This window comes from Micromonospora sp. NPDC049060 (assembly GCF_040649055.1).
In the GTDB taxonomy this organism is placed as follows: Bacteria; Actinomycetota; Actinomycetes; order Mycobacteriales; family Micromonosporaceae; genus Micromonospora; species Micromonospora reichwaldensis.
Genome location: NZ_JBEZEV010000035.1, coordinates 1 through 54,993, shown reverse-complemented (window position 1 = coordinate 54,993; position 54,993 = coordinate 1). Strand labels below are relative to the sequence as shown.

52 protein-coding genes, 1 pseudogene and 2 riboswitches (1 of these 55 only partly in view) are annotated in these 54,993 nt (G+C 74.8%); of the genes and pseudogenes, 31 read left to right on the top strand and 22 right to left on the bottom strand.

The window, feature by feature from the left end; translation table 11 throughout:
* The 9 genes and pseudogenes from AB0B83_RS15385 to AB0B83_RS15345 all read left to right on the top strand — a co-directional run.
* Positions 1–913, top strand: the 3' portion of a protein-coding gene (locus tag AB0B83_RS15385) for an SRPBCC family protein (RefSeq protein ID WP_357578736.1). Its footprint begins 383 nt before the window's first position; only the last 913 of its 1,296 coding nucleotides appear in the window; its start codon lies beyond the left edge, outside the window; the stop codon is at positions 911–913.
* Between the two features lie 35 nt (positions 914–948).
* Positions 949–1,125, top strand: a pseudogene (gvpJ, locus tag AB0B83_RS15380) (gas vesicle protein GvpJ); the annotation flags it as partial.
* Positions 1,126–1,349: 224 nt separating this feature from the next.
* The gene (locus AB0B83_RS15375; protein WP_357578735.1) at positions 1,350–2,105 is read left to right on the top strand and encodes a GvpL/GvpF family gas vesicle protein; all 756 of its coding nucleotides are present in this window, start codon (positions 1,350–1,352) and stop codon (positions 2,103–2,105) included.
* A 3-nt stretch (positions 2,106–2,108) separates the two neighbouring features.
* The gene (locus AB0B83_RS15370) at positions 2,109–2,540 is read left to right on the top strand and encodes a gas vesicle protein GvpG (protein ID WP_357578734.1); all 432 of its coding nucleotides are present in this window, start codon (positions 2,109–2,111) and stop codon (positions 2,538–2,540) included.
* Positions 2,500–2,850: a gas vesicle protein gene (locus tag AB0B83_RS15365; protein ID WP_357578733.1), complete on the top strand. Its 351-nt coding sequence runs from the start codon at positions 2,500–2,502 to the stop codon at positions 2,848–2,850. Before AB0B83_RS15370 ends, AB0B83_RS15365 begins: the two co-directional genes overlap by 41 nt.
* Position 2,851: 1 nt before the next feature.
* Positions 2,852–3,220 (top strand): gas vesicle protein, encoded by a 369-nt coding sequence (locus AB0B83_RS15360; RefSeq protein WP_357578732.1) that lies wholly within the window; start codon positions 2,852–2,854, stop codon positions 3,218–3,220.
* Positions 3,204–4,043 (top strand): GvpL/GvpF family gas vesicle protein, encoded by an 840-nt coding sequence (locus AB0B83_RS15355; RefSeq protein WP_357578731.1) that lies wholly within the window; start codon positions 3,204–3,206, stop codon positions 4,041–4,043. Before AB0B83_RS15360 ends, AB0B83_RS15355 begins: the two co-directional genes overlap by 17 nt.
* A 19-nt stretch (positions 4,044–4,062) precedes the next feature.
* Positions 4,063–4,317, top strand: a complete 255-nt coding sequence (locus AB0B83_RS15350) for a gas vesicle protein (protein WP_357578730.1) — start codon at positions 4,063–4,065, stop codon at positions 4,315–4,317.
* 62 nt (positions 4,318–4,379) lie between these two features.
* Positions 4,380–4,781 (top strand): gas vesicle protein K, encoded by a 402-nt coding sequence (locus AB0B83_RS15345; protein WP_357578729.1) that lies wholly within the window; start codon positions 4,380–4,382, stop codon positions 4,779–4,781.
* A gap of 65 nt (positions 4,782–4,846) precedes the next feature.
* Here AB0B83_RS15345 and AB0B83_RS15340 read toward each other — a convergent pair whose 3' ends face one another.
* From AB0B83_RS15340 to AB0B83_RS15310, 7 genes are read right to left on the bottom strand one after another with little or no spacing between them, the layout of a single operon-like run.
* Entirely contained in the window at positions 4,847–7,150 is a 2,304-nt protein-coding gene (locus tag AB0B83_RS15340; protein WP_357578728.1) for an AAA family ATPase, read from the bottom strand.
* A gap of 22 nt (positions 7,151–7,172) precedes the next feature.
* Positions 7,173–7,721 carry a hypothetical protein gene (locus AB0B83_RS15335; protein WP_357578727.1) on the bottom strand — a complete coding sequence of 183 codons (549 nt, stop codon included), beginning with the start codon at positions 7,719–7,721 and terminating at the stop codon, positions 7,173–7,175.
* Between the two features lie 46 nt (positions 7,722–7,767).
* A complete protein-coding gene (locus AB0B83_RS15330) occupies positions 7,768–8,505 on the bottom strand; it encodes an ATP/GTP-binding protein (protein WP_357578726.1) in 738 nt (245 codons plus the stop codon).
* Complete coding sequence (locus AB0B83_RS15325; protein WP_311411741.1) at positions 8,483–8,956, bottom strand: DUF742 domain-containing protein; 474 nt, start codon at positions 8,954–8,956, stop codon at positions 8,483–8,485. The genes AB0B83_RS15330 and AB0B83_RS15325 overlap by 23 nt, the downstream gene beginning before the upstream one ends.
* Positions 8,953–9,423: a roadblock/LC7 domain-containing protein gene (locus tag AB0B83_RS15320; protein WP_088998136.1), complete on the bottom strand. Its 471-nt coding sequence runs from the start codon at positions 9,421–9,423 to the stop codon at positions 8,953–8,955. The genes AB0B83_RS15325 and AB0B83_RS15320 overlap by 4 nt, the downstream gene beginning before the upstream one ends.
* Complete coding sequence (locus AB0B83_RS15315; RefSeq protein WP_357578725.1) at positions 9,420–12,014, bottom strand: nitrate- and nitrite sensing domain-containing protein; 2,595 nt, start codon at positions 12,012–12,014, stop codon at positions 9,420–9,422. Before AB0B83_RS15315 ends, AB0B83_RS15320 begins: the two co-directional genes overlap by 4 nt.
* A complete protein-coding gene (locus AB0B83_RS15310; protein WP_357578724.1) occupies positions 12,001–13,185 on the bottom strand; it encodes a hypothetical protein in 1,185 nt (394 codons plus the stop codon). Before AB0B83_RS15310 ends, AB0B83_RS15315 begins: the two co-directional genes overlap by 14 nt.
* A gap of 363 nt (positions 13,186–13,548) precedes the next feature.
* Between AB0B83_RS15310 and AB0B83_RS15305 the strand changes: the two genes are divergently transcribed.
* Both AB0B83_RS15305 and AB0B83_RS15300 read left to right on the top strand, forming a co-directional pair.
* Positions 13,549–16,413 (top strand): alpha/beta fold hydrolase, encoded by a 2,865-nt coding sequence (locus tag AB0B83_RS15305; RefSeq protein ID WP_357578723.1) that lies wholly within the window; start codon positions 13,549–13,551, stop codon positions 16,411–16,413.
* Positions 16,410–17,285: an ABC transporter permease subunit gene (locus AB0B83_RS15300; RefSeq protein WP_357578722.1), complete on the top strand. Its 876-nt coding sequence runs from the start codon at positions 16,410–16,412 to the stop codon at positions 17,283–17,285. The genes AB0B83_RS15305 and AB0B83_RS15300 overlap by 4 nt, the downstream gene beginning before the upstream one ends.
* A gap of 13 nt (positions 17,286–17,298) precedes the next feature.
* On the opposite strand, the gene AB0B83_RS15295 is transcribed toward AB0B83_RS15300, so the two are convergent.
* Positions 17,299–17,871, bottom strand: coding sequence for a DUF4232 domain-containing protein (locus tag AB0B83_RS15295; protein ID WP_357578721.1), 573 nt, complete (start codon positions 17,869–17,871; stop codon positions 17,299–17,301).
* A gap of 873 nt (positions 17,872–18,744) precedes the next feature.
* Here AB0B83_RS15295 and AB0B83_RS15290 point away from each other — a divergent pair.
* Entirely contained in the window at positions 18,745–19,638 is an 894-nt protein-coding gene (locus AB0B83_RS15290; RefSeq protein WP_357578720.1) for a hypothetical protein, read from the top strand.
* Between the two features lie 21 nt (positions 19,639–19,659).
* Here AB0B83_RS15290 and AB0B83_RS15285 read toward each other — a convergent pair whose 3' ends face one another.
* The gene (locus AB0B83_RS15285) at positions 19,660–20,409 is read right to left on the bottom strand and encodes a hypothetical protein (RefSeq protein ID WP_357578719.1); all 750 of its coding nucleotides are present in this window, start codon (positions 20,407–20,409) and stop codon (positions 19,660–19,662) included.
* Between the two features lie 173 nt (positions 20,410–20,582).
* Between AB0B83_RS15285 and AB0B83_RS15280 the strand changes: the two genes are divergently transcribed.
* The 4 genes from AB0B83_RS15280 to paaN all read left to right on the top strand — a co-directional run bounded on the left by AB0B83_RS15280 (position 20,583) and on the right by paaN (position 25,703).
* A complete protein-coding gene (locus AB0B83_RS15280; RefSeq protein WP_151456024.1) occupies positions 20,583–21,011 on the top strand; it encodes a DoxX family protein in 429 nt (142 codons plus the stop codon).
* 120 nt (positions 21,012–21,131) lie between these two features.
* A riboswitch (SAM riboswitch) is annotated at positions 21,132–21,267 on the top strand.
* A 10-nt stretch (positions 21,268–21,277) separates the two neighbouring features.
* A complete protein-coding gene (gene thrC, locus AB0B83_RS15275; RefSeq protein WP_357578718.1) occupies positions 21,278–22,564 on the top strand; it encodes a threonine synthase in 1,287 nt (428 codons plus the stop codon).
* 393 nt (positions 22,565–22,957) lie between these two features.
* A complete protein-coding gene (locus AB0B83_RS15270) occupies positions 22,958–23,977 on the top strand; it encodes a GNAT family N-acetyltransferase (protein ID WP_357578717.1) in 1,020 nt (339 codons plus the stop codon).
* A gap of 52 nt (positions 23,978–24,029) precedes the next feature.
* Complete coding sequence (paaN, locus tag AB0B83_RS15265; RefSeq protein ID WP_311411753.1) at positions 24,030–25,703, top strand: phenylacetic acid degradation protein PaaN; 1,674 nt, start codon at positions 24,030–24,032, stop codon at positions 25,701–25,703.
* 83 nt (positions 25,704–25,786) lie between these two features.
* On the opposite strand, the gene AB0B83_RS15260 is transcribed toward paaN, so the two are convergent.
* The gene (locus AB0B83_RS15260) at positions 25,787–26,320 is read right to left on the bottom strand and encodes a GNAT family N-acetyltransferase (RefSeq protein ID WP_357578716.1); all 534 of its coding nucleotides are present in this window, start codon (positions 26,318–26,320) and stop codon (positions 25,787–25,789) included.
* A 210-nt stretch (positions 26,321–26,530) separates the two neighbouring features.
* On the opposite strand from AB0B83_RS15260, the gene AB0B83_RS15255 reads away from it, so the two are divergent.
* The 3 genes from AB0B83_RS15255 (at position 26,531) to groL (ending at position 29,964) form a co-directional block, all read left to right on the top strand.
* Positions 26,531–26,734, top strand: coding sequence for a cold-shock protein (locus AB0B83_RS15255; RefSeq protein WP_121400069.1), 204 nt, complete (start codon positions 26,531–26,533; stop codon positions 26,732–26,734).
* Positions 26,735–26,948: 214 nt separating this feature from the next.
* The gene (locus tag AB0B83_RS15250) at positions 26,949–28,067 is read left to right on the top strand and encodes a DUF3824 domain-containing protein (protein ID WP_357578715.1); all 1,119 of its coding nucleotides are present in this window, start codon (positions 26,949–26,951) and stop codon (positions 28,065–28,067) included.
* 274 nt (positions 28,068–28,341) lie between these two features.
* Entirely contained in the window at positions 28,342–29,964 is a 1,623-nt protein-coding gene (groL, locus tag AB0B83_RS15245; protein ID WP_357578714.1) for a chaperonin GroEL, read from the top strand.
* A gap of 59 nt (positions 29,965–30,023) precedes the next feature.
* On the opposite strand, the gene AB0B83_RS15240 is transcribed toward groL, so the two are convergent.
* From AB0B83_RS15240 to AB0B83_RS15230, 3 genes are all read right to left on the bottom strand, one after another.
* On the bottom strand, positions 30,024–30,221 hold the full coding sequence (locus tag AB0B83_RS15240) for a hypothetical protein (protein WP_357578713.1): 198 nt from the start codon (positions 30,219–30,221) through the stop codon (positions 30,024–30,026).
* Positions 30,222–30,312: 91 nt separating this feature from the next.
* On the bottom strand, positions 30,313–31,242 hold the full coding sequence (locus tag AB0B83_RS15235; RefSeq protein ID WP_357578712.1) for a GNAT family N-acetyltransferase: 930 nt from the start codon (positions 31,240–31,242) through the stop codon (positions 30,313–30,315).
* Between the two features lie 33 nt (positions 31,243–31,275).
* Positions 31,276–31,869, bottom strand: coding sequence for a helix-turn-helix domain-containing protein (locus AB0B83_RS15230; protein ID WP_357578711.1), 594 nt, complete (start codon positions 31,867–31,869; stop codon positions 31,276–31,278).
* A gap of 64 nt (positions 31,870–31,933) precedes the next feature.
* On the opposite strand from AB0B83_RS15230, the gene AB0B83_RS15225 reads away from it, so the two are divergent.
* On the top strand, positions 31,934–32,524 hold the full coding sequence (locus tag AB0B83_RS15225) for a dienelactone hydrolase family protein (protein WP_357578710.1): 591 nt from the start codon (positions 31,934–31,936) through the stop codon (positions 32,522–32,524).
* Between the two features lie 21 nt (positions 32,525–32,545).
* Here the strand turns inward: AB0B83_RS15225 and AB0B83_RS15220 are convergent, their stop codons facing one another.
* On the bottom strand, positions 32,546–35,128 hold the full coding sequence (locus AB0B83_RS15220) for a S8 family serine peptidase (protein ID WP_357578709.1): 2,583 nt from the start codon (positions 35,126–35,128) through the stop codon (positions 32,546–32,548).
* A gap of 78 nt (positions 35,129–35,206) precedes the next feature.
* Here AB0B83_RS15220 and AB0B83_RS15215 point away from each other — a divergent pair, with 78 nt between their 5' ends.
* Both AB0B83_RS15215 and AB0B83_RS15210 read left to right on the top strand, forming a co-directional pair.
* Positions 35,207–37,024, top strand: coding sequence for a glycerol-3-phosphate dehydrogenase/oxidase (locus AB0B83_RS15215; protein WP_357578747.1), 1,818 nt, complete (start codon positions 35,207–35,209; stop codon positions 37,022–37,024).
* An 88-nt stretch (positions 37,025–37,112) separates the two neighbouring features.
* Positions 37,113–37,643 (top strand): hypothetical protein, encoded by a 531-nt coding sequence (locus AB0B83_RS15210; protein ID WP_357578708.1) that lies wholly within the window; start codon positions 37,113–37,115, stop codon positions 37,641–37,643.
* A gap of 87 nt (positions 37,644–37,730) precedes the next feature.
* Here the strand turns inward: AB0B83_RS15210 and AB0B83_RS15205 are convergent, their stop codons facing one another.
* Positions 37,731–39,131: an FAD-linked oxidase C-terminal domain-containing protein gene (locus AB0B83_RS15205; RefSeq protein ID WP_357578707.1), complete on the bottom strand. Its 1,401-nt coding sequence runs from the start codon at positions 39,129–39,131 to the stop codon at positions 37,731–37,733.
* 68 nt (positions 39,132–39,199) lie between these two features.
* Between AB0B83_RS15205 and AB0B83_RS15200 the strand changes: the two genes are divergently transcribed.
* A complete protein-coding gene (locus AB0B83_RS15200; RefSeq protein WP_357578706.1) occupies positions 39,200–39,493 on the top strand; it encodes a DUF4031 domain-containing protein in 294 nt (97 codons plus the stop codon).
* Here AB0B83_RS15200 and AB0B83_RS15195 read toward each other — a convergent pair.
* Positions 39,490–40,125: a metal-dependent phosphohydrolase gene (locus tag AB0B83_RS15195; protein WP_357578705.1), complete on the bottom strand. Its 636-nt coding sequence runs from the start codon at positions 40,123–40,125 to the stop codon at positions 39,490–39,492. The genes AB0B83_RS15200 and AB0B83_RS15195 overlap by 4 nt on opposite strands.
* A gap of 74 nt (positions 40,126–40,199) precedes the next feature.
* Here AB0B83_RS15195 and AB0B83_RS15190 point away from each other — a divergent pair, with 74 nt between their 5' ends.
* Positions 40,200–41,456 (top strand): FUSC family protein, encoded by a 1,257-nt coding sequence (locus tag AB0B83_RS15190; protein ID WP_357578746.1) that lies wholly within the window; start codon positions 40,200–40,202, stop codon positions 41,454–41,456.
* Between the two features lie 65 nt (positions 41,457–41,521).
* Here AB0B83_RS15190 and AB0B83_RS15185 read toward each other — a convergent pair whose 3' ends face one another.
* A complete protein-coding gene (locus AB0B83_RS15185) occupies positions 41,522–42,913 on the bottom strand; it encodes a PLP-dependent aminotransferase family protein (RefSeq protein ID WP_357578704.1) in 1,392 nt (463 codons plus the stop codon).
* Here AB0B83_RS15185 and AB0B83_RS15180 point away from each other — a divergent pair.
* Positions 42,912–43,850 carry a DMT family transporter gene (locus AB0B83_RS15180; protein WP_357578703.1) on the top strand — a complete coding sequence of 313 codons (939 nt, stop codon included), beginning with the start codon at positions 42,912–42,914 and terminating at the stop codon, positions 43,848–43,850. The two genes, AB0B83_RS15185 and AB0B83_RS15180, sit on opposite strands and share 2 nt — an antisense overlap.
* Positions 43,851–43,938: 88 nt before the next feature.
* Here AB0B83_RS15180 and AB0B83_RS15175 read toward each other — a convergent pair whose 3' ends face one another.
* Positions 43,939–44,391: an aminotransferase class V-fold PLP-dependent enzyme gene (locus AB0B83_RS15175; protein ID WP_357578702.1), complete on the bottom strand. Its 453-nt coding sequence runs from the start codon at positions 44,389–44,391 to the stop codon at positions 43,939–43,941.
* Between the two features lie 46 nt (positions 44,392–44,437).
* Positions 44,438–44,557: riboswitch (SAM riboswitch) on the bottom strand.
* Positions 44,558–44,579: 22 nt separating this feature from the next.
* Here AB0B83_RS15175 and AB0B83_RS15170 point away from each other — a divergent pair.
* Positions 44,580–46,055 (top strand): PrsW family intramembrane metalloprotease, encoded by a 1,476-nt coding sequence (locus AB0B83_RS15170; protein WP_357578701.1) that lies wholly within the window; start codon positions 44,580–44,582, stop codon positions 46,053–46,055.
* Between the two features lie 9 nt (positions 46,056–46,064).
* On the opposite strand, the gene AB0B83_RS15165 is transcribed toward AB0B83_RS15170, so the two are convergent.
* Positions 46,065–46,232, bottom strand: a complete 168-nt coding sequence (locus AB0B83_RS15165; RefSeq protein WP_165947924.1) for a hypothetical protein — start codon at positions 46,230–46,232, stop codon at positions 46,065–46,067.
* 100 nt (positions 46,233–46,332) lie between these two features.
* On the bottom strand, positions 46,333–46,671 hold the full coding sequence (locus tag AB0B83_RS15160) for a co-chaperone GroES (protein ID WP_151457098.1): 339 nt from the start codon (positions 46,669–46,671) through the stop codon (positions 46,333–46,335).
* 67 nt (positions 46,672–46,738) lie between these two features.
* On the opposite strand from AB0B83_RS15160, the gene AB0B83_RS15155 reads away from it, so the two are divergent.
* On the top strand, positions 46,739–48,127 hold the full coding sequence (locus AB0B83_RS15155; RefSeq protein WP_357578700.1) for an AI-2E family transporter: 1,389 nt from the start codon (positions 46,739–46,741) through the stop codon (positions 48,125–48,127).
* A gap of 4 nt (positions 48,128–48,131) precedes the next feature.
* Here the strand turns inward: AB0B83_RS15155 and AB0B83_RS15150 are convergent, their stop codons facing one another.
* The gene (locus tag AB0B83_RS15150) at positions 48,132–50,153 is read right to left on the bottom strand and encodes an ATP-dependent DNA helicase (protein ID WP_357578745.1); all 2,022 of its coding nucleotides are present in this window, start codon (positions 50,151–50,153) and stop codon (positions 48,132–48,134) included.
* A gap of 284 nt (positions 50,154–50,437) precedes the next feature.
* Between AB0B83_RS15150 and AB0B83_RS15145 the strand changes: the two genes are divergently transcribed.
* The gene (locus tag AB0B83_RS15145; protein WP_357578699.1) at positions 50,438–50,944 is read left to right on the top strand and encodes a DUF402 domain-containing protein; all 507 of its coding nucleotides are present in this window, start codon (positions 50,438–50,440) and stop codon (positions 50,942–50,944) included.
* Positions 50,945–50,967: 23 nt separating this feature from the next.
* Here AB0B83_RS15145 and sigJ read toward each other — a convergent pair whose 3' ends face one another.
* Positions 50,968–51,924, bottom strand: coding sequence for an RNA polymerase sigma factor SigJ (gene sigJ / locus AB0B83_RS15140; protein ID WP_357578744.1), 957 nt, complete (start codon positions 51,922–51,924; stop codon positions 50,968–50,970).
* Between the two features lie 330 nt (positions 51,925–52,254).
* Between sigJ and AB0B83_RS15135 the strand changes: the two genes are divergently transcribed.
* The 3 genes from AB0B83_RS15135 to AB0B83_RS15125 all read left to right on the top strand — a co-directional run bounded on the left by AB0B83_RS15135 (position 52,255) and on the right by AB0B83_RS15125 (position 54,936).
* Positions 52,255–53,157: a PPK2 family polyphosphate kinase gene (locus AB0B83_RS15135; protein ID WP_357578698.1), complete on the top strand. Its 903-nt coding sequence runs from the start codon at positions 52,255–52,257 to the stop codon at positions 53,155–53,157.
* 143 nt (positions 53,158–53,300) lie between these two features.
* Entirely contained in the window at positions 53,301–53,927 is a 627-nt protein-coding gene (locus AB0B83_RS15130; protein WP_132239991.1) for a DUF47 family protein, read from the top strand.
* A gap of 4 nt (positions 53,928–53,931) precedes the next feature.
* Positions 53,932–54,936 (top strand): inorganic phosphate transporter, encoded by a 1,005-nt coding sequence (locus AB0B83_RS15125; protein ID WP_132239992.1) that lies wholly within the window; start codon positions 53,932–53,934, stop codon positions 54,934–54,936.
* Positions 54,937–54,993: the final 57 nt, after the last annotated feature.

Here is a 54,993-nt window from a genome sequence, read left to right as displayed (position 1 = left end):
GTGGACCCAGTTCGGCGACTTCCCGAGCTTCATGAAGAAGGTCGAGAACGTCGACACCGAGTCGGACGAGAAGCTGACCTGGAAGGCGCAGGTCTTCTGGTCGCACCGCACCTGGGAGTCCACAATCGTCCGGCAGATCCCGGACAAGCTGATCCACTGGCGCTCGAAGGGCGAGAAGGGCTCCGTCGACGGCACCGTCAGTTTCCACGAGCTGTCGCCCGACCTGACCCGGATCCTGGTGGTGCTGGAGTACCACCCGCAGGGCCTCTTCGAGCACACCGGCAACCTGTGGCGGGCCCAGGGCCGCCGCGCCCGGCTGGAGCTGAAGCACTTCGTCCGGCACGTGATGACCCACACGGTCCTCGACCCGGACTCGGTGCAGGGCTGGCGCGGCGAGATCGAGGACTCGCAGGTGGTCCGCGACCACGAGACCGCGCTGCGCGAGGAGCAGGAGGAGCGCGAGCAGCAGGAGCGCGAGGAGCAGGAGCGCCAGGGGCAGGAGGAGGGCGAGGAGCGACAGCAGCGCGAGCAGCGCGGCCGGCGCGAGCCCGAGCCCGAGCCCGAGGAGGAGGAGGCCGAGGAGGAGCCGCGCGAGAGGCGCAGGACCGCCGAGCGTGGCCGCCGCCAACCGCCCCAGCGCCGTCGCCCGGCCGAGGACGAGGAGTACGAGGACGAGTACGACGAGGGCGACTACGACGAGTACGAGGAGGAGGAGCCGGAGGAGGAACAGCCCCCGCCGCGCCGCCGTGCCCCTGAGCGGGCCCGCCGCCCGCAGCCCCGTGAGGAGCCGCGTTCCCGTGAGGAGCCGCGTTCCCGTGAGGAGCCGCGTTCCCGTGAGGAGCCCCGGGCCCGCCGCTCCCCGGAAGCACCCCGGCGCCCGGTGGTCCGCCGTCGACGGGAGGAGCGGGAGTGACAATCGCGACGAGTGAGGCTCAGGGCGGCGGCGCCCTGCAACGCGGCGGAGGGGGCTCCGGCCTGGCCGATGTCGTGGAGACCGTGCTGGACAAGGGCGTGGTGATCGACGCCCAGGTCTCGATCGCGGTGGTCGGCATCCAGCTGGTCGAGATCAACGCCCGGATCGTCATCGCCAGCGTGGAGACCTACCTGCGCTTCGCCGAGGCGGTCGACCGGTTCGACATCACCCCGAAGGGCCAGAAGGGGCTGCCCGACCTGGTCGAGGGGGCCTCGGGGGCGGTCGGCGCCGGCAAGGCGGTCTCGGGCATCGGCAAGACGGTCGGCGCGATCAAGGACGCCGTCGGCGAGCTGGGCCCGGACGACCAGGATCGGGACCGGGACCGGGACCGGGATCGCGACCGGCCCCGGCGGCGACGGGACGAGGAGCGGTGAGCATGGCCGAGGAGACCGGACTGTTCATCTACGGCATCGTGCCCTCCGACGTGGAGCCGACCCCGGACGCCGCCGGGGTCGGCGACCCGCCCGGAGAGGTGACGGCGGTGCGGCACGAGGACCTGGCCGCGCTGGTCAGCGATGTGAGCCTGACCGAGCCGCTCGGCCGGCCGGCGGACCTGACCGCGTACCAGGAACTGGTGGACGGCACGGCGGCGGTGGCGCCGGTGCTGCCGGTGCGCTTCGGCACGGTCGTCACCGGGCCCGACGCGGTCGCCGACCTGCTGGACGCGCACCACGACCGGTTCGCCGCCGCCCTCGACGAGTTCGAGGGCCGGATCCAGTACACGGTGCACGGGCGCTACGACGAGGCGAACCTCATCGCGGCGGTGCTGGCGGACAACCCGGGCGCCGCCGACCTGGCGGACCAGGTGCGTGGGCAGCCGGAGGCGGCCACCCGGACGCAGCGGATCCGGCTCGGCGAGATCATCAGCCAGGCGGTGGAGCTGCGCCGGGAGGCGGAGAACCGGCAACTGGTCGACACGCTCGGTCCCCTCGTCGTGGCGAGCGCGCCCCGGCCGCCGAGCAACGAGCTGGACGCGTCGAACGCCGCCTTCCTGGTCGAACAGGACCGGGAGGACGAGTTCGTCTCGGCGGTCGAGGAGTACGCCGAGCAGCGCCGGGAGCTGATCCGGATGCGGCTGCTCGGCCCGCTCGCGCCGTACGACTTCGTCAGCGCCCACCAGTTGATGGGGTGACCGGTGGACATCCTGTGGACGCTGCTGACCCTGCCGTACGCGCCGGTGCGGGGGCTGACGGCGGTGGTGAAGGTGATCGCCCGGGAGGCGGAGTCGCGGCAGCGCAACCCCGTCGACGTCCGGCGCGAGCTGGAGGCGCTGGACGCGGCGGCGGCGGCGGGCGAGATCAGCGCCGGGGAACGGGACCGGGGGCAGCAGCAGGTGCTGGAGCGGCTGACCGGCGGCGTCCAGCGGCCGGCGCCCGCCCAGGGCCGGGCCCCGGCCCGGAACGGCCCCGGGTCCCGTCGGCAGAACGGCGGGACCCGGCACCAGTCCGGCGCGGACCGGGCGCGGCAGGTCGGCACCGAACGCTCGCGGCGGGTGTCGCGCGGCGGCGGCGAGGGAGGTGAGCGCGATGGGGGGTCTGATCCGCGGCGACGGCGGTCGGGCGCGTAGGAGCGAGCCCGTCGACGACGACCGGTACGACGACGAGGAGGAGTACCTCGAACCCATCACGGCCGCCGAGGCGGCGCGCGAGGGGATGCGGCAGATCGTCGAGTTGACCGGCCGGGATCCGGTGGGGACCACCTCGCTGAAGTCGTCGCGGGACGGCTGGCTGATCGGGGTGGAGGTGATCGAGGACCGGCGTATCCCCAGCTCCACCGACCTGCTCGGCCTCTACGAGGTGGAGCTGGACCTGGAGGGCGGCCTGCTCGGCTACCGACGGGTGCGGCGCTACCAGCGCGGGAAGGGCGAGGTGGGTTGAGGTGAGCGTGCAGCCGCCCCCGGTGGTGCAGAACTCCGGCCAGGTCCTGCCCGCCGGGCACGAGCCGGCCAATCTCGGCGACATCCTGGAACGCGTGCTCGACCGGGGCATCGTGATCGCCGGCGACATCCGGGTCAGCCTGCTCGACATCGAGCTGCTGACGCTCAAGCTGCGACTGGTCATCGCCTCTGTCGACACGGCCCGGCAGATCGGCATCGACTGGTGGGAGCACGACCCGTGGCTCAGCTCCCGGGCGAGGCCGCCGGTGGAGCCCGGCCCACGGGACCCGGAGCAGGTGGAGGCGGAACGCCGCCCCCGGGTCGCCCGGACGGCCGCCCGCAGGGAGGAGTGGGATGAGTTCGACGGCTGACCTCGCGCCCGCCACCGGGCCGGCGAGCTCCGGCCTCGGGGTGTGGCTGCACGGCGTGGCGCGGGAGGTCGATCCCGCACTGCTCGCCGCGACTGCCGGGATGGACGGGGCTCCGGTGCGCGCGGTGCGGGCCGCGGGCCTGGTCGCCGTCGTCAGCGCCGCGCCGCTGTCCGAGTACGGCGAGGAGGCGCTGCGCCGGAACCTGGAGGACCTGGCCTGGCTGGAGCGGGCGGCCCGGACGCACCACGCGGTGGTCGCGGCCCTGTCCCGCCACGGTGCCGTGGTGCCCGCCCGGCTGGCCACCGTCCACCACGACGACGCCCGGGTGGCGGCGCAGCTCACCGCCCGGCGGGTCGAGCTGACCACCGTCCTGGACCGGCTCGCCGGCCACGACGAGTGGGGCGTGAAGGGGTACGTCGTGCCGGGCGCGACGCCCCGCGCGGCGGAGCCCGCCGGGTCGGGCGGCGCCGGGGCGGCGTACCTGCGGCGGCGCCGGGCCCAGCTCACCGCCCGCGAGGAGGGGCAGCGGATCGCCGCCGACGCCGCCTCCGCCGTGCACGAGGCACTGGCCGGACACGCGGTGGCCGTCCGGCGGCACCCCCCGCAGGACCGCCGGCTCTCCGGCGCGCCCACCGCCATGGTGCTGAACGGGGCGTACCTGGTCGGCCAGGGGTCGGTCGCCGGATTCCGCCAGCTGGTCGGCGCGCTCGCCGGGCGGCACCCGGAGATCCGGCTGGAGCTGACCGGCCCGTGGCCGCCGTACTCCTTCGCCGAGGAGCGGCCCGCCGAGCCGGCGCTCACCGTACGGGAGCCGGCGTGCTGACGGCCCGGGGGCGGGCGTGGTGACCACGTCGCTCGCCCCCAGCAGCGCCGACGACCCGCTGGCCTACCGGCCGGTGGCCCTGGTCGACCTGCTCGACCGGGTCCTCGCCACCGGGGTGGTGATCAGCGGCGACATCACGATCGCCATCGCCGACATCGACCTGGTCCGGATCTCCCTGCGTGCGCTGGTCGCCTCCGTCGGTGCGCTCGCCCCGCCGGAACTGCGGGATGCCGCCCCGAGCGCCGCCGCCGGGTCGCCGGGGACGTGGCCGTGACCGCCCCGGACGGCCGCCCGGACGGCGCGACCGGCAGGGGTCGCGGGGGCGGCGGAGTGGGCGTGGGCAGACCGGGCGGCGGGGGCACCCGTCGGGACGAGGCGGGCGGCGGCGGCCGGCGGGACGAGGCGGCCGAGCTCGCCGCCGCGCTCGGCGACACCCGGTGGCAGCCGCCCCGGGTGACGCCGCTGGACCGTCGGCTCGCCGTCGACCGGGACGGCGTCGAGCGGGGGCTGGCCAGCCTCGTGCTCACCGTGATCGAGCTGCTGCGGCAGCTCATGGAGCGACAGGCGCTGCGCCGGGTCGACCTCGGCGACCTCACCGAGGAGCAGGTCGAACGGATCGGCACCACGCTGATGGCCCTGGAGGAGCAGATGGCGGGGCTGCGCGAGTACTTCGGCCTCACGCCCGAGGACCTCAATCTCGACCTCGGGCCCCTCGGCCCCCTCCTGCCCACCGACTGACGAGCCGCCCACGACGTCGACCCGACAGCGCCCGTCACCCCCGACCGCGCCGGGGGCACGGGCGCTCAGCCGGCCCGCTTTTCGGCGTACGCGGCGAGCCAGGCGACCTGGGCCGGGTCCAGGGACGGGCGGACCCGGGCGCGGGCCGCCGCCACGTGCGCGGCCGTGACCGTGGACGCCGTCAGCGACTCCCGCATGGCGGCCAGGGCCGCCTCGCGCACCAGCGCGGCACAGTCCGCCGCCGAGAAGCCGTCCAGCTCCCCGCCCAGCTCCACGAGGTCCACCTCGGGTGCCAGCGGCACGTTCCGGGCCGAGGCGCGCAGGATCTCCGCCCGCGCCGGCCCGTCCGGCGGCGGCACGTAGACCAGCCGTTCCAGCCGTCCCGGGCGCAGCAGCGCCGGGTCCACCAGGTCGGGGCGGTTCGTCGCGCCGACCACCACCACGTTGCGCAGCGTCTCCACGCCGTCCAGCTCGGTCAGCAGCGCGGCCACCACCCGGTCGGTGGTGCCGCCGTCGCTGGCCTGGCCGCGTACGGGGGCGAGCGCGTCCACCTCATCCAGGAAGATCAGGGTTGGCGCGGCCTCCCGGGCCCGGCGGAACAGCTCGCGGACCGCGCGCTCGCTCTCACCGACCCACTTCGACAGCAGTTCCGCGCCCTTCACCGAGAGCACGTTCGCCCGCCCCGAGCCGGCCAGCGCCGTGACCAGGTAGGTCTTGCCGCAGCCCGGTGGGCCGTAGAGGAGCACCCCGCGCGGCGGCTGCACGCCGAGCCGGGCGAAGGTGTCCGGGTAGGTCAGCGGCCAGAGCACCGACTCGGTCAGCGTCTCCTTGACCTCCGTCAGGTCGCCCACGTCGTCAAGCGTCACCGAGGCCAGCTCCAGGGTGGAGGCGGCCATGGTGGTGGGGCGGACCACCTCCAGCGCGGCGGTGAAGTCGGCCATCGCCACCGTCGGCGTCTCGGCCGACTTCTGGCGCAGCGCCGCGCGCACCCCGGCCTCGCGCAGCAGCGCGGCCAGGTCGGCGGCGACGAAGCCGGGGGTGCGCCCGGCGACCTCGTCGAGCCGCACGTCGTCGGCGAGCGGGACCTGCCGGGTCAGCACCGTCAACTGCTCCCGGCGCAGGGCCGCGTCCGGCAGCGGCACGCTGATCCGCAGCGAGAGCAGGTCCGGGGCACGCAGCGCGGGGTCGACGGCCTCGGGCCGGCCGGTGGTGCAGACGACCGCCGCCCCCGCCCGTACGGTCTCGGCGACCACCTGCCGGAACACGGTCGCCACCGGCCCCGGCCCGTCCGCCGGGGCGAGCGCCTCCACGTCGGTGACCAGCAGCACCCCGGGGCCGTCCGCGCGCGCCTCGGCGGCGGCGGCGCGCAGCCGGTCGGCGGCAGCCTGGTTGGTCAGCGCGGCCACCTCGGGAGCCCAGAGCGGGCTGACCCGGGCCCCGACCCGGGCGGCCACGGCCCGTACGAGCGCCGCCTTGCCGGAGCCGGCCGGCCCGGCGATCAGCACGCCCAGCGAGACGGTCGTGCCCAGCCGGCCCAGCACCTCCCGGTGGTGGAAGCCGAGGTCGAGCAGCTCGGTCAGCTCCTCGGCCTGCGACCGCAGCCCGGGCAGCTCGTCCACCGCGGGCGGCGCTTCGTCGACGCTCCCGGCGGTGCGTCCCGTGGCGTCCACGGCGCCCGGGAGGCGTACGCCACCCGTGGCAGCCGCCCGGCCCGCTGCGGTCCCGTTCGGGGTCGGGCCCGCGTCGAGGCGTCGCCCCTGCGGGGCGGGTCCGGTGCCGGCGGAGCCGTGGGTCGCCTGGCCGTGCTCCCAGCCGACGACGGTGTCCATGGTGACCAGCGAGCCGGTGTCGGGCTCGGCGGCGGCCACGGCGAGCAGGGTGCTGGTCCAGGCGTACCCGACGCTGTTGGAGAGGCTGCGGCGGGCGGCCTCCACGAGGCTGCGCACCGAGGCGTCGGGCAGCACGTCCTGCGGCAGCAGCGACACGTCGTCCCCGGTCGTCACCACCTTGCCGAGCAGGGCCAGCCGGAGCATCTCGGGCGAGACCACGGCGGCGATCTGCGCCGGACCGGCGAGAAGCACCCGACGGGCCGGCGTGACCGGCAGGCGGCTCACCGTCACCTGGGCGCCGTCGCGGATGCCGAGGTTGCCCAGCATGAGGTCGTCGGCGTAGAGCAGCGCGGTGCTGGCGGTCGGCTCGGCCGGCGCGACGATGCCGGCGGTCACCCGCCGGCCCGCCAGCCGCACCGGGTCGCCGGGGCGCAGCGCCAGCGCGGTGAGCACCTCCGGGTGCAGCCGGACGACGCCCCGTCGGGCGTCGAGGGCCGCCGGCCGCAGGCTCGCGGTCAGGGTCAGGTCGGGTTCCGCCACCGCCCGACCCTAGCCGCCGTGGTCACGCCCTGCCCGCTCCCGGGGCGTTCCGTGCTCCGCGAGGAGCGTCACCGTCCCCGAGCAGGGAGGGGTCGCGGCGGATCAGCTCGGCCAGCCGCGCCGCCGGGTCGGGGGTCAGCCCCTCCTGGGCCGGCGTCCAGGCCGGCACCGTCTTGACCGACATCGGCCACGCCGGCGGCGGCGCGGGGGCCTCCACGTCGACCGTCACGCCCGCGTCGGTCCAGGCGACCCGCAGCGGGTACGCCTGCCCGTCGTGCTCGACCCGGATGCTGACCGCCGTGCCGGGGTGGCCGGCCACCACGCGACGGACCGCCTCGGCGACCTCCACCACGGGGTCGCGGTGCTCCGCGCCCCGCCGCGCGTCGGTCCAGCCGGGCCCGGCGTTGCGCCCCTCGCCCCGGACGTCGGCGCGCCCCGGCTCGGATCCGCCCCGCGCCTCCGGCGCCCCGACGGCCTCCCCGCCCGCCGGCTCCGTCTCGGCGGCCCGCCGCCGCAACGCCTCCTCGCGGCGCGCCATCCGGGCCAGTGTCTCGTCCAGTCCACCTCTCATCACGAACCACCCCTTCTCGTGAAACGGGTCGAACCGCCGCAGCGGCTCAGGACCTTCCCTCCCGGGTGGCCCGCTCCAGTGCGCGGTCGAGGACGACCAGCAGGGCGTCCCGCACCGAGAGCCGGTCCCGGGCGTCGAACTGCACCAGGGGCACGTGGTCGCCGACGGCCAGCGCCCACCGGATCGCGTCGAGGTCGTGCGCCAGCCGCCCGTCGAAGGCGTTCACGCCGACCACGAAGGGCAGGCCGGCCCGCTCGAAGAAGTCGATCGCCGGGTAGCAGTCGTCGAGCCGGGCGCTGTCCACCACGACGAGCGCGCCGAGCGCCCCCCGGGCCAGGTCGTCCCACATGAAACCGAACCGGGCCTGCCCCGGCGTGCCGAACAGGTACAGCTTCAGGCTGCGGTCGATGGTGACGCAGCCGAAGTCCATCGCCACCGTGGTGGTGGTCTTCGCGGAGCGTACGCCGGGGTCGTCGACGCCGATCCCGGCGGTGGTCATCTCCGCCTCGGTGGTCAGCGGGGCGATCTCGGAGATCGCGCCGACCGTGGTGGTCTTGCCCACCCCGAAGCCGCCGGCGATGAGGATCTTGACCGGGATCGGCGGTGCGGCGGCCGGCGCGGGCCGGGGCACCGCGGCCACCCCGGTCGCCGGCGTCCGGTGCGGCGGCGGAGCGGACGCGGCGGGTTGCGGCCCCGTCGGGGAGCCGTACCGGGTGGCGGCGCTGTTGGCGGCGATCCCGCCCAGCGGGGCGACCGGCCATTCAGGAGATCGCACGGAGTCCATCAATCACTCGCAGGATGATGTCGGGGTCGAGGGCGTCGGCGCCGTCGTGCACGTCGAGGTGGCCCGCGGCGCGGAGGTCGCCGACCAGCACCCGGGTCACGCCGAAGTGCAACCGGGTCCGGGCGGATATCTCGGCGACCGAGATCGGCTCGTCGCAGAGCGAGACGATCGCCTGCAACTCGGGTGCCAGCCAGGTCAGCGACGCCGGCCGGTCGGTCGCCGGCCGGGCGGTCACCTGCGTCTCCAGCCCGATCGCCGGGTCGGCGCCGGCCACCCGCCCGGCGGTGAGCACGAACGGGCGCGGACCGGCGGGCCCGTCCTCGGTCGCCGGCGCGGCCGTGGTCGCCGGCAGGCCGGGCCGGGCGTCGTGCGGGGACGACGCGCGCAGGTAGGGCCGGATCCGGACCGTGGGTTCCGGGTCCGGTCCCTCGCCGGCGACCTCGGGGGTCATTGCTGGGCGGCGTTCTTCAGTTCGGCGATCAGTCTCGGGGTGAGGGCGCCACCGGCCCGCCCGGCGAAGAGCGTCATCTCGTAGGCGACGGTGCCGAGGTTCGCCGAGCGGTCGGCGACCACCCCGAGCACGGAGCCGCTGCTGATGGCACTGATCAGCAGGTAGCCCTCGGCCATGTCCACGACCACCCGGTTGAGCCCGCCGAGGGCGTACCAGCTCGCGGCGCCGCCGGCGAGGCTCGTCATGCCGGAGACCACGGCGGCGAGCCGTTCCGCGTTGGAGCGGTCCTTGATCGCCGACATGGCCATCAGCAGCCCGTCCGACGAGACGGCGATCGCCTCCAGCACGCCGGCCGTACTGGAGGTGAAGGAGTCCAGCAGCCAGTTGAAGGTGCGCGCCTCCGGGCTCAGGTCCCCGGCGCCCGGGTTCTGGTGGTCGACGTTGTCGTGCAGGAAGGGGCTGGTCACCGTGATGTTCCCTCTTCGTAGCGGTGGTCTTGGCTGACTTCGCGCAGGGCGCGGGCGACGCCCGCCTCGAACTCGGTGAGGAGGTCGCGGACCTCGTCCGGGTTCTCCGGCGGGCTGTCGGGCTGACGGGCCGGGGTGGCGGTCAGGTTGGCCCCGGGCACCCGCCGGGTCAGCCCGGCCGGCGCGGTGCCGTCCGGGGTGCCCCGGCCCAGCTCGGCCCGGCGTACGCCCGACTCGACGGCCTCGACGAGGGCGCGGGCGGCGGCCGGGTCCGCGTCGGTGACCGGCACCGGCCCGCTCGCCGGCGGGGCGGCCGACGGGGCCGGCGGCCCGGCCGGGCGCAGGGTGGCGCCGGGTACCCGCTGCCGGATGCCCGGCGGGGCGGCTGCCGGTGCCCGTGGCCCGGTGCCGGCCGGCGCCCGCAGTTCGACGCCGGTCGGCTCCCCACTGAACCTGAACGCGTCCCAGGAGGCGCCGGACTCCAAGCTGCGGGTGGCGCGGCTCAGCAGCGCCGCGTCGAAGCCGGACGGCACCGCCTCCGCCGCCGCGCCGACCTCCGACGGCACCGCCTCCGCCGCCGCGCCGACCTCCGACGGCGCCGCGCCGACCGTCGCGCGGGGTTCGGAGCGCGCCGTGCCGACCGCTGCGGGAGGCCGGGCGGCCTCCGGCTCGTCGGGCGAGCGCCGGTCGCGGACGGGTACGGCGGCCCGGGCCACGGTCACGCCGGCCCGCTCGGCGCGGTGCACGACCAGCGACGTCTCCGGGACGTCCAGGTGCGCGGTCACCCCGCCACCGGCGGTCGGCGTCAGCCGCACCTGCCAGCCGTGCCGGCGGGCCAGGCGGCCCACCACGAAGAGCCCCAGCACCTCGGTCGGCGCGAGGTCCAGCCGCTCCCGCCGGGTGAGCCGGGCGTTCTCCTCCGCCAGCCGCTCCGGGGCCATGCCGATGCCCCGGTCCACCACGGTCAGCCGGGCGCCGGAGCCGGTCGGCTCGCCGCCCACGGTGACCCGGGTGTGCGGCGGGGAGAAGACCGTCGCGTTCTCCATCAGCTCGGCCAGCGCCAGGACGAGGTCGCCGACGGTGCCGGGTGCCACCGACACGCCGGGCGGGACCTGCACGTCGACCCGGGTGTAGTCCTCGATCTCGCCGAGCGCCAGCCGGACCACGTCCGCGAGCGGCACCGGCGCCACGTGGGGGTCGGCGCCGGCCGATCCGGAGAGCACCACCAGGCTGCCGGCGTTGCGGCGCAGGCGGCTGGAGATGTGGTCGAGCCGGTACAGGTGCTCCAGCCGGCCGGGGTCGGTCTCCTGCCGCTCCAGCCGGTCGATCAGCGCGATCTGCCGGCCCACGAGGTTCTGCGTACGGCGGCCGACGTGGCCGAACATCTGGGCCACGTTGCGTCGGCCGGCGACCTGCCGTTCCACGAGCCGGGCGGCGGTGCTCTGCACCCGGTCGAACGCGCGGGCCAGGTCGCCGATCTCGTCGCGGGCCCGTACGTCGACCGGGTCGAGGCGTACCGGCGCGGCACCCTCGGTCTCGTCGTCGGCGACCCGGGTCAGCTCCGCCTCGGCGACCCGGGCCACCCGGTCGGCGGAGCGGGTGAGCCGGGTCAGCGGCCGGGCCACCGTCCGGGCGACGGCCGCACTGAGCAGCACCACCACGGCGAGGATCAGGGTGACGATCCCCGCCACCAGGTACGCCTCGGTCAGCGCCCGGCGTTGCTGCCCGCTCACCTCGGCGATGACGTCGGCGACGAGCTTCTTCTCGATGAACTGCCCGAAGGTGATCATCGAGCGGACCGACGGGAAGAGCGCGTCCAGCGGGATGTCCCTGGTCGCGCCGGCCGGGTCCAGTGCGCTCCTGGTGAGGAAGTCCGCGCTGGTCCGGGCGGCCACGGCCGCGTCGTTCAGGGTCACCAGCTTCAACTGCTCCGGCGTGATCAGGCTGCGGAACCCCTGGTTGTCCGCCCGCAGCCCCGCCATGCAGGCGACGTACGAGGCGCTCACCCGGGGCGAGCCGGTGGCCTTGACGAGCACGATGAGGGTGGCGCAGGCGCCCATCGCCTCGTCGACGCGGAGCAACCCGTCCAGGGCCAGCACCTGCCGCCCGGCCGCCGTGTCGGTGTCCACCCCGAACGGCAGCCGCAGCGCGTCGATCAGTCCCGTGCTGACCGGCCCGTACGCAGCCATGATCTGGTCCGGGGTGGCGGTGCCGGCGAGCACCGCGGCACGCACGTCCGTCAGCCCGCGTACGCCGTGCAGGGCCTCGGTCACCTCCGGCGGCAGCAGGCCTGCCGGGGTGGCCCGCAGGTCGGCGACCCGGTCGTCCACGCCAGCGGTCCGCTGCATCAGCTCGCTCCGGGTGACCCGGCCGAGCAGCAGCCCGACCGAGAGGACGCGCTCCTGTTGCAGGTCCTGCACGAGGCTGCCGATCCGGCTGGCGATGCGGACCCGGTCGGCGATGTCGCCGGCCCGTTGCGCGGCGGCCACGCGGTCGAGCACCGCCGGCACGGCGAGCGCCACCATGCTGAGCAGCGGGATGACCACGAGCAGCGCGAGCTTGCCCCGGATGCGGAGCCTAGCGAGCAGCATCGGAGGGCCCCCACTGCGCGCCGCCGCGTTCGCGGGCCGATCCCGCCGGCTGGAGCTGACGCGGTTCGGCACCCCGGCCGGCGGCCAGCTGCCACGGCGTGTCCTCCGGCGGGGCGTCGGCGCCGTACCGCTCGCGTCGGGCCTGTGCCGCGCGCCCCGGGGCCCGCCGGGCGGCGGTGAGCCACACCGCGCCCAGTGCCGCCCACAGCAGGACGGCCAGCGCCCCGGCCCCCACTGTCAGCCAGCGGTCCCGGTCCAGGTCGCGGGAGCGTCCGGCGAGGAGCGCGTCGAGTTCGTCCAGGATGACGGGCTGGAGCTGCTCGGCGGCGGCCTGCGCGTTCAGCCGGGCGCCGGCGATCCGCGCCTGGTCGGTCTCCGCGTCGCGACCGGCCGGTGCCGAGTGGGCCGCCAACGTCTCGACGGCCCGCTGGTAGGTGTCGAGCGGGTTCAGCACGCTCGGGCCGAGGTCGGCGCTCTCCGAGCTGTCCACGGCGGCCCGGAGGTCGGCGACCAGGTCACCGGCCGGGGTGAGCACGCCCACCCGGAGGGTGGCGATCTCGACGGCGGTGCGGTTGCGCTCGGCGGCGGGCCGGCGGTCGGCGAGCACGGCCAGGTCGGCCAGCCGGCCGGCCGCCACGACCGCCTCGGGCAGGTCCCGGCTCGCGTGCTGGAGGAAGAAGGAGTCGGGCCGGGGGTCGCGGACGAGCCCGGACGTCTCCCGGACCTTGCCGTGCAGCGCCAGCAGCAGGTCGGTGGCCTCGCCGTACGCGGTGAAGGCCGCCTCCGGGTCGGCGGGGCCGCGGGCGCCCAGCGCCTCGATCCTGGCCCGCAGGCCCGCCCAGCGTTCCTTGGTGCGCAACTCGTCGCCGATCCGCGCGTCCACGGAGGCGGCGGCCTCGACCGCGCGGGTCAGCGCCTCGCTGGTGACGGGCCGGGCGGCGACGGCGGCGGACTGGGCCTCGACCAGGGCGTGGGTGACCGGGGCGAGGGCGCGCAGGTACTCCACGCCCAGCCGTTCCCGGCCGGCCAGGTCCCGGTCGTCGGCCGTGAGTCGCCAGGTCTGGACGAACAGCAGGGTCATCGGCGCGAGCAGGGCGACGAGGAGCAGCAGCGGCAGTACGCGGCCCACCGCGGTGGGCCGCCGGCGGGCCGGCGGTGCGGGGACGGTCATGTCTGTCTCCTCCGGCGGGAGCACGGGATCGGTGGGGGTGTCGGGGGTCGGCGGCGAAGTCCCGTGCACCGGACCGGAAAACTAACCGACCAGCGGGGGCCGTTCCGGCCGCCGGACGGTCAGCTTTGCGTCACGGAGCCCGAAGTAACCGCAGGGTCACTCGCCGGGCACCGTCCGTGCCGGGCCAGAGAGTGACAAGGATGGATCGGAGTGGATTTCCGACGAACATCGGAATTCACATGATCCGAATTCATCTCCGTGAGACGGTCTGGACCGCGCCGGTGCGACGCCGATCGGATCAACCGGACGGACGTACGGAGGATCTCAGCCAACGCTCAGGATCCGGGCCGTACCGTGTGCCCAATGAGATCGCCGTTGTCGGCCGCGTGGATCCGGCGTGCCCTGCCCACCCGCCGCCGCGCCGTCGCCGCGACGGTGGTCGTCGTGCTACTCGCCGCCGCCGTGACCTGGGCAGTCCTGCCGCAGGGGCCGGCCGTCCGCACCGAGGCGGCGTTCGTGAACGTCCGCTCCGGGCCGGGCGGGGACGAGCCCGTCGACCTGGACACCACCTTCTACCTGCCCGAGGACGCGTCGGCGGCGAACAAGGTGCCGGCCGTGCTGCTGGCGCACGGCTTCGGTGGCACGAAGGACTCCGTCCGCGCCGACGCCGAGGAGTTCGCCGGGCGCGGCTACGCGGTGCTCACCTGGACCGCGCGGGGCTTCGGCCGCAGCGGCGGGCAGATCCACCTGGACCACCCGGACTACGAGGTCCGGGACGCCGAACGGCTGCTGGACTGGCTCGCCGCCCGGCCCGAGATCCGTACCGACGCCGCCGGGGACCCGAAGGTCGGCGTCGTCGGCGGCTCGTACGGCGGCGCCCTGGCGCTCCTGCTCGCCGCGCAGGACCAGCGCGTCGACGCGATCGTGCCGATGATCACCTGGAACGACCTGTCCCGCTCCTTCCTGCCGGAGAGCAGCGGCAAGGAGCCCACCGAGGGCGTGTTCAAGTCCGGCTGGGCCGGGCTGTTCTTCGGCGGCGGCGGCAACGTCGGCTCCGGGCCGGCCGGGCTCTCCGGGACCAGCGCCGCGCAGCCCGAGGGGGCGCCCGCCTCCGCCGGCCCGCCCAGCCCGGGGCCGGGCGCCGGCCCGGGGACGGGTCCCGGGCGCGCCCCCGCCGGGGCGGGAGACCCGGCATGCGGCCGATTCGCCGCCGACATCTGCGCCGCGTACCTGCGCATCGCCACCACGGGTCGGGCCGACCAGGCCGCCGTGGACCTGCTGCGCCGCTCCAGCCCGGCCGGGGTGCTCGACCGGATCAAGGCGCCGACCCTGCTCGTGCAGGGCGAGGCCGACACCCTCTTCCCGCTCGGCGAGGCGAACGCGAACGCGAACGGCATCGCCGCCGCCGGCACGCCCGTCCGGGTGGCCTGGTTCACCGGCGGCCACGACGGCGGCGAGGGCCCGAAGACCGACTCGGACCGGGTGAAGTTCCTGACCGTGCAGTGGCTCGACCACTACGTCAAGGGCGAGGGCGAGGCCCCGGGCGACGACTTCACCTGGTCGCGGATCGCCGGCTTCGACGCCCTCGACCGGGGGCTGGTGGCGACTGGCTACCGCTACGCCGACTATCCCGGCGTCGCCGGCACGGCCCGCCGGAGCGTACCGGTGGCCGGCCCCGCCCAGCCCGTCGCCAACCCGCCGTCACGCAACCCGGCCGCCATCTCCTCGGTGCCCTTCGCCGGTGAGTTGTCGTCGCTGCTCGGCGGCGTGGCCGGCGACATTCCCGGCCAGCACGCCCGGTTCGAGTCGCAGCCGCTGGCCGAGGCGGTGGACGTCGTCGGCGCCCCGACGGTCGACGTGCGGGCGGCGTCGCCGACGGGGGAGGCGGTGCTCTTCGTCAAGCTCTACGACGTCGACCCCAACGGCGCGGCCACCCTGCCCAACGGCCTGGTCGCCCCGGTCCGCCTCACCGGCCTGCCGCCGACGATCGACGCGGCACGCCCGGTCACCGTCACCCTGCCGGCGATCGTGCGCAGGATCGAGGCCGGGCACCGGCTGCGCGTGGTGGTGGCGACCTCCGACCAGGCGTACGCCACCCCGGTCGAGCCGGCCGTGCACACCGTCGCGGCCACCGGCGCGGTCAGCCTGCCGACCGTCGCCGGCGACCCGATTCCCACCTCCGCCACCGTGTGGCGCTGGGTGCTGGCCGGCCTGGTCGCCGCGATCGTCGTCGGGCTCGTCGTGGTCGTCGCCGTGGTCCGCCGCCGGCACCGCCGCCAGGACAGCTCCATCCACCCGGCGTACGCGGGCGTCCCGCTGGCCGTGCGGCAGCTCCGCAAGGAGTACGCGGACGGCTTCGTCGCCGTCTCCAACGTGGACTTCGAGGTGCACCCCGGTCAGGTCGTCGGCCTGCTCGGCCCGAACGGCGCGGGCAAGACCACCACGCTGCGGGTGCTGATGGGGCTGACCCAGCCCACCGCCGGCGAGATCTACGTCTTCGGGCACCGGCTGGTGCCCGGATCGCCGGTGCTGTCCCGGATCGGCGCGCTCGTCGAGGGGCCGGGCTTCCTGCCGCACCTGTCGGGACTGGACAACCTGAAGGCGTACTGGCGGGCCACCGGACGGCCCGCCGAGGACGCGCACTTCGAGGAGGCCCTGGAGATCGCCGGCCTGGGCGACTCCGTGCACCGCAGGACCAACAACTACAGCCACGGCATGCGGCAGCGCCTCGCCATCGCGCAGGCGATGCTGGGCCTGCCCGAGCTGCTGGTGCTCGACGAGCCGACCGACGGGCTCGACCCGCCGCAGATCGCGGAGATGCGCCGGGTGCTCCAGCGCTACGCCACCGACGGCCGGGCGGTGCTGGTCTCCAGCCACCTGCTCGCCGAGGTGGAGCAGACCTGCACCCACGCGGTGGTGGTGAACAAGGGCCGCATCGTCGCCTCGGGACCGGTCGAGGAGATCGTGGGCGAGTCGCCCAGCGTGCTCTTCGACGTGACCGACCCGGAGGCCGCCCGGGCGGTGCTGGACGGTCTGGACGGGGTGCGGGTGCTTCCCGACGGTGAGGGGCAGCTCGTGGTGGACACGAACGGCACCGCCCGCAGCGAGGTGGTCGCCGAGCTGGTCCGGGCCGGCATCGGGGTGGACCGGGTGGTGCCGCGGCGCCGCCTGGAGGACGCGTTCCTCGCCCTGGTGGGCGAGAACTCTCGGGGAAGCGGGGACCGATGATGGCGGGCACGTCACCCACGGCGGGAGCGGCGGCCGGCTACCGGCCCTCGGCGACCCTGCCGTTCGGCGCCGAGTTCCGGCGGCAGGCCTCCCGGCGGCGTACGCAGCTCGCGCTCGGGTTCATGGTGCTGCTGCCGTTGATCATCCTGATCGCGTTCCAGTTCGACACAAGCGGCGACGACGACAACGGGCGCGGGGAGTTCGGCAGCCTGGTGGAGTTCGCCACGTCGGGCGGGCTGAACTTCACGCTCTTCACCATCTTCGTCTCGGCGTCGTTCCTGATGGTCGTGGTGGTGGCGCTGTTCTGCGGGGACACGGTGGCCAGCGAGGCGAGCTGGGGCAGCCTGCGCTACCTGCTGGCGGTGCCGGTGCCCCGGGCCCGCCTGCTGACGGTGAAGCTGCTCGTCGCGCTCGTCTACTCGGCCCTGGCACTGCTGCTGCTCGCCGGCACCGCCCTGCTGATCGGCACCCTCCGCTACGGCTGGGAGCCGCTGCGCAGCACGGTGGCGGCCCAGCTCGAACCGGGCGAGGGGCTGCTGCGGCTGCTGGGCGTGCTCGGCTACCTGGCGGTCGTACTCCTGGTGGTGGCCGGCCTGGCGTTCCTGCTGTCCGTGGTGACGGACGCCGCGCTGGGCGCGGTCGGCGGCGCGGTGCTGCTCTGGATCCTCTCCAGCATCCTCGACCAGATCACCGCCCTGGGCGCGCTGCGCGCGTTCCTGCCGACGCACTACAGCACCGCCTGGCTGGGGCTGCTGTCGACGCCGGTGCAGACCGACGACGTGGTACGCGGGGCGATCTCGGCGATCAGCTACGCGACGCTGTTCTGGGGCCTGGCGTTCTGGCGCTTCACCCGCAAGGACGTCACCAGCTGAGACGCCGGGCGCCTCACGGCAGCGGCCGAGGGCTGCTCGGCGCCGACCTGCTCGGCGCCGACCTGCTCGGCACCGGTCTGCCCGGCCGGGCCGGCGTCGGTGCCGGGTCGGTCGCCTTCTTCCAGGCGCTGACGCCGATCCGGCCCGTGTTGCCGAGGTCGACGGGCCCGTCCAGGCCGACGACCTGCGCGGCCCCGCCCACTGCGGGCGCGACCTCCAGGCGCTCGCCATCGGTGGCGACGACCGTCGGATCGGTGACCAGGTTGCGCCAGAGCACGGCGGCGCCGGCCCGCTCGCCGGGCTGCAGGGTCAGTGGCCGGGGCGGGTCGTCGAAGCCCGAGGTGATTTCCTTGGCCCCGTGGACCACCCGGACCGGGATGGGGTCGCCGTCGCCGTCGAACAGGCGCAGCACGGGGTAGCCGTGGAGCCGGTAGGGCTTCGTGCCGCAGTTGACCAGCTCCAGGCCGAGCGCACGCAGACCCATCGCGGCGTTGCTGCCCGGCGAACTGATCCGGACGCCGGCTGCCGGGCACTCGGTCGTGGGAGTGGCCCAGAACGCCGTCGCCGATGCGGTCGCGGTCGGCATCGTGGCCGGCGCTGATCCGGCTGGCGGCAGGTCGGCCGACGGCGGGTCGATCGCCGGCGCACAGGCGCCGAGCAGGACGAGGCCGGCGATCGCGAGTCCGACCGCCCGTGCCGGACCTGCGATGCCGTCGCGAGGACGCGGTGCGGGTCCGCCCGCGGGTCGGGGTGCGGGTCGGCTCGCGGGTCGGGGTGCGGGGTGGGCCATCGCCCGATCATCGCACCGGCCGGTGCGCCGCCGATTCTCTGACACCCGCCCGGTGGGGATCCGGTGGCGCTGTCGAGCTGCCCCACCTGCGGGGCCAGCGGGCCGGGCCACCCCGGGCGGTGCCTGTCGAGCTGAATCGCCTACGACATCACTCGGCCCGCGCCACCCGGAGTGAGGTGATCGGAGCGTCGGTCGCAGCCCGGCTGCAGCCGGCCACCGGTTCGAGCCGCACCATGGGCGCCCGGTTGATGATGGAGCCCCTGGCCCGTCGACTCTGGAACGTCCCCCCGGTCGGCTGCGCCACTGCCCACTTCAGCGGGGAGGCGCGTACCCCCGACCTGGCCGCGGCGACCGGGGCGATGCTCCTGACTGGACACCGCCGGGCGGCTTCTGTGACGGCATGGCGCCTGTGAGTGAGAATCGGGTATGGCCACTCCGCCCGCCGGGCCGCCACCCGAGCCGCCGACCGAGCGCTCGTCCACGTCTCCGCCTGGGCCACCGGCTGAGCCGTCGTCCGCTTCCCCGCCCGTGCCGCCACCGGAGCAGCCGTCCGGGCCCCCGTCAAGGACGAAGGCCTGGGCCGTGCTGGCCGATGAACGCCTGCCCGGATTTCGCGGGCTCCCGCCCAGGCAGCGTGCGGTGTACGCGACCGCCGCCGTCGTCATCCTCGTGGTCGGCGCGCTGTTCGCCTACCAGGCCAACTTCCTCCTGGACCGGTCGACGGCCACCGATCGGGCCCGCTCGGACAAGCAGGCTCAGGAAGCGGTCGACCGTGAGCAACCCGCCTTCGTGTCCACCGTCACGCCCCTGGACTACGACCGGGACCTCCCCGAGGCCTTCCGCGTGCTGCTCGATCGGCCGCTGACCGAGGGCGAGCAGGCCACCCTCACCGCCCTGAACGGTGATGCGTCGCGGGTGTGGGAGTTCATGAAGCCGCTCGGCGGCCGGGTCGTCGAGAGTGCGTCCTACGTGGCGCCCTTCGAGGACGGCAACGAGAATCGCGGCAATGCCCAGACGTTCGACCTGAACCTGAACAGCGATCGCGTCGCCGGACTCACGATCAACAACATGGTCGCCGTCAAGGACTCGTGCCACGCACCCACGGCGCAGACCGTCGTCACCATCCCCCCGGGGGGTGCCGAGTCCCGGCAGGGCCTGCTGTGGGACCTGACCGGCGGGCCGACGGACAAACCGCACGGCCCGTACGTCCTGGACGAGGGCGAGCCGAAGGAAGGTCAGCTGTACTTCCGCCGCAATGTCGTCGAGCTGGGCAACGGCCAGTCGAACATGGCGTTCCGGGTCCAGCCGGAGGTGAGCAGCCACACCTGCCAGTGGCACATCGTCGCCTCGTACACCGACACGACCGGTTCCCACGAGCAACGCATCCCGAGCGGTGCCGGCACGTTCACCACCGAGGCCGTTCCGGCGCAGCCCGTGCAGTACTTCGAGCGGGTTCCGACCTCGGGGTGGGGCTGCCTCGGCGAGGTGGGTCAGCAGGGCTGCACGGCCACCGGATCCATACGGCTACCGAGGCCGCCGACCCACCGACCGGTCCCCGACTGAGGCGGCCCGGTCGCGGGGACGTCAGCGGGAACGGGGCCTGCGCTTGCGGGTGGGGGAGTCGGGGGAGTCCGGCGCGGTGCCCGAGTCGGCGGTGTCCCCGTCGTCGGGCGCGTCGGTCACCCGGGCGTCGGTGTGGCTCAGCTCGGCCAGTGTCGCGCCTCTGAGCTGGTAGACGGCGGTGCGCCGGATGCTCAGCTCCGCCATCGGGCCGCCCGCCGGCCGGGTCAGGTAGACCACCGTCGCCCTGCCGTCACGCACGCTGACGCTCTCCACCGGCGTACGGTCGCCGAGGTCGACCTGGGCCTGGTAGTCCGGCTCGCCCCTGACGTTGCGCCAGGCGGCGAGGGTGAAGAAACGGCCGGTGCCGCCGCCGTCGAGCGCGACCACGCCGATCGCGTCGCCCGCGCCGTCGCCGTCGAGGTCGCCGACGGCGCACGGTCGCTGCAACTGCACCGTCGTGCCGTCCCGGTCGGACCACCGGCCGTCGGAGAGGCGGAGCGGGGCGGCGTACCCGCGGTAGCGGACCTTCCGGCTGCCGACCCGGGTGTCGCGCAGTTCCAGGCAGGTGAGCTGGTCGCCGGTGCGGCGCGGGGTGGGGGTCGCCCGGGTGGTCGCCGGGGTGGCGTCGACGTCGTCACGCTTCGCGGCGGTGCCGGCGGTCCGGTCGGCGGACCGGTTCCGCTTCTTGCGGTTGCCGGTGGAGCAGGCGGTGGTGAACGCCAGCAGGCAGGCCATGGAGAGCGCCACCACCGGGACGAGCTTGCGACGCATCGCGCGTTCCTTTCCGTCGATGTGCCCGCACCGTAACGGGCCCGCGCCAACGCCCTCGTGGACATGGTGTCGACGTAGATGGGAGCGTTCCCATAGAGGGGGAATCAATCGACACCGTCAAATGTCCGGCGGCATCCTGGTGTCGTCCCCTATTCCTGACCGGAGGTGCCCTGATGCTCGCTGACCGGATCGGCGGCCCGGCCCTGTCCCTGTTCCGTGCCGTCGTCGGCCTGCTCTTCCTCTGCCACGGCCTGGCCTCACTGCTCGGGGTCCTCGGTGGCAGCCGGGGCACCGGCGAGGCGGTCCCGCTCGGCGAGTGGCCGGGGTGGTGGGCCGCGCTGATCCAGGCGGTCTGCGGCGGGCTGGTGCTCGTCGGGCTGTTGACCCGGGCGGCGGCCCTGCTGGCGTCCGGCTCGATGGCCTACGCGTACTTCGTGGTGCACCAGCCCGACGCGCTGCTCCCGCTGCGCAACGGCGGTGAGCTGGCCGTCCTGTTCTGCTGGTCGTTCCTGCTGATCGCCGTGTTCGGCCCCGGCGCGTGGGCGGTCGACACCGCGCTGCGGGCCCGACGCCCCGCCGACTCCCGCTCGGTGACCGCCTGAATCCGTACCGTCGAGGAAGGTCCGCCGGCCGCCCGACGGCGACTGCGGGATCGCTCACAGCGTGGGATCTCGCGTCGGTCCGGGCGGCGTCGGTGCTTAGACTCGACGGCACAACTGCATACCTCATCCAGAGGGGCTGAGGGATACGGCCCGACGACGCCCCGGCAACCACCCCGCGCGCTCATCGCAGAGCGACCGGCGGGGCAGGTGCCAATTCCGTCCCCGCCGCAGGGTGCGATGCGGGGAAAGATGAGAGGACCCGCGACATGACGTCGACGTTCGCCCCCTCCGGCATCGACACCACCGCCAGCCCCGCCCGCGCCCTGGTCTGCCGCGCCTGTTCGGCCCGCTATCCGCTCGCCGCCCAGCACGCCTGCTACGAGTGTTTCGGCCCGCTGGAGGTCGACTACGACGCCGCCGCGCTCGCGACGGTCACCCGGGAGCAGATCGAGGCGGGCCCGCAGAACATCTGGCGGTACGCGGCGCTGCTGCCCGCCGGCCAGGACCCGGCCACCCGGGTCACCCTCGACCCCGGTTTCACCCCGCTGGTGGCCGCCCCGCACCTCGCCGCCGAGCTGGGCATCACCGCCCCGCTCTGGGTCAAGGACGACAGCGCCAACCCGACCCACTCGTTCAAGGACCGGGTCGTCTCGGTGGCGTTGACGGCCGCCCACGCGCTCGGCTTCAGCCGCTACGCCTGCGCCTCCACCGGAAACCTGGCCAACTCGGTCGCCGCGCACGCGGCCCGGGCCGGCGCGCCGTCGGTGGTCTTCATCCCCGGCGACCTGGAGCAGGGCAAGGTCATCACCACCGCCGTCTACGGCGGCGAGCTGGTCGCCATCGACGGCTCGTACGACGACGTGAACCGGCTCTGCGGCGAGTTGGTGGAGACGGACGAGTTCGAGGACACCGCGTTCGTCAACGTCAACGTGCGCCCCTACTACGCCGAGGGCTCGAAGACGCTCGGCTACGAGGTCGCCGAGCAGCTCGGCTGGCGGATCCCCGCGCAGGTGGTGATCCCGATGGCCTCCGGCGAGCTGCTCACCAAGATCGACAAGGCGTTCGCCGAGCTGGTCGAGATCGGCCTGGTCGAGGCGCCGGCCGGCGGCTGGAAGGTGTTCGGCGCGCAGTCGGCGGGCTGCAACCCCATCGCCACCGCCCTGCACGCCGACACCGACACCATCACGCCCGTCAAGCCGACCGGCATCGCCAAGTCCCTCAACATCGGCGACCCGGCCGCCGGCATCTACGCGCTGGAGGCGGTGCGCCGCACCGGGGGCTGGATGGAGTACGTCGACGACGACGAGATCCGCGCCGGCATCCGGCTGCTGGCCCGGACCACCGGTGTCTTCGCCGAGACGGCCGGCGGGGTGACCGTGGCCGTGCTGCGCAAGCTGGTCGAGTCCGGCCGCCTCGACCCGACCGCCGAGACCGTCGTCTTCAACACCGGCGAGGGCCTCAAGACCCTCGACGCGGTGGCCGGCGAGGTCGGCCCCACCCACCGCATCAAGCCCTCGCTCCGCGCCGCCCGCGACGCCGGCCTCCTCGGCTGACCCCCACCCCCACCCCCACCCCCCTCCCGCACCCACCTGCTCCGCGTCGATCATGAGGTTGACGGCGAAGCTGATCGCGAACAGTGCCGCCAACCTCATGATCGACGCTCGGGACCCCGGGGACCGGGGTGGGGTGGGGGCAGGAGGGCGGGGTGGGGGATTCGCGGCGTAACTGGGATTTCGCTGTGAGTGCGGAAAACGCGCCGACGAGGACTTGACGGCAGGAACCGGACAGCGCAAGATGCTCCGTGCGGGAGGGCGTTTCGCCGGAGACTTTCAGTTCTTGCGACCCAACGCCGGAGGCGTTGTGCGAGCGTCCCTCCCGACCAACTTCCGATCGGGCCAGCGTTAATTCGCTGGCCCGATCGTCGTCCGGTGGCGCACCCTCAGCCGATGAGCATCGCGATCGCGCCGCTCGACGCCGCCGACCAGGCCGCCGTTGACGAGGCCTACCGGATCGGCGCGGCGGCCAACGCTGTCGACCTGCCGGACTTCCCGCCCTTCTGCCGGCGGCGCTTCGAGGCGGCGATTCGGCACCCGATGCCGGGCAACGAGCCGCTCTGGGCGCTGGCCCGCCTCGACGGCGTGCCCGCCGGCTACCTCGCGTTGGACCTGCCGCAGCTCGACAACACCGAGAACGCCGAGGCCGACCTGGTCGTGCACCCGGAGCACCGGCGCCGCGGCGTCGGGCGCGCGCTGCACGAGCACGGCGTACGCCTGCTGCGGGAGCGGGGTCGCAAGCGGGTGCTGGCGATGGCGGTCTCCGCGCTTCCCGGCGGCCCGGACCGCTTCGGGGCCCCCGCCGCCTTCGCCGCGTCGACCGGCGCCCGGCCGGCGCTGGCCGAGGTCCGCCGCCGGCTCGACACCACCCGGCTCGACCACGACGGCCTGGCCGCCGCGCTGGCCGACGCCCGGAGCCGGGCCGCCGGCTACGACGTCGTGCGCTGGCAGGGAGACACCCCGCAGGAGTACGTCGCCGACATCGCCTACCTCGACGGCCGGTTGATGACCGACGCGCCCCTGGGCGACGTGGAGTGGGAGCCGGAGCGGATCGACGTCGAACGCGTCCGCGGCATCGAGCGGGCGCTGCGGGCGCGGGGGCGGCGGCGCTACCACACGGCGGTGCGCCACGAGGCGTCCGGCCGGGTGGTCGCCTGGACCCTGCTCGACGTCGGGGCGTCGGCCGACTGGCACGCGTTCCAGCAGATCACCATCGTCGACCCGGAGCACCGCGGCCGCCGCCTCGGCCTGCTCACCAAGGTCGAGAACCTGCGCCACCTGCTGGCCCACGAACCGGCGGTACGCGCGATCGACACGTTCAACGCGGCGGAGAACGCCCACATGGTGCGGATCAACGAGCAGCTCGGGTTCCGTCCCGTCGACGGTTGGACCGACTGGCAGCTCACCATCTGAGTTGTGACACGCCCCTACTGATCTGAGGGGTTCCTGTTGCATGATGGCGGGCATGACGGAGACCCCGCACCCCCTGTACGACAGGCACGCCGACACCCTCAACCGGGCGCTGACCGCGATCACGGAGCGCGGGTACTGGTCCGCCTATCCCGAGTCGCCCAGCCCCCGGGTCTACGGCGAGACCGCCGCCGCCGACGGCAAGGCCGCCTTCGAGGCGTACCTCGGCGGTGACTTCCCCCTCGACCAGCCGGGCGCGGCCGACCGGGTCGCCACCGAGAGCAGCCCGTTCGGCGTCGAGCTGAACGTCCGCTACCCGCACGCCGGCGCCGACGAGTTGGTCGCCGCCGCCTCCGCCGCCCTGCCCGCCTGGCGCGACGCCGGCCCGCAGGCCCGGGCGGGGGTCTGCCTGGAGATCCTCGACCGGCTGCACAAGCACATCTTCGAGCTGGCCAACGCGGTGCAGTTCACCAGCGGCCAGGCCTTCGTGATGGCCTTCCAGGCCGGCGGCGCGCACGCGCTGGACCGCGCGCTGGAGGCGGTCGCCTACGCGTACGCGGAGATGACCCGGCACCCGGGAACGGCGGGCTGGGAGAAGGCGGCCGGCAAGGGCGACCCGCTGCGGATGACCAAGACCTTCCACGTGGTGCCCCGTGGCGTGGCGCTGGTGATCGGCTGCAACACCTTCCCGACCTGGAACTCGTACCCGGGGCTGTTCGCCTCGCTGGTCACCGGCAACCCGGTGGTCGTCAAGCCGCACCCGCGCGCGGTGCTGCCGCTGGCGATCACGGTGAAGTACGCCCGGGAGGTGCTCGCCGAGGCCGGCTTCGACCCGAACCTGGTGCTGCTCGCCCCCGAGGCCCCCGGGGAGAAGCTCGCCTCCACGCTGGCCCTGCACCCGGCCGTGAAGATCATCGACTTCACCGGTTCCACCGAGTACGGCGACTGGCTGGAGGCCAACGCCCGGCAGGCGGCGGTCTACACCGAGAAGGCCGGGCTGAACACGGTGGTGATCGACTCCACCGACGACTTCGCCGGGATGTGCCGCAACCTCGGCTTCACCCTGAGCCTCTACAGCGGCCAGATGTGCACCACGTCGCAGAACATCCTGATCCCCGGCAACGGCATCGAGACCGACCAGGGGCACAAGAGCTTCGACGAGGTGGCGGGCGGGATCGCCGCGGCGGTCGCCAAGGTCACCGCCGACCCGGCGCGCGGGGTGGAGATGACCGGCGCGATCGTCAACGACGGGGTGCTGGAGCGCCTCGACGAGGTCACCAAGGTCGGCGAGGCGGTGCTGGAGTCGCGTACGGTCGAGCACCCGGCCTTCCCCGGCGCGGTGGTCCGCACCCCGACGGTGGTCAGGCTGGCGGCCGACGACACCGCGACCTACTCGAAGGAGTGGTTCGGGCCGATCTCGTTCGCCATCGCCACGGACTCCACCGCGCACAGCCTGGAGATCCTGCGCGCCACGGTCGGCGAGAAGGGCGCGCTCACCGCGGCGGTCTACTCCACCGACGAGGCGGTCCTCGACGCGGCCGAGGCCGCGGCGATCGAGGTCGGGGTGCACCTGTCCTGCAACCTGACCGGCGGGGTCTTCGTGAACCAGTCGGCGGCCTTCTCCGACTTCCACGGCAGCGGCGCCAACGCGGCGGCCAACTCGGCGCTCACCGACGGCGCCTACGTGGCCAACCGGTTCCGCATCGTGCAGTCCCGCCGGCACGCCTGAGGTGTCCGGCTGCCCGGGTCGGCCCCGCACGGGCCGCCCCGGGCGGCCGATCCGGTCCTGGCGGAACGGGTCGCCGGCGCGGGTCAGGCCGGGCGGCGCATCTGGAGCTCGGTGAGCGCCGGGACCGTGGGGTGCGGGACGCGTACGCCGGTGTCGACGAAGCCCAGCCGCCGGTACGCGCGGTAGGCCCGGTCGTTGCCGACCACGACCTCCAGCATCAGTTCGGGGCGCCCGCAGGCGCGGGACCAGGCCGCGACCGCGTCGACGAGGTCGCCGAGGAGGCCCGTGCCCCGCCAGGGCGGGGTGACGTAGACGGCGTACACCACGGTCAGCCCCGGCTCCCCCGGGGCCACCGTGCCGCCGGCGTGCCCGACGAGCCGGCCGCCCGGGTCCGCGACGAACTGGGCGGTGCCCGCCCCGACGGAGACGGACGCGATCCTGGCCGCGTAGTCGGCGTGCGACCGGGCCGCCGCGTCGGCGAGGGTCTCCAGGAAGGCCAACGGGGCGTCGGCGAGCATCTCCAGCCGCAGCGCCCGCATCCGAGCAGCGTCCGGGGGTCGGACCCGCCGGATCTCGGCCCGCCGCGTCGGCCCCGGACCGTCGGGCGTGCTCGTCATGCCGAATGCCTATCACAGCGATGACGGCCGATGGCTGTCGATCGGCGTATGTCCGATTTGTGGTCGTGCGCCGTCGTCACGCTTCGTGTAGCGTGCGATTTCGGTCACCGTTTCAGCGGCCCTCGTCGATCGCCGAGCCGGTGGTCCTCCGGTGCCGGCCCGCCCGGCCTCCGGGGTCGTGGAACGCCGCGCAGAGTGAGGAAGTGCACCGTGGCAGAGGGCACCGTGAAGTGGTTCAACTCCGAAAAGGGCTACGGCTTCATCGCCGTCGACGGTGGGCAGGACGTCTTCGTCCACTTCTCGGCGATCGAGATGGACGGCTACAAGGCGTTGGACGACGGCCAGCGGGTCGAGTTCGAGATCGCCCAGGGCCAGAAGGGCCCCCAGGCCGAGCGCGTGCGCGTCATCGCCTGACGGGCGTCCCTCCCGCGCCCCCGCGCCGACCGACCTCCCGACCGCCGGTCGTGGGGCGCCGGCCGGGGGCGGCCCGGTGCCCCGGGCGGTCGTCGGCCGGTCCGCTCCACGGGGCCGGGCAGTCTGCCGGTCCGCTCCACGGGGGCGGGCTTCGGCGCGGTTGCGTCGGCAGGGGAGGATCGTGAGCCGTTCCAGCCATCGCTGAGGAGGGTTCATGTCCGACCAGCCGCCCCAGGCCGCGCCGCCCCCGGGAGGTCCCGACCCCTCCGCGACGCCACCCGTCGGCCCGGGCGGTGCTGCGCCGACGGGCCCGCAACAGCCGCAGGAGTGGGTCTTCCCGCCCACCGGCGGGTACCCGGCCGGCTCCGGCCCGTACGGCGGGCAGCCGTGGTACCCGGGCGCCCCGGTCGCGTACCCCGGGCAGCCGGGCGCTCCGGTCGCCTATCCCGGGCAGCCGGTCCACGGGTGGTACCCGCCGGGGCACGGCCTCGACCCGGCCGACCTGCTCGTCACCCCGCCCGGCGCGGGCGTCAACGGCTGGTTCGGCCGGTGCGTCGGCGCGGTGCGTCGGGGCTGGCGGCTGCTGCTGCCGATCCTGCTGCTCACCCAGGTGCTGCCGGCCATGGTGGTGTCGATGCTCTCGTTGGTCGTCGACCCGAGCGCCAAGTGGGAGGAGTCGATGGCCGGCGACCCCGCCGCGCTGCCCGACACCTTCCTGACCGACACGGTCGTCCTGCTGTCCGTGGTGCTCGGCAGCGCCCTCGTCTTCGGCTTCGTGCAGAGCCTGGGCTGGGCGGCCGGCACCTGGGTGGTCACCCGGCAGGCGGCAGGTCAGCCGGTGAGCGTGGGTGCCGCCCTCTCCTACGGGGTGCGCCGGGCGCTGGGCCTCTGGGGCTGGACCCTGCTGATGAGCGTCATCATCGGGCTCGGGGTCTGTCTCTGCGTGATCCCCGGCATCTACTTCGCCTTCGCGCTGAGCATGGCCGGCCCGGTCTACCTGTTCGAGCGGCAGCACCCGATCGGCCGTTCCTTCCGCATGTTCCACGACCGGCTCGGTCTGCTGCTCGGCCGGGTGGCGCTGGTGGCGGCGGCGGTGATCGTCGGCAGCGGGGCCGCCAGCATGGTGGAGGGCATCGGCACGCTGCCGTTCGGCACCACCCCGCTGGAGTCGCCCGGCACGGCGGTCGGTGTGCTCGTGGTGACGCTGGTGGGCGCGGTGCTGGCCCTGCCGACCCACCTCGCCCAGCTGGTCGGCCTGGTCGTCACGTACGCCGAGCAGCGTGCCCACGAGGGGCCGGTGGACAGCGCCCGGCTGGCCGGTGAACTCGACTGACCGGGGCGATCGTGCTTGCACTCGGCAGGGGAGAGTGCTAAACAAGTCATTGGCACTCGCATACCGCGAGTGCCAATGGTCGGGGCGGTAGGGCCACGGTCGTAGCGGCGTCCAGACGCGGCTGCGGCACATGGCCGGTCGTCGCGGGCTATCCGGCCCGGCCGAGGAGACGTCGTCGTCGCCAGGTGGCGACGTCCCAAGGTGCGTACACCAGGCGGCCCATCCGGGACACACACTCCGGGTGGCCCGTGAGTGTCCAGGAGGACAACGCCGTATGGCCAAGATGATCGCGTTCGACGAAGAGGCGCGCCGCGGCCTCGAGCGGGGCATGAACCAGCTCGCCGACGCCGTGAAGGTGACCCTCGGCCCCAAGGGCCGCAACGTCGTCCTCGAGAAGAAGTGGGGTGCCCCCACCATCACCAACGATGGTGTGAGCATCGCCAAGGAGATCGAGCTCGAGGACCCCTACGAGAAGATCGGCGCCGAGCTGGTCAAGGAGGTCGCGAAGAAGACCGACGACGTCGCCGGTGACGGCACGACGACGGCGACCGTCCTGGCCCAGGCCCTGGTCCGCGAGGGCCTGCGCAACGTGGCCGCCGGTGCCAACCCGATGGCCCTGAAGCGGGGCATCGAGGCCGCCGTGGCCAGCGTCTCGGAGGAGCTGCTCAAGCTCGCCAAGGACGTCGAGACCAAGGAGCAGATCGCCTCCACCGCCTCCATCTCCGCCGGTGACACCAGCGTCGGCGAGATCATCGCCGAGGCGATGGACAAGGTGGGCAAGGAAGGCGTCATCACCGTCGAGGAGAGCAACACCTTCGGGCTGGAGCTGGAGCTCACCGAGGGTATGCGCTTCGACAAGGGCTACATCTCGGCCTACTTCATGACCGACCCGGAGCGCATGGAGGCCGTCTTCGACGACCCCTACCTCCTGATCGTCAACAGCAAGATCTCGTCGGTCAAGGACCTGCTCCCGATCCTCGAGAAGGTCATGCAGTCGGGCAAGCCGCTGCTGATCATCTCCGAGGACATCGAGGGCGAGGCCCTGGCCACCCTGGTCGTCAACAAGGTCCGGGGCACCTTCAAGTCCGTCGCCGTCAAGGCGCCGGGCTTCGGTGACCGCCGCAAGGCCATGCTGGCCGACATCGCCATCCTCACCGGTGGCCAGGTCATCAGCGAGGAGGTCGGCCTCAAGCTGGACGCCGTCGGCCTCGACATGCTGGGCCGCGCCCGCAAGGTCGTGGTGACCAAGGACGAGACCACCATCGTCGACGGTGCCGGCGACGCCGAGCAGATCCAGGGCCGGGTCAACCAGATCCGGGCCGAGATCGAGAAGAGCGACTCCGACTACGACCGCGAGAAGCTGCAGGAGCGGCTGGCCAAGCTGGCCGGCGGCGTCGCGGTGATCAAGGTCGGCGCGGCCACCGAGGTCGAGCTGAAGGAGCGCAAGCACCGCATCGAGGACGCCGTCCGCAACGCGAAGGCCGCCGTCGAGGAGGGCATCGTCCCGGGTGGTGGCGTCGCGCTGGTGCAGGCTGGCAAGACCGCCTTCGACAAGCTGGACCTGGCCGGCGACGAGGCGACCGGCGCGCAGATCGTCAAGGTCGCGCTGGACGCCCCGCTGCGGCAGATCGCTGTCAACGCCGGCCTCGAGGGCGGCGTCGTGGTGGAGAAGGTCCGTAACCTGGAAGCGGGTCACGGCCTCAACGCCGCCAACGGCGAGTACGTCGACCTGCTGGCCGCGGGCATCATCGACCCGGCCAAGGTGACGCGCTCGGCGCTGCAGAACGCCTCGTCGATCGCGGCGCTCTTCCTCACCACCGAGGCCGTCGTGGCGGACAAGCCGGAGAAGACCCCGGCCGCCCCGGCTGGTCCGGGTGGCGGGGACATGGACTTCTGAGTCCAGCTCCAACAACGCCGCAAGGGGCGGGCCGCGTCAGCGGTCCGCCCCTTGCGCTGTCACGTCGGCAGTGGCCGTTGGTTGCGTCTCTTCTGCGCCCGGTCGTACGGCTGCGGGATCTGCACCGGCTCGTCGACCAGCGTCACCGGCTCGTCGGCCGGCCCGTCGACGCCGGCCATCTCCGCCTGCTGCTCGGCGTCGCCGTAGTCGAGCCGGTCGAACGGCAACGGGCCGGGGCGTTCGTCGTCCGTGGTCATGGCTGCCTCCTCTACCGGAAACGGTAGGGCGCGACGATCACCAATGCGGGCGAATGGCGTTATGGGGGTCTATATCCCGTTCGCCCCGTTGTCAGTCCCCGAGCGTCCTGCGGTACAGGAAGAAGACGCGCTCGATCCGGGCACCCGCGCTGCCCGAGTAGAACGGCACCGGCCCGACCCAGCCGATCTGCGCCGCCGTCACGCCCGCCGCCCGCTGCTCGCGCAGGCAGCGGCGCAGCAGCACCCCGCCGATCCCCGAGCCCTCGGCCGCCGGGGCGGTGCCCATCGGGCCGAACCAGCTCGGCCGCGACGACCCGTACGCGGCGAAGCCGAGCACCTCGCCGTCGCGCTCGGCCAGGTGACAGCCCGCCCCCTCCCGGCCCACCGAACCGGCCAGCTCGGCGTCCCAGGCCCCGCCGAAGGTGGCGCGGGCGAACTCCGCCAGCGCCGGCAGGTCACCCGCCTCGGCGCGGCGGACCACCACCCCCTGCCCGGCCAGCCGCGCCTCCGCCGGCTCCGTCGGGCGCAGCGCGGGCGAGCCGTCGTACGACAGGTCGGCGGTCATGTTCCACGCCGTCCGGTCCTGCCGGTAGCCGAGCGCCAGCGCGGCGCAGACCGCCGGGGTGTAGCGCACGTCGATGCCGGGCCAGGCGTAGTACGGCGGATTGCCGGCGAGCAGCACCTCCACCGCGCCGAGCTCGGCGAGCCGCGCCTCGGCGGTCGCCAGCAGGGCCCTCCCGACACCGCGTCGCCGCTCCTCCGGTGCCACCGCGACCAGGTCGACGTGGCCACGGGCGTCGCCGTCGCCGGCGGCGACGGAGCTGATGAGCGCACCGACGAGGCGCCCCTGCCGGTACGCGCCCCACGCGAACACCGGGCGGTGGGCGGCGGCCCGCGCCCAGAGGGTGTCCACGACGGCGGGCGCCTCGGCCGCGTCCTCCGGCAGGTCCAGTGCCCGCCCGCAGAGCTCCACCACGGCGGGCCGCCGGTCGGGCCCCAGCTCGACGATCTTCAGGTCCATGGACGCCGACCCTAGGTCACCGGGGCGTTTCTGTTAAGGAGAGCCCCTGCTGGCGCCTGGGTCGGGCTCAGGAAGGGTCGGCGCGTCGGTGGGGTAGAGGCCGGCGACGAACCCGTACACCTGGTCGCCGGACCGGGGGATCTGGGCGAAGCGGCGGGCCAGCGCCTGCACCTCGGCCCAGAACGCGCGTACCTCCTCGATCGGGATGCGGGCGTGCACGAGGGTGCAGCGCAGGTCGTCGGCGGCGTGGGCGGCGGCCGATTCGGCGACGGCCTCCGCGAGCCCGTTGACGGCGGTCGCGACCTGTCTGTCCTCGGGACGGGTGAGCGCGCCGATGTAGAGCGTGCGGGCGACCCGGCCGTAGTACCGCTCGTCGATCGCCCGCACCCGCCGGGTACGCACCACCCTGAGCAGGCCGGCGTCGACGAGCGCGGTCACGTGGTAGGCGACGCTGCTCTTCGGCCGGTCGACCGCCCGGGCCAGCTCGGTCACCGTGGCGGCCCGCTCCAGGAGCAGCTCCAGGAGAGTGGCGCGCAGGGGATCGGCCAGCGCGCGAAGCTGCGCGGGCGCGGTGACCACGAGCAGGTCGTCGAGGTCGTAGTCCGGGATCCGCTCATTGCTCGACATTTCTCGACCGTTCTAGAATCATGGATCATTCGATCGTTGTCGTCTGTTTGACAGGAGTGTAGAGATGGCCGACGTGGTCCTGTTCCACCATCTGCGCGGGCTCACCGACGGGCTGCGCGGGTTCGCCGAACAGCTGCGGGCGGGCGGGCACACCGTGCACACCCCCGACCTGTTCGACGGTGAACTCCCGGCGACCCTCGACGAGGGCTTCGCGCTCACGAAGAACATCGGGCGCGAGGTGCTGGGCGAGCGCGCCGACCGGGCCGTGGCCGAGCTGCCCGACGGGCTGGTGTACGCGGGCTTCTCCTGGGGCGCCGCCACCGCCCAACGGCTCGCCCAGACCCGGCCCGGCGCCCGTGGCGCGCTGCTCTACGAATCCTGCCTGCCCGTCACCGGCGAGTGGGCCGTCGGCCCCTGGCCCGCCGGGGTTCCGGTGCAGATCCACGGCATGGACGCCGACCCGTTCTTCGCCCTGGAGGGCGACATCGAAGCCGCCCGCGAGCTGGTCGGCATCGTCGGCCCTGACCTCGGCGAGCTGTTCGTCTACCCGGGCGACAAGCACCTGTTCACCGACAGCACGCTGCCGTCGTACGACGCGGAGGCCACGGCACTGGTGCTGCGGCGCTCGCGGGAGTTCCTCGACCGGCGGGGGTGAACCGGTGCTCCGTGCCGACCCTCACCCCCGCGCCGCTTGAACGGCGGCGTACGCGTCGACCAGACCGGCGCCGGTGATGTTCCGGTCGCCCCCGCAGGTCTGCGTCCGGGTGGCGTACGTGGCCACGGCCGGGGTCGCGGTGTCCCGGAGGATCTGCCGGGTGCGGGGCAGGTCGCCGACCAGCGCCGGGTTGGCCGACCACATCAGCGCCACCACGCCGGCCACCTGCGGCGTCGCCATCGAGGTGCCGCTCAGGACGGCGTACCCGCCGCCCGGCATCGCCGACAGCACCTCGTCGCCCGGCGCGACCAGGTCCGGCTTGGCCGCCCCCGGCACCGGTCCCCGCGACGAGAACAGGGTGACCTTGCGCTGCCGGTCCACCGCGCCGACGGTCAGCACGTCCGCGTACGGGGCGGGCGGGTCGTCGATCGAGCGGCAGTACGGCCCGGTGTTGCCGGCCGCGGCCACCACCATGACGCCGGCAGCGTCCAGGGCGGCGGTGGCCGGCCCGAGCACGCCCGGGTCGCAGCCTTCGAGCGCCGGGCAGCCCCACGAGTTGGTGAGGATGTCCGGCGCGCGCGCCGGGCGCCCGTCGGTGAACGGGTCCCCGCCCGCCGGGAAGGGCGCCAGCATGAACTGGAGGCAGTCCAGGTAGTACGAGGGGTTGCCGAGGTTGCGGTCCAGGTTGACGCAGCCGGCCCACCGGGCACCCGGGGCGACCCCGATGCCGCCCCGGCCCACCGCGCTGCCCGCCGTGTGGGTGCCGTGCCCGCCCTGGTCGGTCGGCGCCCGGGTGCCGTTCCACGGGTCGTGCCAGGAGTCGTCGCCGCCCCGGAAGCCGCCCGCCAGCGCGGGGTGCCCGCCGTCCACGCCCGAGTCCGAGCTGCCCACCACGATCCCGGAGCCGTCCACCCCGAGCTGGGACCAGACCCGGTCCGCACCGAGCATCCGGACGTTCCACTCGGGGCCGGCGGGCGCGGGCGCGGTGCCGCGACTGCGGCCGGCCGGCGCGGGCAGCGGTCGCACCCGCTGGCTGACCAGCACCCGGGCGACCTCCGGCCGGCGCGACAGCCAGGCCCGCACCGCCGGCCCGCCGTCCACCTCGACGGCGTTGACGAGGTAGTAGGGGGTGTGGTCGAGCCGCAGCCGCCGCAGGTCCCGGCGCAGGTCGGCCTGGGTCCGCTCGGCCGTCGCGACCAGCCGCCGGTGGACCTCGGCGACCCGGGCGTCCCGGCCGGCCCGACCGGTCGTCCCCGGGACGCCGGCGAGGTCGGCCTGCTCGCGGAGCACCACGAACAGCCGCTCGCCGTGCAGGCCGGGCTGCCCCACGCCGACGGCCACCACGCCGACCGCCAGCAGCAGGGCGGCGGCGGTCACCCCGGCCACCCGCCGGCTCGGCCGCCGGCCCCGGCCCAGCAGCACGCCGTACGTCACGGCGAGGACGGCCGCGACGGCGAGCCCGGCGCCGGCGGCGGCGGCCACCCAGAACGGCACGTCGCGGGTGCTGGCCAGGAGGAGGGTGATCTCCTCGGGGTCGGTGAAGGCCAGCGGGCCGAGCACGCCGAGACCCACCAGCCAACGGACCGCGGGCCGCAGGGCACCCGTCCCCGGTCGCCCGGCCGGCTTCCGGCCGTCGGCGCCGGCGGGACCGGCGGGGAGCGGACCGGAGGGGCCGGCCGGAGCGGCACCCGGGGAGCCGACGGGGGCGGCGTCCGGCGGGCCGGCCGGGGCCGGGCGGCGGGCCGCCGCGTGCAGGGCCGCCAGCGCGAAGCCGGCCGGCGGCAGGGTCAGCAGCAGGGGAAGCTGGGCCCCGGACTGGCCGACCCCGGCGGCGAGCAGCAGCAGCGTGACCCCGGCGACCAGGCCGCCGACCAGCACCAACCGGGCCGGCCGGGGCGGTTCGCCGACGGTGAAGCGGGACCAGAAGGCGTGGTCCAGCAGCGCCCCGGCCAGCACGCCCAGCGCGGCGGCGGCGACCCCGGCGAGCACCGTCTCCAGCAGCCCGCCGAGGGCGCCCAGCCAGACCCAGGGCAGCAGCAGCGCCAGCCCGCCGGCCACCCCGAGCAGCGTGGCGGCCGACGCGGGCGCCCGGCGCGGGGCGGCCGACGCGGGTGCCCAGGGCGGGGCGGCCGACGCGGGCACCCCGGGGGTCGCGACCGCCGCGCGCCGGGCCAGCACCCGCAGGACGAGGGCGGCCAGGGCGGCCGTGGCGGCGAGCGCGGCGAGGTACGCCTCGTGGTGCACCGGCGGGAGCGCCCGGAGCAGCCCCAGCGCGCCGAGCGCGAGCGCCGCCGCCAGCCAGGTCCGGCCGGTGGTGCGGACCGCCGCCGAGCGGGGCAGCAGGGCCAGCGTCAGCGCGGGCGCCCCGACCAGCAGCACGGTGAACAGCACCGTCGCCGGCCAGAGCCAGACCACGCGGTCCAGCCCGGAGGCCAGCAGGACCTGGTCGGCCAGCCAGCCACCGAGCTGGCCGACGACGACGAGCCCGACCGTCCAGCAGCCGGTCACCGCCGCCGCCACCACCGCCCAGGGGCTCGGCGGGCCCGGCGTGGCCAAGGGCCTTGGAACGGGTTGACCAGCGGGGAACGGGGGGCCGACCTCCATTCTGCGACAGTACGGCGCGGACGGGCTGTCCCGCCGGGTGGCGGCGGCGGTTACCGTGGACGGGTGCGTGACCCCAACGTGTCCCGAACGACGGCCGGCCAGCTCTCCCCCGAGCGCCGGGCCGCCGACCTGCGCCGCCTGCGCACCGAACGCTTCGACGTGCTGGTCATCGGCGGTGGCGCGACCGGGGCGGGTGCCGCCCTGGACGCCGCCTCGCGGGGGCTGAAGGTGGCCCTGGTGGAGGCGCGCGACTACGCCGCCGGCACCTCCAGCCGCTCCAGCAAGCTCATCCACGGCGGCCTGCGCTACCTGGAGCAGTTGGAGTTCCACCTGGTGCACGAGGCGCTCACCGAGCGCGGGCTGCTCGCCACCCGGCTGGCCCCGCACCTGGTCCGGCCGGTGCCCATCCTGGTCCCGCTGCCCGACGGGCGGGGCGTACGCGGCCTGCCGGCCCGGGTGTTCCGCCGCTCCTACTACGGCGCCGGCGTCGCGGCGTACGACGCCTTCGCCGGGGTCTTCGGCGGTGGGCGCGGCATGCCGCTGCACCGGCACCTGACCCGCGAGGGCGCCCGCCGCGTCTTCCCCAGCCTGCGCGCCGACGCGGTGGCCGGCGCGATTCGCTACTACGACGGGCAGGTCGACGACGCGCGGCTGGTGGTGACCCTGGCCCGCACGGCGGCCAGCCTCGGCGCGACCGTGGTGAACAGCACCCGGGCGGTCGGGCTCATCCGGCAGGCCCGCGAGGTCACCGGCGTCCGGGTCCGCGACCTGGAGGCACCGCCCGGCTCCCCGGACGCCGAGTTCGAAGTACGCGCCCGCACCGTCATCGCCGCCACCGGGGTGTGGAGCGACGACATGTCGCGGATGCTTAACGACGTCGGGCTGCGCCCCGGCATCCGCGTCCGGGCCTCCAAGGGCGTGCACCTGGTGGTGCCCCGCTCGGCGATCACCGGCGAGGCCGGGCTGATCCTGCGTACGGCCACCAGCGTGCTCTTCGTGATCCCGTGGGGCGGGCACTGGATCATCGGCACCACCGACACCGACTGGCGGCTGGACCGGTCCCACCCGGCGGCCTCCGCCCGGGACATCGAATACCTGCTGGAGCAGGTCAACACGGTGCTCGACCGGCCGCTCACGACGGCCGACATCGAGGGCGTCTACGCCGGGCTGCGGCCGCTGCTGGCCGGCGAGGCCGACTCCACCTCCAAGCTGTCCCGGGAGCACGCCGTCTTCGAGCCGATGCTCGGGCTGCTGCTGGTCGCTGGCGGCAAGTACACGACGTACCGGGTGATGGCCTCCGACGTGGTCGACCGGGCAGCCCACCGGCTCGGCGCCGTACGCCCCTCCCGCACCGCCGACCTGCCACTGCTCGGCGCTGACGGCTACCCGGCGACGTGGCGGGACCGGGCGGACCTCGCCCGCCGGCACGGGATGCCGGTCGGGGTGGTCGAGCACCTGCTGGAGCGCTACGGCACCCTCACCCGCGACCTGCTCGCGCTGATCGACGCGGACCCGCTGCTGGCGTCCCCGCTGGCCGGCGCACCGGAGTACCTGGCCGCCGAGGTGACGTACGCGGCCCGGGCCGAGGGGGCGCTGCACCTGGAGGACGTGCTCACCCGGCGGACCCGGATCTCCTTCGAGACGGCGCACCGGGGCCTGGAGTCGGCGGGCCACGCGGCCGAGCTGATGGGTGCGGTGCTCGGCTGGGACGAGGCCACCCGGGCCCGCGAGGTGGAGCACTACCGCGCCCGGGTGGAGGCGGAACGCGAGTCCCAGCTGATGCCCGACGACGCCACCGCCGACGCCGCCCGGCTCGGCGCGCCCGACGTACGGGGCTTCGCGGCGGACCGCGGCGCGGACGACGACCAGGCCGAACTGCCGTCCTCGTCCCGCTGACGGCCCGGTCCCGGTCACCCCTACATTCGCCCGCCCCACCCCGGAGAGCGGTTACGGCCCTCACCCACTGTGGGATAGGTTCCGGCCCGTGCCCTCCGCTTCCTGGTTGCGTCCGGTCCGCGTGTCCGTCGCGGCCCTGTTGGCCGCCGCCCTCGCCGGCTGCTCGCTGCCCGGAAACGCCGACGACGGCCCCGCGCCGGGTCCGGCCGGCACCGGGCTGTCGCAGCCGGGGCCCGGCGGCGCGGCGACCGCCGGAAGGGGTGAGGTCAGCCTCCTCCAGCGGGTCGGCACGGACGGGCCGCTGCGCACGCTCAACGTGGAACCGGACGGCAGGTGGGAGTGTGTCGACTGCGCCGGCGACGGCGTGACGTCGACCGGGGTGCTCGGCCCGGAACACGTCGCCCGGCTCCAGGAGCTGCTCGCCGACCCGGGGCTGGCGAAGGAGACCGACCAGGTCCGGCGCTACCAGGTCACCTGCATCGACGCGCTGACCTCCAGCCTGCTCACCTCGACCGGCCTGGTCACGTCGCAGGACTGCCCGGGCGAGGAGCACCCGCCCATCGCCAACGAGATCCTGCTGCTGCTCACCCAGGCCACCCCGGCCGAGATGACCGCCTGACGGCCGCGCCCCCGGCGGGGGCCCGCCCGGGACCGGCGCCACCGGCGTCCGGACCGCGGCCGGCGGAAGGCCGTCGCGCCGGGCCCGTCAGAGGACCTTGCCGGGGTTGAGCAGGCCGGCCGGATCGAGCGCCGCCTTGATCGCCTGGTGCACCCGCAGGCTCACCGGGCCGATCTCGCGGGCGAGCCAGTCGCGCTTGAGCAGGCCCACGCCGTGCTCGCCGGTGCAGGTGCCGCCCAGTTCGAGGCCGAGGCGCATGATCTCGTCGAACGCGCGCCGGCCGCGTTCGAGGCTCGCCGGGTCGGCCCGGTCCACCACGATGTTCGGGTGCATGTTGCCGTCGCCGGCGTGGCCGACCACGCCGATCGGCACGTCGCATTCCGCCGCGATCCGGGCCACCCCGTCGAGCAGCGCCGCCAGCGCGCCCCGGGGGACCGCCACGTCGTCGATGACCAGGCCGCCGTTGCCGCCCGGGTAGGTCTCCGCCGCGAACTTCTCCATCGCCGGGTGCGCGAGCCGGCGCGCCTGCAACAGGGCCGCCGCCTCCACGGCGTCGGTGGCCGCGTAGACCTCGTCGGCGCCGGCCGCCTCGCAGACCGCGGCCAGGCCGGCCAGGTCGTCGGCCGCGCGGGAGCCGGTGTCGGCGGCGGCCAGCAGCAGCGCCTGGGCGTCCGTCCGCAGCCCCATCGGACGGTACGCCTCGATCGCCCGCAGGTGCGTCCGGTCGAGCAGCTCCAGCAGGCTGGGGGAGAGCCCCCGGGCGGCGATGCCGGCGACGGCCGCGCCGGCGGCGGCGGTGGACGGGAAGACCGCCACCATGGTCAGCGACTCCGCCGGGGCGGGCCGCAGCGCCACGGTCACCTCCGTGATCACGCCGAGGGTGCCCTCGGAGCCGACGAAGAGCCGGGTGAGGTCGTAACCGGCCACCCCCTTGGCGGTACGCCGGCCGGTGCGCAGCACCTCGCCGGAGGCGAGCACCACCTCCAGGCCCAGCACGTACTCGGTGGTGACGCCGTACTTGACGCAGCACATGCCGCCGGCGTTGGTGGCGACGTTCCCGCCGATCGTGGACGACTCCCACGAGCCCGGGTCGGGCGGGTACCACAGCCCCTGCTCCGCCACGGCGGCGGCGAGCGTCGCGTTGACCACGCCGGGCTGCACCACGGCGATCCGGCTCACCGGGTCGATCTCCAGCACGGCGTCCATCGCGACCATGCTGACCACCATCGCGCCGTCGACGGCGTTGGCCGCTCCGGCCAGCCCCGTACGCGCCCCCTGCGGCACCACCGGTACGCCGTGCCGCGCGGCCGCCCGCAGCGCGGCGGCCACCTGCGCGGTGGTGCGGGGACGGACCACGACCAGGGGCGTACCGGCGGCGCAGAGGTCGGCCTCGTCCCGCTCGTGCATCCGCAACAGGTCCGGGTCGGTCAGGACGGCGTCGTCGCCGAGCGCCGCCCGCAGATCGTCGAGGAGGGGGGATCCGGCCATGTCGCCGAGGCTACGGTCGGTCCCGCGCGATCACCAACCGGTGCCCGCTGCGGGGTACCTTGGCCGACATGCTCTACCTGGACCGGCCCGCCTGGCCGTGGCGGGGGCGGCTCTGGTCCCACCTGATCAGCGACGTCTCTCCCGCCGAGCTGCACGCCTTCGCCGAGATGCTGGGCGCGCCCCGCCGGGGGTTCGACCGGGACCACTACGACATCCCGGCCGACCGGTTCGCGATGGCGGTCTGGCTGGGCGCCCGGGTGGTGCCGAGCCGGGAGCTCGTGCGCCTGCTCCGGCAGGCCGGGCTGCGCCGCCCCAAGCACCTGGCTCGCCCGCGTGGGGTGCGGGTGGGGGCGGAGGGCTAGCGGAGCGTGGACAGCTCGCGGGTCAGGTTGGCGCGGGCCCGGGGCTCCCAGCGCCGTGCCAGCGGCGGCAGCCGGAACAGCGCCGGCAGGGCGAGCAGCCCGGCGAGCACCCGGGCGCGGCCGACCCGGAAGTCGGCCTCGGGCACGTGCGCGTACTCCCGGCGGATCGCCGCGGCGTAGCGGTCGTACGCCTCGGGCGGCGTCGCCAGGACGGCGAGGTCGGCGTCGCAGAGCAGCGCACCGTCGGCGTCGCCCGGCTCCACGGCGTGGCCGGCGGTGAGCAGCACCAGCCGGCACACCTCGGCCACGGCGTCGGCCGGCAGGCCCGCCCGGGTGAGCAGCGTCCCGGCGAGCGCCGCGCTGTCGCGCTCGTTGGCGTCGCCCCCCGCGCGTGGGTCGTAGACGGCGTCGTGGCACCAGGCCGCGAGGCGCACCAGGTCCGGCCGCCCGGCGACCGGCGCGTGGGCGTCGACCACGTCGAGGACGGCCGTCAGGTGGTCGGCGTCGTGGTAGTGCCGGTGCGGCTCGTGCCAGCGGGCCAGCAGGTCCTCGCCGACCCGGCTCAGCTCCGCCGCGTCGGTCATTCCGGCGCCCCGGGCCGCGGCCCGCCACCGGTCGAGAAGGTCGGCCACCAGGCCGAGTCTGCCCTACCGCCGTCGCCGGCGAGGATTCACCCGGCGCGGCACGGGTAGTCCCCGCCATGGCCGTGGCCCGGGACCGTCGACCCTCACTGGTGCGACGCGCCATACTGCGCGACCGGGCGAGGGACGTCGACGGCGCCCGGATCGCCGAGGTGGCGGAGCGCCTGCGGCACCGCGGCAAGACGACCCTGCACGACCGCCTGCACCGGCTGCGGATGGCGATGGGCCTCGCCGTGCAGGCCGGCCTCGCCGCCGGACTGTCCTGGCTGGCGGCGCACGAGCTGCTCGGCAACTCGCAGCCGGTCTTCGCGCCGATCTCTGCGGTCGGCACCCTCGCCGCCTCGGTCGGCCAGCGGTTCCGCCGCACGGTGGAGTTGATCGCCGGAGTGGCGGTCGGGGTCGCCGTCGGCGACTTCCTCATCTACCTGCTCGGCACCGGCCCGTGGCAGCTCGGGCTGGTGGTCACCCTGGCCATCATGCTGACCATCTTCGCGGGCGCCAGCGTGGCCATCGTCATCCAGGCGGCGGCCACGGCGGTGCTGATCGTCACGCTCAGCCCGTCGACCGAGAACCTGGAGATCCCCCGGTTCATCGACGCGTTCATCGGTGGCGGCATCGCGCTGCTGGTCACCGCGATCCTGCTGCCGCTCAATCCGCTGCGGGTCATCAACCGGGCCGCCCGGCCAGCCCTGGACCTGCTCGCCGCCCAGCTCGACGTGACCGCGGAGGCCCTGCGGGACCGGGACCGGGGCAAGGCCCAGCGGGCCCTGGACCGGCTCCGCAACAACCAGGAGGAGATGGCCACCTTCACCGAGGCCATCGAGGGGGCGAAGGAGACCACCACGCTCTCGCCCGCCCGGTGGCACCGGCGGGACGAGCTCACCCACTACGCCGAGGCCGCCGACCCGATCGACCGGGCGATGCGCAACGCCGGCACGCTGACCCGGCGCGCGGTGACCCTGATCGAGGACGAGGAGCCCATCCCGGAGACGATGCCGGACGCGGTGGCCCATCTCGCCGAGTCGGTACGCCTGCTCAAGCACGAGTTCGCCGTGGGCGAGGAGCCCGAGCAGGCCCGGGAGCGGGCGCTGCGCGCGGTCAGCGAGGCCGGCCGGGCGTACGCCGAAGGGGTCGGCTTCTCCGGCAGCGTGGTGATCGCGCAGGTGCGGACCACCGCCAGCGACCTGATGGTGGCCTCCGGCATCAGCCAGGAGGAGGCGAACCGCGGGGTCCGGCAGTCCTTCGGCGACCCGGACCGGCCGGGCGGCGAGGGGGAGCGGGACGAAGCCCCGAAGCCGCCCGCCGCCCCGCCGCTCGGCTGACCCGCACCCCCGTCGACCCGCCCAGGCCGCAGGGCGCGGGCGGGTGCCCCACCCCGTCGACCCGGTCAGGCCCGGAGGGCGCGGGCCAGGCGGCGGACGGCCTCGTCCATGAGGTCGGACGGGGCGGCGGCGTAGGTGAGGCGGAGGTGGGGGGCCGGGGGTTCGGCGGCGTACCAGGGGCGGCCGGGGAGGACGACGACGCCTTCGGCGGCCGCGGCGGCGGCCAGCGCGACGTCGTCGGTGCCCTCCGGCAGGCGTACCCAGAGGTGCATGCCGCCGCGCGGGACCGGCTGCCGGGCCAGTTCCGGCAGGTGCCGGCGGAGCGCGGTCAGCAGCGCCTCGCGGCGGGTCCGCAGCGCGGTGCGCAGGGCACGGCGGTGATGCGCCCAGGCCGGGGTGGTGACGAACTCGATCGTGGCCTGTTGCAGTGGCCCGGCGACGAAGAAGTCGTCGAGCAGCCGGGCCGCCCGCAGCCGGGCGCCGGCGGGACCGCGGGCGCCGATCGCGGCGACGCGCAACCCGGGAGCGGTCGACTTGGTCAGCGAGCGCAGGTAGACGACGTGCCCGTCGGTGTCGTCGGCGGCCAGCGGTGGCGGGGCCTGGCCGTCGATGGTGAGGTCGCGGGCGTAGTCGTCCTCGATGAGGAACGCCCCGGCGTCGCGTACGGCCTCGGCGACCCGGGCCCGGCGGTCCTCCGCGAGCGTCGCGCCGTGCGGGTTGGCGTACAGCGGCTGGCAGTAGAACAGCCGGGCGCCGGTGCGGGCGAACGCGGCGGCGAGCTGGTCGGGGCGTACCCCGTCGGCGTCGGCGGGCACGGGCACCACCCGGAGGCCGGCCGCCCGGGCGGCGGCCAGCGCGCCCAGGTAGGTCGGCGACTCGACGAGCAGGGTGTCGCCGGGCGCGGCGAGCGCCCGCAGCGCGGACGACAGGGCGGCCTGTCCGCCCGGGCAGACCACCATGTCCTCGGCGCGCAGCCCGGCCCCGGCCTCGCGGGCGAACCAGGCGCGCAGGTCTTCGCGCCCCTCGGCCGGCCCGCGCTGCCAGGACGCGGGCTGCCGGGCGGCGCGGGTGAGCGCGGCCCCGAGCGCGGCGGCGGGTTGCAGCTCCCCGTCCAGGTAGCCCCCGGACAGCGGGATCGCTCCGGCGGGCGGTAACGCCAGTAGCGCCTGCATCTCGTCCTCGCCCGGCCGGCGGGGGCCGAGCGCCACGGTCTGCCACGACAGGTCGGGGGCGCGCCACTCGCGTGGCGGGGCGGCCACGAAGGTGCCCGTGCCGGCTCGCGTCTCGACCAGTCCCTGGGCCACGAGCTGGCGGATGGCCTCGGCGACGGTGACCGGGGAGGCCTGGTGCCGGGCCGTCAGCTCGCGCACCGAGGGCAGCCGCGTGCCGGGATCCGCAGCAGCCGCGAGCCCGCGCAGGTCTTGGACGACGCGGTCGGCTGCGTTACCGTCATTCATGAACGGGAACAGTAGCGCTACTGTCAGGACCACGGTAACGGCGGACCGGACGGTCGGTCTCGCCCTCGGCGCGCTGGGCGTGCTCGCCTTCAGCATGTCGCTGCCCGCGACCCGCGTCGCCGTGCAACAGCTCGACCCGTGGTTCGTCGCCTTCGGCCGGGCCGTCGGCGCGGCGCTGCTGGCCTGGGCGTACCTGCGATCCACCGGTGCCCCGAAGCCCACGCGCGGTCAGTGGCGGCGGCTGACGGTCGTCGCCCTCGGCGTCGTCGTCGGTTTCCCGCTGTTCACCTCCCTGGCGCTCAGCACCCAGACCTCCGCGCACGGCGCGGTCGTCATCACGGTGCTGCCCGCCATGACCGCCGTGTTCGCGGTGCTGCGGGCCGGCGAGCGACCGCCGCCGCTGTTCTGGGCCGCCAGCGCCGGCGGGCTGCTGGCGGTGCTCACCTTCCTCGGCGCCAGCGGCGCGGTACGCGGGGCCCTCGCCCCACCCGACCTGTTCCTGCTCGCGGCGGTCGTGCTCTGCGGCCTGGGGTACGCCGAGGGCGGCGCGCTCGCCCGCGAGCTGGGCGGCGCCCGGACGATCTGCTGGGCGTTGCTGCTCTCGCTGCCCGTCACCGTGCCCGTCATGGTCGTCGCCGCCGTGGCCGCCCCGCCGCGCGCCGACCCCGTCGCCTGGTCGGCGTTCGGCTACCTCACCGTGGTCTCGATGTTCCTGGGCTTCTTCGCCTGGTACGCGGGCCTGGCCCGGGGCGGCATCGCGCAGGTCGGGCAGATCCAGCTCGCCCAGCCGGTGCTCACCCTGGCCTGGTCGGCGCTGCTGCTCGGCGAGGCCGTCACCCCTGCCTCGATCGCGGCGGCGGTGGCCGTGCTGGCGTGTGTGGTGCTGATCCAGCGCACCCGCGACCGCGCGCCGGCACCCGCGGTGGGCAAGGCCTGACGGGAGACGCGGCCAGTCCCGGGGCGGTGCGGGGCCCGTGCCGTCCCGCCGGCCCGGGGGAGCGGGCCGGCGGGTGCTCCCGGGTCGGTCAGGCCAGCGCGGCGAGGGCGGCGAGCAGCCGGTCCACGTGCCCGGTCGTGCTGCCCAGGCCGACGCTGGCGCGCAGGGCGGTCGGCGGCAGGTCCCGCCGGCCGGCGCGGGCGGCCGCCTCGTCAAGCAGCCGCCGGGCCAGCAGGTTCAGCGCGTCGGTGGTGTTGCGGGTGAAGACCACGTGGTCGTCGGCGCGGGCGCCGAGGAAGTCGCCGACCGTCTGCCGGGCGCGCTCGTAGGCGAGGGTGCAGCGCCGCGACAGCGCCCCGGCGCCGCGGTGCACGCTGGCGTACCAGGGCAGCAGCTCGGCCACCGCGTCGGCCGCGGCCCGCGCGCAGGGCGCGGTGGCCGCGTAGTCGAGGTTCACCTGGCCGGGTACGCCGAGCACGTCGAGCGGGTCGGCGACGGCGGGCGGCTGCGGCGCGGGCGGGGGTACGAGGGTGACGGTCATGGCCGACCTCCGGGTCCAGGGACCCCGGGTGGGCGCACACGGGCGGGGTCCGCGCTTGCCCGGCACGCGATCGGGCCGGGCCCGGTCATCACCCGGGGCACCCCACCGCGAACTCGACGAGGGTTGCCGGCCAGCAAGCCGGGGCTTGACGCTGGCGCTCGTGACCTGCCGGCAGCATAGCCGGGTGAATGCGGCCGGACCAGGCGGCCGGGGATGGCTACGCTGACCGCATGGCCGACACCCCGCCCGGCGCACCCCTGCCGCCGTCGCCGACCGCGCCCGCCGTCCCGCCGCCGGGCGGGGCCGGGCCCCGGATGCCGTTACGCGGGCTCGACTGGCGTCGGATCCTGGTACTGGTCGGGGCCGTTCTGTTCATCGCGGCCTGCGCGGTGTACATGGTCTTCGAACTCGGTTTCAATCTCGGCGTCGAGGCGCTGCTGATCGGGCTGGTCGCCGCGCTCCTCCCGGTTCCGGTCCTGGTGGCCTGTTTCCTCTGGCTGGACCGCTACGAACCGGAGCCCCTGAAGTACCTGATCTTCTGCTTCGCCTGGGGCGCGTTCGTCTCCACCGCCGCCTCCTACAAGGTCAACAACTTCTCCGCCGGGCTCTTCGAGGACTGGGGGCTGCCGACCGCGCTGACCGCGGTGCTGGTCGCGCCGTTCATCGAGGAGTTGACCAAGGCGCTCGGGCCGATCCTGCTGCTGATCTTCCGCCGGCGGGAGATCTCGGGCATCACTGACGCCCTGGTCTACTGCGGGCTCTCCGCCGTCGGTTTCGCCATGGTGGAGAACATCCTCTACCTGGGCGGCCACGGCTATGCCAGCGGAGTGGAGCGGTACGGGCCGGCGACCGGCACCCAGCAGGTGATCGCCATCTTCATCGTCCGGATCCTGCTCTTCGGCTTCGCCCACCCGCTCTTCACCTCCATGACGGGGGTGGGGCTGGGCATCGCCGCGCGCACCGCCAGCCGGTGGGTCCGGGTGCTAGCCCCGCTCGCCGGGCTGCTGCTGGCGATGATGCTGCACGGGCTGTGGAACCTGCTGCCGACGCTCACCCAGGCCACCGGCCAGACGTTGATCATGCTGTACGGCTTCATCGGCGTGATGGTGCCGGTCTTCTTCGCCATGGTCGGGCTCGCCCTGTGGCTCCGGGCCTGGGAGGGGCGGCTCACCGAGCGGACGCTGCCGGACTACGTGCGGGCGGGCTGGCTGACCCCGCCGGAGGTGGCGGCGCTGAGCAGCCTGGGGCGGCGGCACGCGGCCCGGGTGTGGGCCAAGCGGGTGGCCGGCGACGGCGGGCTGAGGGCGATGCGCGGCTACCAGTTCGCGGCGACCCGGCTGGCGCTGCTGCGCGACGGCGCACTGCGCGGCCTGGACCGGCGTCCGGCGGACCGGGAGCGGACCGCGCGGGAGGAACGGGAGCTGCTGGAGGCGATCGGCGCGTACCGGTCGTTCTTCGTGGGCCGGGACCCGCAGGTGCCGGCGGGAATCTGGGACGGGCACCGCTACCACCTGCGGTTCCCGGACGGCACGCAGCGGTCGGTCGAGGCGCCGGACGATCCCGTCGTGCCGATCCCGGTGGTGCTCGTACCGCCGCCCCCGCCGCCCCCGCCCGGCTGGTACGGCCAGCAGCCGCCGGCGCCGTGGCACCCCGGCCGCCCCTGAGCCCGGTCGTCAGGTCATCAGGCTGGTGAGGAAGTCACCGAGGCCCTGCGCCATCGCCATCAGTCCCGCCCCGATCGCCTTGAACATCTCCGCCGCGCCCTCCGGCCGGAAGGCCATGAAGTAGATCAGGAACGCGACGCTCCCCCAGAGCAGAATCTTCTTCACTAGTACCGGCATCGCGTCCCTCCCCAGGGCCGGTGATGCGGCTGGCTTCCCGGCGGGAGGCGACGCAAACGGCACCGGCGCCCTCATCCGGGCGGGTGGGGCGGGGGTGGGCTCAGAGGTAGAGGCCGGTGGAGTCGTTCTCGACCCGCTCGGCGGCCACGGCGTGCACGTCGCGTTCGCGCAGCAGCACGTACCCGCGGCCGTGCAGTTCGACCTCGGAGCGGTCGTCGGGGTCGAAGAGGACCCGGTCGCCCGAGACGATGGCGCGCACGTTCGGCCCCACGCCCACGGCCGTGGCCCAGGCCAGCCGCTTGCCCACGGCGGCGGTCGCCGGAATCACGATGCCGGCGGTCGAGCGTCGCTCACCCTCGCTCCCCTCCATCCGCACCAGCACACGGTCGTGCAGCAGGCGGATCGGCAGCTTGGAGTCGAGATTCTCGTCGGCGGTCACGCCGCAGACGCTACCGTGTCCCGGTCGGCGGGCCGTGGGCGGTTACGCGCCGGGGGCCGGGGGCAATGTGTGGCGGACCTGCCCTACGGTGGCGTCGTCGGACGTATCCTGTCCGCCCACCGGCGTGGGCGGGCCGGTCTCTTGCCAGGAGGTGCGCTTGAGCCGCTTCGAGCAGATCCGCGGACGGCTCCGTCGCGCGTACGAGTCGGGCCGGGAGACGGCGCGGGCACGCCGTACGGATCCGGTCGACGGCCCCGAGTCGGCCGGCGTGGCCTCGCCGACGTCCCCCGGCCCGGTGGCGGCGCCCTCCGCGACCGTCGTCGGCGCCCCGCCGCCCGGGGCGATGCACAACTCCACCTCCAGCCGGGACGACGCGGACGTGCCGCACGCGCTGCGGATCGCCGCCGCGTGGTCCTGGCGGCTGATCGTGATCGGCGTCGTGGCCTGGGCGCTGCTGAAGGTCGTCGGCACCGTCCGGATCGTGGTCATCCCGCTGGCCGTCGCGTTGCTGCTCTCGGCGCTGCTCGCGCCGGCGGTCGGCTGGCTGCTGCGGGCCCGCCTTCCCCGGTCCATGGCGACGGCGGTGGTGCTGGTGGGCGGCCTGGCCGCGGTGATCGGGACGCTGACCCTGGTGGTGAACGAGTTCATCCAGGGCGTGCCGGAGCTGAGCAAGAAGTCCTCCGAGGGCGTCCGGCAGATCCAGGACTGGCTGAAGACCGGCCCGCTGCACCTCTCCGACGGCCAACTCGACAACTACATCGAGGAGGGCCAGAAGTGGATCAACAACAACACCGAGAAGTTCACCAGTGGCGCCCTCTCCACGGCCGCCACGCTGGCTGAGGTGCTGACCGGCACGCTGCTGGTGCTCTTCGCCACGTTCTTCTTCCTGCGGGACGGCAACAAGATCTGGCGCTTCCTGGTCCGGCTCCTGCCGGTGGCCGCCCGCTGGAAGGTCGACGACGCCGGGCGGGCGTCCTGGGCGACGCTTGTCGCCTACGTCCGGGCGACCGTGCTTGTCGCCTTCATCGACGCGGTCGGCATCGGTGTCTTCCTGGTCATCTTCGACATCCCGTTCGCCTTCCCGCTCGCCGCGCTCGTCTTCCTCGGTGCGTTCATCCCGATCGTCGGTGCGACCCTGTCGGGCGTCGTCGCGGTCCTGGTCGCGCTTGTCGACAGCGGCCCGGTGACCGCGCTGATCATCCTCGGCGCGGTGATCGGGGTGCAGCAGGTGGAGGGGCACCTCCTCCAGCCGCTGATCATGGGCCGGGCGGTGGCCATCCACCCGCTCGCGGTCATCATCGGCATCGCGGCCGGCGTGGTCCTCGCCGGGATCACCGGCGCGCTGGTCTCGGTGCCGCTGATCGCCGTGCTCAACACGGCCGTCCGCCGGCTCGCCGCCCGCACCGTTCCGGACACCCCGCCCGACGCCGTCGTCGTCGCCTCCCAGGCGCCCTGACGGGTCAGACCTTGGCGAGGCGGTCGAGGGCGCCCCGGGCGACCTCCGGCCGGGTGGTGTACCAGAACGGCGGCAGCGACCGGCGCAGGAACGGCCCGTAGCCCCGGGCCGTCTCCAGGCGCGAGTCGAGGACCGCCACCACGCCCTTGTCGCCCGTCGACCGGATCAGCCGCCCCACCCCCTGGGCCAGCCGGATCGCGGCGATCGGCACGCTGACCGCCGCGAAACCCGACCCCCCGCCGGCGTCCACCGCCGCGGCCCGCGCCGCCGCCAGCGGCTCGTCCGGCCGGGGGAAGGGCAGCCGGTCGATGACCACCAGCTGACAGGAGTCGCCCGGCACGTCGACGCCCTGCCAGAGCGACATCACCCCGAACAGGCAGCTGGACTTCTCCTCCCGGAACCGGCGTACCAGCAGCGGCAGCGCCTCCTCGCCCTGGAGCAGGACCGGCAGGTCGGTCCGCGCGCGCAGCAGCTCCGCCGCCTGCTGCGCGGCCCGCCGGGAGGAGAAGAGGCCGAGGGTACGCCCGCCGAGCGCGGTGACCAGCTCGAGCAACTCCTCGCCGGCCGCGTCGGGCAGCCCGGAGACGCTGGGCCGGGGCAGGTGCGCGGCGACGTACAGGATGCCCTGCCGGGGGTAGTCGAACGGCGAGCCGACGTCGAGGGAGCGCCAGCCCGGCCCCGAGGTGGCCGGCGCCCCCGCCGTGCCGGTCGCCGCACCGCCCCCGGTCGCTCCGCTGCCCTCCGCCGGGCCGGTGCCGCCGGTGCGCCCGGCCGACCGGGCGGCCATGGCGGCGGCGGCCGGTGACGGCGGGTCGGCCGGGGGTGCCTCCAGGCCCAGCGCCCGGGCCACCGTGTCGAACCGGCCGCCCAGCGTCAGCGTCGCCGAGGTGGCGACGACCGTGCGCTCCTCGTACAAATGGGTGGCGAGCGTGCCGGCGACCGAGAGCGGCGCGACCACCAGCGCCCGGCGACCGGTGTTGTCGTTCTTCTCCACCCAGGCGACGTCGTGGTCGGCCTCCTCCAGCAGCCGCTGCGCGGTGGCCGAGAGCTCGTCGAGCACCGCCTTGGCCTGCTGCTTGCGCACCGGGTCCGGGTCGTCGGACTTGACGTCGCCGATCGCGTCGAGCGCCGCCCGGGTGGCCGCGTCGAGCAAAGTGCACGCCTCGCGCAGCGGGGACGGCAGCCCCGAGGTGATCCGCCCGGCCGGCGCCTCGGCCAGCCCGACGGCCAGGGCGTCGCCGGCCGCGGTCAGCGACTCGGCGACGTCCGGCCGCAGCAGCGGGCGGGCCCGCTTCGCGGCGCGGTCGATCAGCTCCGGCACCAGCTCGGCCTGCGCGGCGGAGGAGACCCGGTCGGCCAGCTCGTGCGCCTCGTCGACGATGAGCAGCTTGTGCGGCGGCACGATGTGCCGGTCGGCCAGCATGTCCACCGCGAGCAGGCTGTGGTTGGTGACCACGATGTCGGCCTCCCGGGCGCGGGCCCGGGACGCCTCGGCGAAGCACTCCGCGCCGAACGGGCAGCGGGACGCGCCGACGCACTCCCGGGCCGGCATGGAGACCAGCCGCCAGGCCTGGTCGTCGACGCCCGGGTCCAGCTCGTCCCGGTCGCCGGTGTCGGTCTTCTCCGCCCAGTCGCGCAGCCGCTGCACCTGCTTGCCGAGCCGACCCGCCTCGCCGAGCCACTTCGTGCCGCCGCCGGGGCGCGCCGCCGGGGCGTCGAAGAGGGTGTCCTCCGGCTCGTCCTCCGTGGAGTTGTCCAGCCGGGCCAGGCAGAGGTAGTGGTGCCGCCCCTTCAGCACCGCGAAGGTGGGCCGCCGGCCGAGCACCGGCTCCACGGCGTCGGCGAGCCGGGGCAGGTCGTGGTCGACCAGCTGGGACTGCAACGCCAGGGTGGCCGTGGAGACCACCACCGGGCCGTCCACGGTCAGCGCGGGCGTCAGGTAGGCCAACGACTTGCCGGTGCCCGTGCCGGCCTGCACCAGCAGGTGCTCCCGCGCCTGCACGCACTCCTCGATGGCGGTCGCCATCTGCTGCTGGCCGGGACGCGCCGCCCCGCCGGGCACCGCGCCGACCGCGGCGGCGAGCAGCTCCACCCCGCTCGGCCGGGCGCCCCGCCGCCGGCCTCCGGTGCGGGGCGAGGGGGCGGCGGAACCGGTGGCGAGGCGCGGAGTCACCGTGCGACGGTACCCGCCGTCCCCGACACCGGCCGCGCCGATCCGGGCGTGGCGTCGTCACGGTACGGTCTCCCACCGACCGCGTCCGGTTACTTCCGTGCGGCGACGGATGGGCGGTATCGGTTAGGGTGCGACTCATGCCGAGCGACGTGGTCCGCGTGATCTACCGCAAGTACGACGGCAGCGCCCACCGCGACTACCCGGCCCGCCGGCTGGCCGAGGACGAGCTCGGCGTCTGGCTCGGCGTGACCGAGGGCACGAAGTCCGTCTACCACGGCCGGCCGTCGGTGGAGCAGATCCCGTTCGTCCTCCTGGTGCCGCACCACGCCTGGTGGACCGGCATGTTCAACCCGCCGCCACGGACCAGCGAGGTCTACTGCGACATCGCCAGCCCGGCCCGCTGGGAGAACGACGACACCGTCCACCTCATCGACCTCGACCTCGACGTGGTGCGCCGCCGGAGCACCGGCCTGGTGGAGCTGCGCGACGAGGACGAGTTCGCCGAGCACCGGGCCCGCTTCGGCTACCCGGACGACGTCGTGGCGCAGGCCGAGGCGGCGGCCCGGTGGCTGCTCGGGGCACTGGGCGACGGCACCGAGCCGTTCGCCACGTCGTACCGGAAGTGGCTGGCCCTGGTGGTCTGACCCGCCGGGACCGGCCCGGGCCGTCACCAGCGCGGCGGCCAGCCGTCCTCCTCCGTCAGCGGCGGCAGGTCGCCCAGCTTCTCCGGATTCAACTGGTGGAAGACCCCGGTCACCCGGCCCCCGTCCACCGTGAGGGCGGCCACCACCCGCAGCGGCCGCCCGTCCGAGTGCCGGGTCTCCAGGTGCAGGCCCTCGACGCCGTCGACGAGCACCCGACGGGCGCGCAGCGTCCCGCCGTAGCGCCCGGCACGCCCGAACAGGCCCAGGAGGAAGCGGGCCACCGCGTCGGCCCCGAGCACCGGCCGCCGGGCCGCCGGGAAGTGGCCGCCGCTGTCGCCGACGGCGACCACGTCCGGGGCGAGCACCCGTACCAGCGCGGCCAGGTCGCCCGACTCGACGGCGGTCACGAAGGCGGCGAGCACGTGACGCTGCTCGACCGCGTCGGCGGTGTGCCGGGGCGCGTCGGGCGCGTGCACCGCCCGGCGGGCCCGGGAGGCGAGCTGGCGGGCGGCGGCGTCGGTCGTACCGAGCACCTCGGCGATCTGGGCGAACGGCACGGCGAAGACGTCGTGCAGCACGAAGGCCACCCGCTGCTCCGGCGCGAGGCGTTCCAGCACCACCAGCAGGGCGGTGCCGACCTGATCGGCGCGGACCGCCCGCTCCGCGGGGTCGGGCGCGAAGCCGTCGGGGCGCGGGCCCTGGTCGAGCGGTGTCACCACCGGCTCCGGCAGCCACTGGCCGGGGTACGCCTCCCGCCGTACCCGCGCCGAGCGGAGCACGTCGAGGCAGATCCGGGCGCAGGTGGTGGTCAGCCAGGCGCCGAGGTGCCGGATCTCGGCGCGGGCCGCCGGGTCGGCGAGTGCGGCGGCGTACCGCAGCCAGGTCTCCTGCACGGCGTCCTCGGCCTCGCTGCGGCTGCCCAGCATCCGGTGCGCCACCCCCAGCAGGCGCCCCCGCTCGGCCTCGAACTCCGCCACCATCTCCCGCACGCTGCCCCCGCTCCACTGCCGGGGCGCGTACCGCCCCGCCCGCCCGCGATTCTCCCGCCCCGACCTCGGCACCCCCAAGACCGCCGTCGATCATGCAGTCGTGGCGCCCCGCGTAACGGACCAAGCAGGCGATTCCGCCCACCACAGATGCATGATCGGCGGCTCATGGGGCGGGCCGGAGGCGGAGGCTGGGGTCTGGGTTGGCGGGCGGGTGGGGCGGATGTGGGTGATGATCCGGTGGTGCGAGGGGTCGAGGGGAGCGGCGTGGGCCGCGATGCCGTGGGTCGGGCCGACGTCGTCGTGGGGCCGGTCGGAGGGACGATGCGGGAGCTGCTCCGGGTGGCGCCCGGCGGGGTGGTCGATCTCGGGGCGGCCGATCCCCGGTCGACGCCCGGGCTGCCGGGGCGGGAGGTGACCGGCCCGCAGCGCAAGGAGTGGGCCCGTGGCCAGCTCACGCTGATCGGCGCGGAACTGGGCAGGCAGCAGGAGATGCTCTTCGCCGAGGCCAAGGCCCGGCAGTCGGCGGCTGGTGGCGTCGCGGGGGCCGGTGGGGCGGGCGGGCGCCGGGTGCTGCTGGTGCTCCAGGCGATGGACAGCGGGGGCAAGGACGGCACCGTCAAGCGCGTGGCCGGCGCGATGAACCCGCTGGGCCTGCACGTCCGCTCGTTCGGCCCGCCCACTTCCGAGGAGCTGCGGCACGACTTCCTGTGGCGGATCCGGCGGGCGCTGCCGCCGCCCGGGTACGTCGGGGTCTTCAACCGCTCGCACTACGAGGACGTGCTCGTGGCGCGCGTCGAGTCGCTGGTGCCCGAGTCGATCTGGCAGGCCCGGTACGACGAGATCAACGCCTTCGAGCGGGAGCAGGCCGACGCCGGGGTGGCCCTGGTGAAGGTGTTCCTGCACATCTCGTACGCCGAGCAGGGCCGGCGGCTGCTGGAGCGGCTGGACGAGCCGCGCAAGCACTGGAAGTACGACCCCTCGGACGTCGACGCCCGCGCCCGCTGGGACGACTACCAGGCCGCGTACGCCGAAGCCCTGAGCCGGTGCGGCACGGACGCCGCGCCCTGGTACGTGGTGCCGGCGGACCGTAAGTGGTACCGCGACTGGGCCGTCGCGCACCTGCTCCGCGAGACGTTCGACACCCTCGATCTCGGGTATCCGCCTGCCGGTTTCGACGTCCGGCGCGAACGGGAGCGGCTGCTGGGATCGGAGAGAACGGCGTAGGTGAACAGCAGGTGAACGACCGGTGAATGTGGCCTGACCTGGGGGAGGCCGCGCGATTCCCGGTTCCGTCGTTTTCTAGCATTCCCAGGCGGGCACCCTCCGGGCGGCCGTCACCCTTCCACCGACACGACGAGGTCCGTGCTGTGAAGTTTTCCTTCCGCCCGAACGAGGGCGCCTTCTACGAGCTCTTCACCAGGGCCGCGCAGAACCTGGTGAAGGGCACCGAGCTGCTCAACGAGCTGGCCCTGCCCGGGGTGGAGGTGCAGTCGGTCAGCGAGCGGCTCACCGAGGTGGAGCACGACAGCGACCAGATCACCCACGAGCTGTACAAGAAGATCAACTCGACCTTCATCACGCCGTTCGACCGGGAGGACATCTACCGGCTCGGGTCGCTGCTCGACGACGTGATGGACCACCTCGAAGCGGTCGGCAACCTGCTCTACCTCTACGGCCTGACCAAGCTCCCCTCGCTGCCGCGCGAGATGCACGAGATGGTCAACGTCCTGGACGCGCAGGCGAAGCTGACCGCCGACGCGATGCCGCGCCTGAGGTCGATGAAGGATCTCGAGGACTACTGGATCGAGTGCAACCGGCTGGAGAACGACGGCGACCAGGTGTACCGGATGCTGCTGGTCCGCCTCTTCTCCGGCGAGTACGACGCGCTGACCGTGCTGAAGATGAAGGAGGTCGCCGACGAGCTGGAGGCCGCCTGCGACGCCTTCGAGCACGTGGCCAACACCGTCGAGACCATCGCGGTCAAGGAGTCCTGATCCTGTGAGTCCCGAACTCATCGCCGTGCTGGCGGTGATCGCGGTGGCGTTGGCGTTCGACTACACCAACGGCTTCCACGACGCCGCCAACGCGATCGCGACCAGCATCTCCACCCGGGCGCTCACACCCCGGGTGGCCCTGGCCATGGCGGCGGTCGGCAACTTCATCGGCGCCCACTTCGGCGCCGAGGTCGCCAAGACCGTCGGCAGCGGGCTGGTGAAACTACCCACCGGCACGGCGAGCCTCGGCATCGTCTTCGCCGGCGTGATCGGCGCGATCGTGTGGAACCTGGTCACCTGGTACTTCGGCCTGCCGTCGTCCTCGTCGCACGCGCTGATCGGCGGCCTGGTCGGCTCGACCGTCGCCGCGTCCGGCACGGTCCTCTGGACCGGCATCGGGGAGAGCGTGATCATCCCGATGGTCCTCTCGCCCATGGTCGGCTTCGTGCTCGGCTACATCGTCATGATCGCCGTGCAGTGGATCTTCCGGAAGGGGCACCCGGGCCGGCTCAACCGCGGCTTCCGCTGGGCGCAGACCGCGTCCGCCGCCGCCATGTCGGTCGGCCACGGCATGCAGGACGCCGCCAAGACCATCGGCATCGTGGTGCTCGCCCTCTACGTCGGCGGCTACCAGGACGACCCCAGCTTCATCCCGGAGTGGGCGTTCTGGACGTCGGCCGCCGTGCTGGCCGCCGGCACGTACGCCGGTGGTTGGCGGATCATCCGGACCCTGGGTCGTAAGATCATCGACCTCCGGCCGCCGGAGGGCTTCGCCGCCGAGACCGTCGCCAGCGGGGTGCTCTACTTCAACGCGCTGGTCCTCGGCGCGCCGATCTCGACGACCCACACGATCACCTCGGCGATCATGGGCGTCGGCGCCACCAAGCGGCTCTCCGCCGTCCGGTGGGGCGTGGCCGGCAACATCGTCGGGGCGTGGATCCTCACCTTCCCGGCCGCCGGCTCGATCGGCGCCCTGATGTACTTCCTGGTCCGCCCGCTCTTCAGCTGAGGCCGAGCGGCCGCCGGTGTAAGGAAGGGCCCCTTGCTGACGCATGCGTCAGCAAGG

What these genes read in the sequence shown, in the direction of transcription:
- AB0B83_RS15375 (WP_357578735.1), top strand. Translation starts at nt 1,350, where the DNA reads ATGGCCGAGGAGACCGGACTGTTCATCTACGGCATCGTGCCCTCCGAC.
- AB0B83_RS15365 (WP_357578733.1), top strand. Translation starts at nt 2,500, where the DNA reads ATGGGGGGTCTGATCCGCGGCGACGGCGGTCGGGCGCGTAGGAGCGAG.
- AB0B83_RS15355 (WP_357578731.1), top strand. Translation starts at nt 3,204, where the DNA reads ATGAGTTCGACGGCTGACCTCGCGCCCGCCACCGGGCCGGCGAGCTCC.
- AB0B83_RS15335 (WP_357578727.1), bottom strand. Translation starts at nt 7,721, where the DNA reads ATGAGAGGTGGACTGGACGAGACACTGGCCCGGATGGCGCGCCGCGAG.
- AB0B83_RS15330 (WP_357578726.1), bottom strand. Translation starts at nt 8,505, where the DNA reads ATGGACTCCGTGCGATCTCCTGAATGGCCGGTCGCCCCGCTGGGCGGG.
- AB0B83_RS15325 (WP_311411741.1), bottom strand. Translation starts at nt 8,956, where the DNA reads ATGACCCCCGAGGTCGCCGGCGAGGGACCGGACCCGGAACCCACGGTC.
- AB0B83_RS15315 (WP_357578725.1), bottom strand. Translation starts at nt 12,014, where the DNA reads ATGCTGCTCGCTAGGCTCCGCATCCGGGGCAAGCTCGCGCTGCTCGTG.
- AB0B83_RS15310 (WP_357578724.1), bottom strand. Translation starts at nt 13,185, where the DNA reads ATGACCGTCCCCGCACCGCCGGCCCGCCGGCGGCCCACCGCGGTGGGC.
- AB0B83_RS15305 (WP_357578723.1), top strand. Translation starts at nt 13,549, where the DNA reads ATGAGATCGCCGTTGTCGGCCGCGTGGATCCGGCGTGCCCTGCCCACC.
- AB0B83_RS15300 (WP_357578722.1), top strand. Translation starts at nt 16,410, where the DNA reads ATGATGGCGGGCACGTCACCCACGGCGGGAGCGGCGGCCGGCTACCGG.
- AB0B83_RS15295 (WP_357578721.1), bottom strand. Translation starts at nt 17,871, where the DNA reads ATGCCGACCGCGACCGCATCGGCGACGGCGTTCTGGGCCACTCCCACG.
- AB0B83_RS15285 (WP_357578719.1), bottom strand. Translation starts at nt 20,409, where the DNA reads ATGCGTCGCAAGCTCGTCCCGGTGGTGGCGCTCTCCATGGCCTGCCTG.
- AB0B83_RS15280 (WP_151456024.1), top strand. Translation starts at nt 20,583, where the DNA reads ATGCTCGCTGACCGGATCGGCGGCCCGGCCCTGTCCCTGTTCCGTGCC.
- thrC (WP_357578718.1), top strand. Translation starts at nt 21,278, where the DNA reads ATGACGTCGACGTTCGCCCCCTCCGGCATCGACACCACCGCCAGCCCC.
- AB0B83_RS15270 (WP_357578717.1), top strand. Translation starts at nt 22,958, where the DNA reads ATGAGCATCGCGATCGCGCCGCTCGACGCCGCCGACCAGGCCGCCGTT.
- paaN (WP_311411753.1), top strand. Translation starts at nt 24,030, where the DNA reads ATGACGGAGACCCCGCACCCCCTGTACGACAGGCACGCCGACACCCTC.
- AB0B83_RS15260 (WP_357578716.1), bottom strand. Translation starts at nt 26,320, where the DNA reads ATGACGAGCACGCCCGACGGTCCGGGGCCGACGCGGCGGGCCGAGATC.
- AB0B83_RS15250 (WP_357578715.1), top strand. Translation starts at nt 26,949, where the DNA reads ATGTCCGACCAGCCGCCCCAGGCCGCGCCGCCCCCGGGAGGTCCCGAC.
- groL (WP_357578714.1), top strand. Translation starts at nt 28,342, where the DNA reads ATGGCCAAGATGATCGCGTTCGACGAAGAGGCGCGCCGCGGCCTCGAG.
- AB0B83_RS15240 (WP_357578713.1), bottom strand. Translation starts at nt 30,221, where the DNA reads ATGACCACGGACGACGAACGCCCCGGCCCGTTGCCGTTCGACCGGCTC.
- AB0B83_RS15235 (WP_357578712.1), bottom strand. Translation starts at nt 31,242, where the DNA reads ATGGACCTGAAGATCGTCGAGCTGGGGCCCGACCGGCGGCCCGCCGTG.
- AB0B83_RS15230 (WP_357578711.1), bottom strand. Translation starts at nt 31,869, where the DNA reads ATGTCGAGCAATGAGCGGATCCCGGACTACGACCTCGACGACCTGCTC.
- AB0B83_RS15225 (WP_357578710.1), top strand. Translation starts at nt 31,934, where the DNA reads ATGGCCGACGTGGTCCTGTTCCACCATCTGCGCGGGCTCACCGACGGG.
- AB0B83_RS15220 (WP_357578709.1), bottom strand. Translation starts at nt 35,128, where the DNA reads ATGGAGGTCGGCCCCCCGTTCCCCGCTGGTCAACCCGTTCCAAGGCCC.
- AB0B83_RS15205 (WP_357578707.1), bottom strand. Translation starts at nt 39,131, where the DNA reads ATGGCCGGATCCCCCCTCCTCGACGATCTGCGGGCGGCGCTCGGCGAC.
- AB0B83_RS15200 (WP_357578706.1), top strand. Translation starts at nt 39,200, where the DNA reads ATGCTCTACCTGGACCGGCCCGCCTGGCCGTGGCGGGGGCGGCTCTGG.
- AB0B83_RS15180 (WP_357578703.1), top strand. Translation starts at nt 42,912, where the DNA reads ATGAACGGGAACAGTAGCGCTACTGTCAGGACCACGGTAACGGCGGAC.
- AB0B83_RS15185 (WP_357578704.1), bottom strand. Translation starts at nt 42,913, where the DNA reads ATGAATGACGGTAACGCAGCCGACCGCGTCGTCCAAGACCTGCGCGGG.
- AB0B83_RS15175 (WP_357578702.1), bottom strand. Translation starts at nt 44,391, where the DNA reads ATGACCGTCACCCTCGTACCCCCGCCCGCGCCGCAGCCGCCCGCCGTC.
- AB0B83_RS15170 (WP_357578701.1), top strand. Translation starts at nt 44,580, where the DNA reads ATGCGGCCGGACCAGGCGGCCGGGGATGGCTACGCTGACCGCATGGCC.
- AB0B83_RS15165 (WP_165947924.1), bottom strand. Translation starts at nt 46,232, where the DNA reads ATGCCGGTACTAGTGAAGAAGATTCTGCTCTGGGGGAGCGTCGCGTTC.
- AB0B83_RS15150 (WP_357578745.1), bottom strand. Translation starts at nt 50,153, where the DNA reads ATGGCGACCGCCATCGAGGAGTGCGTGCAGGCGCGGGAGCACCTGCTG.
- AB0B83_RS15145 (WP_357578699.1), top strand. Translation starts at nt 50,438, where the DNA reads ATGCCGAGCGACGTGGTCCGCGTGATCTACCGCAAGTACGACGGCAGC.
- sigJ (WP_357578744.1), bottom strand. Translation starts at nt 51,924, where the DNA reads ATGGTGGCGGAGTTCGAGGCCGAGCGGGGGCGCCTGCTGGGGGTGGCG.
- AB0B83_RS15135 (WP_357578698.1), top strand. Translation starts at nt 52,255, where the DNA reads ATGCGGGAGCTGCTCCGGGTGGCGCCCGGCGGGGTGGTCGATCTCGGG.